Raw genomic sequence first — 57,671 nt, forward strand, 5'->3', positions numbered from 1 at the left:
TCCTGCAAGCCTGGTGATGACGGCGGAGGGGATACACTCGTTCCCATCCCGAACACGACCGTTAAGCCCTCCAGCGCCGATGGTACTTGGACCGAAGGGTCCTGGAAGAGTAGGACGTTGCCAGGCAATAAAAAAAAGCTAACCACATGGTTAGCTTTTTTTATTGGCTTTGTTAAAAGATAAGAAAGTATAACTTTCTTGCACTTCTCATTTAAGGGTTTGTATATTCCATAAACAGCGACCTTCAGAAGTGCCCTTCTCTCCGTAATCTTTATTCATAGAAGGGCACGGATGACGGAGCGCGATGAAATATTCAAACCTTTTCTTAAATTTTAATGTTCACTTCATTTTAACGAATGGATTTGTTACTTAAAGGGGGAGGAATTTCTTATCTACTCATAGAATAATATATTTAGAAGATCGAAATATTTCAACAAGGGGGAAGAGAAATGATTGCAATTGTAAATGCTACAATTAACACCATTACACAAGGAATCGTTGATCAAGGAGGAATAATATTAATAGAAGAAGGGAAAATAAAGGCTATTGGTCAAGGTATTGAGATACCAAAAGATGCTCAAGTTATAGATGCACAAGGTCAATGGGTAACACCAGGTTTGATTGATGCACATACGCATTTAGGGGTATATGAAGAAACAATTGGATGGGCTGGAGCCGATGTCAATGAAATGACAGATCCTGCCACTCCCCATGTTCGTGCATTGGATGCAATTAATCCATTAGAGCAAGGTTTTAAGGATGCCATTCAAGGTGGTGTTACTACTGTTCAAATTATGCCTGGTAGTGCAAATGTGATTGGTGGAGAAATGTCAATTGTAAAAACCTATGGTCGTATCGTTGATGAAATGATAGTCAAGAAAACCTCAGGTCTTAAAATTGCTTTTGGTGAGAATCCAAAAAGGGTGTACGGAGAGAAAAAACAAATACCATCCACAAGAATGGGCACAGCAGCAGTATTAAGAGATCATTTAATAAAGGCAAAAAATTATTTAAAAAAAATTGAACTAGGTATGGAAGACTCCTCAAAAGCACCTGATATCGATCTTAAAATGGAAACCTTAGTTAAAGTATTAAAGAAAGAGATTCCTGTTAGAGCCCATGCTCACCGTGCAGATGATATCATGACAGCAATTCGCATTTCCAAGGAATTTAATATAAATCTAACATTAGAACATTGCACAGAAGGTCATAAAATTGCAGACATCATAGCTGAAAATGGATATAAAGCTGCGGTAGGTCCAACACTTAGCAACCGTTCTAAGATTGAATTAGGAGATAAAGGCTGGCACACATTAGTCTCATTAGACAAAGCCGGTGTTCCTGTTTCTATAATTACCGATCACCCCGTCATTCCAATAGAATATCTCATCGTTAGCGCTGCCATCGCTGTGAGAGAAGGATTAAATGAAGAAACAGCTTGGAAGGCAATTACTATTAATCCTGCAAAACATATGGGTATTGAGGATCGAGTAGGTTCCCTGGAAGTCGGAAAAGACGCAGATATAGTTCTCTGGTCAGGTAACCCTTTTGATTATCGGACAAAAGTATTGATGACTATAATAGATGGAAGAATTGTTTATCAACACGAATAAGAAATGATACACAGGAGGACTACATATGGAATATGTCAATCTAGGAAGAGCAGGTGTAAAAGTGTCACGCCTTGCTCTAGGTACAATGGTATATGGTGATTGGGGAATTGGAGAAAATGAATCGATTGAGCTGATCCACAAAGCGATGGATGCTGGAATTAACTTTATTGATACAGCAGATATTTATGGAGGAGGAACATCAGAAGAAATCGTTGGTAAAGCCATTCGCCATAAAAGAGATGAAGTGATTTTAGCGACAAAATTTAAAATTAGAACAGATGAAGGTCCAAATGGACAAGGGGCAAGTCGTTTTCGAATTATGAAACAAGTAGAGCTAAGCCTAAAACGACTTGGTACAGATTATATAGATTTATATCAAATTCATCGTCCTGATCCAACGACACCAATCGATGAGACCTTACGCGCTTTAGATGATTTAGTTCGTCAAGGAAAAGTCCGTTATATTGGTTGTTCCAATTTTGATGCATGGCGAATCGTAGAAAGTTTATGGGTTAGTGACAAAATGAATCTAGAAAGGTTTGTTTCCAATCAACCTTCTTATAGTTTGCTTGATCGATACATCGAACAGGAGATTTTGCCTGTCAGTGAAAAATATGGACTAGCCACATTATGTTATTCTCCACTAGCAGGAGGATGGCTTACTGGAAAATATGCAAAAGGGAACCATTTACCAGAGGATAGTCGTGGTGCTAAACATCAATGGAATTTAGAGTCTAAGGAAAACAAAGAGAAATTAGAAAAAGTAGAAAAGCTAAGTTTCATTGCAAACAAAGAAAATATTTCTTTAACTCAACTAGCCATTGCTTGGTTATTACATCAGGGACCATCAGTTATCCCGATTATTGGAGCAAAAACATCAGAACAACTAAGAGAGAATATTAGTGCTCTTGAAGTCAAATTGTCAGAGGATACACTAAAGGAAATTGATCAAGTCGTTCCATCCCCCTATTTCGACTTTTCTAAATAATAAATAAGCAAAGTAATAAAGTTGGCATGTAATTGATTCTCTTTAACCCGAATGAGTGATGTTCGGGTTTTTTTCTTTCAAATCAGATTCGCTGAAAAGATCAAAAAATGCTATAGTAATTTTTGTGCAATTTATTTAAAAATTTTTTATAGAGGTGAGTTTTATGAGAATTGGTTGGATTGGCTTAGGAAATATGGGAGTTCCTATGGCGACAAATCTTAAGAAGGCTGGATATGAACTATTCGTGTATAATCGTAGTAAAGAAAAAGCACAACCACTTTTAGAAATGGGAGCGACTTTTAAAGAAAGTCCTAAAGAAATCGCTGCTTCAGTGGATGTTTTAATCACGATGGTTGCGGATGATGAAGCTGTGAAAGATGTGTATACGCGAGAAGATGGAGTGTTGGCTGGTTTAAAAGAGGGGCAAATTGCCATAGATATGAGTACGATTTCACCTGAAACTTCAAAAACAATTGCCGCTTTGTGTAAGGAAAAAGGGGTAGAAATGCTTGATGCTCCAGTTTCAGGTAGTGTTGCACCGGCAAAAGAAGGGACACTTGTGGTACTTGTAGGCGGAGATGCTGAAACGTATGAAAAAGTGAAACCTATTTTTGATATTGTAGGAAAGGCTTCTTTCCTTTTGGGAGGGAATGGGGCTGGAAGTAACGCAAAACTAGCGATCAATAGTATGTTAGGAATCTATATTCAAGGACTTGCCGAAACCGTTTTATTTGCGGAAAAGGCGGGGATTCCAAGGGAAACGATGCTTGAAATTGTAAAATTAAGTGCTGTAGGTTCCCCAATTGTAAATATTAAAACACCAAGTATTATCCAAGATTATTATCCAGCAGCTTTTGCCTTAAAACATGCCACAAAAGATTTACGACTCGCAATGGATCGAGCAAAAGAGATGGATCTTTCTTTCCCACTCATTGAAAAGGCAGCCAATACATATGAGGATGCCCTAAATGCAGGAAATGGTGAACTTGATTTAATGGCTATACTTTCCTACCTTGCAAAAAAATAATAACATATCCAAATTAGAGCTTAACTATATTTGAACAGGAATATGGTTAAGCTTTTTTAATGAAATAAAAATCGAACAATAACTATTAAATTATATTTAATGTTCGTTTTTATCTTGACGAATGATGTATTGATTGTTAAACTAAATATCAACAGAATATAACTCGTATAATATCAGGAATATGGCCTGAAAGTCTCTACCCAGTAACCGTAAATTACTGGACTACGAGTAAAATATACCGAAGGGAATTAAGCCCAGGCGGGTAGGTTTTGCTCGTTCTTTTTTAGAAAATCTACTCACTTGGGCTTTATCTTTTAAGGGCGCGTAATTGAATATGACACGTGGGAGAAAAGGAGAGAATGCAAATGTCAAAAGTATTGATTGTGATGGGTAGTGACTCAGATTTACCCATTATGGAAGGCGCAATGAAGGCTCTAAAACAAATAGACATTCCTTATGAGGTAATGATTTCATCAGCACATCGGACACCTGAACAGACTGCCAAAATAGCAAAAGAGGCAGAGAAGAATGGATTCTCGGTCATTATTGCTGGTGCTGGAATGGCTGCCCATTTACCAGGGGTTATTGCAGCATATTCCACCCTACCTGTCATTGGCGTACCGATCAATGGAAGTGCTTTAAATGGCCTAGATGCTTTATATGCTATTGTTCAGATGCCAAAGGGATTACCTGTTGCCACTGTAGCTATAAATGGGGCGTACAATGCAGGAATCCTTGCTGCACAAATTATTGGCGTATTTGATCAAAAGGTTGCAAATGAATTGAAAAACTTGAGAAAAATAATGGCTGAGGAAGTTGAATTAAAAAATAAGAAGTTACAAGAAAATTTGCCTAAAAGCTAATGAAAGCATAAAAAAGAATGTTGGAGGTACGTGATGATTGAACGTTATACAAGAGAAGAAATGAAAGAGATCTGGACGGAAGAGAATAAATATAAAGCTTGGCTAGAAGTAGAAATCTTAGCTGCCGAAGCTTGGGCTGAATTAGGAGAAATTCCAAAAGAGGATGTAAAAAAAATTCGCGAAAATGCGAAAATCAATATTCAGCGAATCCATGAAATTGAAGAGGATACTAAGCATGATGTAGTAGCTTTTACGAGAGCTGTGGCAGAAACATTAGGGCCAGAATCTAAATGGGTCCACTATGGTTTAACCTCTACTGATGTAGTGGACACAGCTCTTTCTTATTTATTAAAACAAGCTAACAACATTTTATTAAAGAATATTGAAGACTTTCTTCAAATTTTAAAAGCAAAAGCGATAGAATACAAATATACCGTCATGATGGGAAGAACGCATGGGGTGCACGCTGAGCCAACTACATTTGGACTCAAAATGGCTCTATGGTATGCAGAAATGAGTCGACATCTTGAGCGCTTTAAAAGAGCCATGGATGAAGTGGCATATGGGAAAATCTCCGGTGCTGTAGGTACTTATGCCAATATACCTCCATCTATTGAACAATATGTATGTGAAAAATTAGGATTACATCCTGCCCCAATATCTACTCAAACACTTCAAAGGGATCGCCATGCTCAATATATGGCTAGTTTGGCTTTAATCGGTACCTCCCTAGAAAAATTTGCAACAGAAATTCGTGGTTTGCAAAAGTCAGAGACAAGGGAAGTGGAAGAGTTTTTTAGTAAAGGTCAAAAGGGTTCATCAGCAATGCCGCATAAGCGTAATCCAATTGGATCGGAAAATATAAGTGGTTTGGCAAGAGTATTGCGTGGATACATGGTATCAGCTTATGAAGATGTAAGCTTATGGCATGAACGGGATATTTCTCACTCATCTGTAGAACGGATTATTCTACCAGATGCTACTACACTTCTAAATTACATGTTAAACCGTTTTGCTAATATCGTGAAACACCTTACTGTATTTCCAGAAAATATGAAAAGGAATATGGAAAGAACCTATGGCCTTATTTATTCCCAACGTGTTTTACTAACATTGATCGAAAAGGGAATGACTAGAGAACAAGCTTATGATTTAGTACAAAAAAGAGCCATGCAAGCATGGGAAGAACAAACCTCATTTAAAGAGTTGTTAAAACAAGATGATACTATTACCGCTACGCTAACCGTACAAGAATTAGAAGAGTGTTTTAACTACGAATACCATCTGAAACAAGTAGATTATATTTTTCAACGCTTAGGACTAAATGAATAATGAAGAAATTGAAATGGACGAGGAGGAAGCAAAAATGGAAAAATTAGAATTACTTTATGAAGGAAAGGCAAAAAAGATTTACCGCACGAACAAAAAAGAGCAATTCCTTGTGGAATACAAAGATGATGCAACTGCTTTTAACGGTGAAAAAAAAGGTACGATTGTGGGTAAAGGAGCCTTAAATAACCAAATGAGCGCTATCTTTTTCCAAATGTTATCTGAAAAAGGGGTAGAAAATCATTTTGTCGAACGGATTTCCCCTATTGAGCAAATTGTTAAAAGAGTAAAGATTATCCCCTTAGAGGTCGTTGTCCGAAATATCGCAGCAGGGTCTTTAGCAAAACGCTTAGGTTTAGCAGAAGGGACCGCACTAAGACACCCAGTTGTGGAATTTTACTATAAAGATGATGAACTTGGTGACCCTCTAATCAATGACTCCCATATTTCTGTCCTTCAACTAGCTACCCCAGAACAACTTCAACAAATGGAGTTGGTTAGTCTAAAAGTGAATGAAATCTTAAGCGAATATTTGCTTACAAGAAAAGTATTACTCGTCGATTTTAAATTAGAATTTGGCCTAACAGAGGATGGAAAACTTCTACTTGCTGATGAAATATCTCCTGATACTTGTCGCTTTTGGGATGCTGATTCTAAAGAAAAGTTAGATAAAGATCGTTTTCGTCGTGACTTAGGTCATGTAGAAGAGGCTTATCAAGAGATGCTTAAACGATTAGGGGGAGAGGTTCTTGTTTAAGGTAAAAGTCTATGTCACATTAAAACAAGATGTTTTAGATCCTCAAGGCCAAGCTGTTAGAGGGGCCTTACTTACCTTAGGCTATGATGAAACAGAATCGGTAAGGATTGGCAAGTATATTGAAATTATGATCAACACTGAGCAATATGAAGTGGCGCAAGAAAGAATAAAAGAGATGTGCGAGAAATTGTTGGCTAACACAGTAATCGAAGAATATCGATATGAATTGGAAGAGGTGGCCGTATGAAGTTTGCAGTGGTCGTCTTTCCTGGCTCTAATTGTGATATTGATTGTTACCATGCCATTGAAGATGTGATCGATGGTGAAGTAGATTATATCTGGCATCAACAAGTAGACTTAAGTGGCTATGATTGTATTGTTCTACCAGGCGGTTTTTCTTATGGGGATTATCTAAGGTCTGGAGCCATTGCTAGATTTGCACCAATCATGAAACATGTAGAGAAAGCGGCAGCAGAAGGCAAATTAGTCATTGGGATATGTAATGGATTTCAAATCTTACTTGAAGCAGGATTACTTCCAGGTGCGATGAAAAAGAATGAAAATCTACAATTTATTTGCTCGATAGAGACGATTACTGTTGAAAACAATCAAACCCCTTTCACCTTAGAATACCACTTAGGAGAAGAGATCAAGATTCCAATTGCCCATGGGGAAGGAAACTATTATTGTGATCAACAAACGTTAAAAGAATTACAAAAGAATAATCAAATTATCTTTCGTTATAAAGATAATCCTAACGGCTCTATTGATGATATTGCAGGGATTTGCAACAAACAAGGCAATGTTTTGGGGATGATGCCTCATCCTGAACGGGCTGTCTCTAAACTTCTTGGTTCTGAAGATGGAAAGAGATTATTCCAATCTATTCTTAGCTATTGGAGGGAGAAAAAGAGTGAATCAAGAACCTACAGCAGTGCAAGTATTTAACGAAAAAGTTTACCTTGAATTAGGATTGTCGGATGGGGAATATGAGAGAATAGTTCAGTTAATAGGTAGAAAACCTAATTTTCTTGAAACAGGATTATTTAGTGTAATGTGGTCAGAACATTGTAGTTATAAAACTTCTAAACCTGTGTTAAAAAAGTTTCCAACCCAAGGGAAACATGTACTTCAAGGTCCTGGGGAAGGGGCAGGAATTATTGATATTGGTGACCAACAAGCAGTGGTCTTTAAAATAGAAAGTCATAACCATCCATCTGCCATTGAACCATACCAAGGGGCGGCAACAGGAGTGGGTGGAATCATCCGTGATGTTTTTTCAATGGGAGCAAGACCGATTGCCTTATTAAATTCATTGCGTTTTGGACCTTTGGAGGATGAAAAAGTAAAATATTTATTTCAACAAGTCGTTGCAGGAATAGCGAATTATGGCAATAGTATAGGGATTCCTACCGTTGGTGGAGAAGTTGTTTTTGAAGAAGCATATCAAGGGAATCCACTGGTCAATGCCATGTGTGTTGGTTTATTAAATCATAATCAAATTAAAAAAGGTGTAGCTACAGGGATCGGTAATTCTGTGATGTATGTTGGCGCAAGTACAGGCAGGGATGGAATTCATGGCGCTACATTTGCATCTGTTGAGTTAAGTGAACAATCTGAATCCAAGAAGTCCTCTGTTCAAGTAGGCGATCCTTTTATGGAAAAGCTTCTATTAGAAGCGACTTTAGAACTAATAGATTTAGATATTATAGAAGGAATTCAAGATATGGGAGCTGCTGGACTCACAAGTTCTAGTACAGAAATGGCCAGTAAAGCTGGAAATGGAATGGAACTAGATCTTTCAAAGGTACCAAGGCGAGAACCAAATATGACTCCTTATGAGATTATGCTTTCTGAATCTCAAGAAAGGATGCTAGTCGTTGTAAAGAAAGGAAAAGAGGAAGAGGTAAAAAAAGTATTCGCAAAATGGGGATTGCACTCTGTTGTAATAGGTAAAGTTACAAATGATGGGATGTACCGTATTTTTGACCAAGGTGAGGTTGTCGCAGAACTTCCTGTAAAAGCTCTTGTAGATGAAGCTCCAGTCTATCATATGCCGTCAGAAGAACCAGCCTATTATCGTCGCTTTCAAAGTATGGGTAATGGAATGGATTTAACGCAATACGAATATCTTCCTGATACTCAACAAATTTTACTAGATTTATTAGCAAATCCAACTATTGCTGATAAAGAATGGGTTTATCGCCAATATGATCATATGGTAAGAACCAGTACGGCTGTTACTCCAGGGAGCGATGCAGCCGTGATTACGATCAGAGGAACGAAAAAGGCCTTAGCTATCACAACTGATGGAAATGGTAGATATATCTATTTAGATCCTAAGGTAGGAGGGGCAATTGCAGTTGCTGAAGCTGCAAGAAATCTTGTTTGTTCTGGGGCAGAGCCTTTAGCAATTACAGATGGTCTTAATTTTGGCAATCCAGAAAAGCCAGAAATCTTTTGGCAATTTGAACAAGCGGCAAAAGGAATGAGTGAAGCTTGTCAAATCTTAAATACTCCAGTTATTGGTGGAAATGTGAGCTTTTATAATGAACGGAATGGGAAAGCAATATACCCTACACCTATTATTGGCATGGTAGGACTTATTCGTGATACAGATTATATTACAACTCAAGGGTTTAAGCAAATAGGCGACCAAATTTTATTGCTCGGTGATACCTATGATGAGTTGATGGGGACAGAGTTTCAAAAGTTAATCTCAGGCATAGTAGAAGGAAGGCCGCCAACCATCGATTTAGAAAAAGAAAAAAAGGTGCATGAAGTTGTACTTCGAGCGATTCGCGAGGGAGTCGTTCATTCTGCTCATGATGTAAGTGATGGGGGGTTAGCAGTGGCATTAGCTGAATCTTCTATTTCAGGAAACCTTGGTGCCTCCATTACTTTAACGGATGAATTAGGGCCGACTTCCTTTTTATTTAGTGAGAGCCAATCTCGCGTTATTTTGTCGGTTTCGTCGAATGATGTGGAAAAGGTAAGAAATATTGCCCTGGAAATAGGCGTTTCTTGTCAGTTGATTGGTGAAGTTGTTTTAAATCAATTTGAAGTATACTATAACGACAAGAAGATCATCTCTTTATCGACAGCAGAGATAAAAAAAGTATGGAAGGAGGCCATTCCGTGTTTGATGAAACCCTCCTCGACAAAATGAGTGAAGAATGTGGCGTTTTTGGAGTTTACCATCATACAGAAACACCTCAATTGATTTATTATGGCTTACAAGCACTACAACATCGTGGCCAAGAAAGTGTAGGAATTGTGAGCTCTAATCATGAGTTTTTTACCTATCACCATGGTATGGGGTTAGTGACCGAAGTTTTCCATCAGCAAGAGATAAATCGTTTGAATGGAATGATGGGAATAGGTCATGTGCGTTATTCGACAACAGGGGAAAGCAAGCTGCAAAATGCTCAGCCCCTAGTATTTAAATATCGGAATGGGGAAATAGCGATTGCAACGAATGGCAATCTAACCAATGCCATGCAAATTCGAAACCAATTAGAAAGACAAGGTTCCATTTTCCAGACAACAAGTGATACTGAAGTGATTGCCCATTTAATCGCAAAATCAATGTATGACGATATTGAACAAGCGGTTAAGGAAGCTTTAAGCGTTATTAAAGGGGCGTATGCTTTACTGATTATGACGAACGATAAACTAATTGCTGCCCTTGATTCGAATGGATTAAGACCTCTTTCGTTAGGAAAATTAGAGCATAGCTATCTATTATCTTCAGAAACCTGTGCTTTTGATACAGTAGGTGCAACAACGATACGAGATATTGAACCAGGAGAAATGCTGGTATTTGACAAAGACGGGATTCGTTCGGAACATTTTACTGTTCAAACGAGAAGAGCGATTTGTAGCTTTGAATATATTTATTTTGCTCGTCCTGATAGCGATATTGGTGGAATCAACGTTCATTTAGCAAGAAAAAGATTGGGGAAAAAGTTAGCAGAAGAACATCCTGTTGAAGCAGATGTGGTAACGGGTGTTCCTGATTCTAGTATTTCCGCAGCGATCGGTTATGCAGAAGCTTCTGGTATTCCTTACGAATTAGGCTTAATTAAAAATCGCTATATTGCTAGAACATTTATTCAACCAAGTCAAGAATTACGAGAAAAAGGAGTAAAGATGAAGCTTAGTGCTGTTCGTAAGGTAGTCGATGGGAAAAGAGTTGTGATGATTGACGATTCTATCGTTCGTGGTACGACAAGTAAACGAATTGTTCAATTGTTAAAAGAAGCTGGAGCCAAAGAGGTACATGTTCGAATTAGTTCACCTCCTGTTAAAAACCCTTGTTATTATGGTATTGATACTTCCTCTCGTGAAGAGTTGATTGCTGCAGCAAAAACCATTGAAGAAATGAAGGATTTCATCGGTGCAGATTCTCTCGCCTTTTTAAGTATGTCTGGCATGCTTGAAGCGATTGGTAGACAAGGAGACGACGTGAACCATGGCTATTGTGTCGCTTGTTTTAATGCTGAGTACCCAACAGAAGTCTATCAAAGTCAGCAAAGTAAAACGGATAAAGTGAGATGGGGGATAGAAGATGAACCAATCTTATAAAAAAGCCGGGGTTGATATTGAGGCAGGGAATAAAACGGTAGAAAGAATTAAGTATCATGCAAAAAGAACATTTCGCCCTGAAGTGATATCTGGTATTGGAGGATTTGCTGGGCTTTTTGAATTGCAACATCGATATAAAAACCCTGTTTTGGTTTCAGGTGCTGATGGGGTAGGAACCAAGTTGAAGATTGCCTTTGCAATGGAGCGTCATGATACGATTGGAATTGATTTAGTTGCCATGTGTGTGAACGATATTCTTGTACAAGGAGCTGAGCCTTTATTCTTTCTTGATTATCTAGCAACGGCAAAACTTGAACCTAAAAAAGCTGAGGAGATTATCAAAGGGATTTCAATAGGTTGTCTAGAGGCAGGTTGCGCATTACTAGGAGGAGAAACAGCGGAAATGCCTGGAATGTATCAACAAGAGGAATATGATTTAGCAGGTTTTGCTGTTGGTGTGGTCGAAAAGGACAAAATCATCGATGGTTCTAAGATTGAAGAGGGTGATGTGATCATTGGTTTTGCATCTAATGGTCTGCATAGTAATGGGTTCTCTCTTGTTCGTTATTTATTTTTTGAACAATATCATTTTCACTTAGATGAGATGATCTCTGAACTTGGTTGTTCCTTAGGAGATGAATTATTAAAACCAACGCGTATCTATGTTCAATCAGTATTACAAATCATGAAACAAGTTCAAATTAAGGGTATGGCCCATATTACTGGTGGAGGATTGTTGGAGAATGTTCCTCGAGTCTTACCAGCTGGATTACAGGCAAATCTGCAACTGAAGAGTTGGCCAATTCTACCGATCTTTACTCTCTTACAAAAACTGGGTGAACTTGATCATCAGGAATCATTTCGCACCTTTAATATGGGGATTGGTTTTGTATTGATTATAGACCAGAAGGATAAAGAAAAAGTCTTAGATCTAGCAAAACAATATGGGGAAACAGCTTATGTAATCGGGGAGATCACGAAAGGGGATCAAGGAGTTGTCTTATTGGAGGAAGGGCGATGAGCACAAAAAAGATAGCTGTCTTTGCTTCAGGGAATGGTTCCAATTTTCAAAGCTTAGTTGATGCAGAAAAAAAAGGAAAACTAGCTGGCCGTATTCAACTATTAGTGTCTGATAAACCAGAAGCTTATGTAATAAAAAGGGCAAAAGATGAAGGAATTCCGGTTTTTGCTTTTCAACCAAAAGATTATGAGAATAAGCAAGCCTTTGAGACTGTCCTTGTGGAAATCCTTAAGGGATTGGAAATTGATTTAATTGTCTTAGCAGGTTATATGAGGCTGATTGGACCAACTTTACTGCAAGCTTTTCCCAACCAAATCATCAATCTCCATCCTTCCCTTTTACCATCGTTTCCAGGTAAGGCAGCGATCGAACAAGCCTTTCATTATGGAGTAAAATATACAGGAGTAACGATCCATTTTGTTGATGAAGGAATGGACACAGGACCAATTATTCAGCAACAGATCGTTCCGATTGAGGAAAAAGATACAATCGAAACCTTAACAGAAAAAATCCATCAAATAGAACATGTGTTATTGCTGCAAACGGTTAACTTGATTTTAAAGGAACAAGTGGTATGGAAGAAAAAGAGTATGAAAGAGAAAGGAGTAAAGAAAGATAATGAGTCAGAAAAGAGCCATCCTTAGTGTGTCAGATAAAACAGGAATCATAGAATTTGCGAAGGGTTTAATCGAGCTAGGTTATGAAATCATTTCAACAGGAGGGACCAAAAAGGTTCTTGAGCAAGAGGGCATTTCCGTCATTTCCATTTCAGAGATCACTGGATTTCCAGAAATTCTTGATGGGCGTGTAAAAACTTTACATCCGAACGTTTTTGCAGGACTATTAGCGATAAGAGCAAATGAAGATCACCTCAAACAACTACAAGAGCAACATGTAGACCTGATCGATCTTGTTGTTGTAAATCTTTATCCGTTCAAAGAAACTATTTCCAAACCTGGTGTTACATTTGAAGAAGCGATCGAAAACATTGATATAGGTGGACCTTCTATGCTTCGTGCTGCAGCAAAAAATTATCAAGATGTTGCAGTGATCGTCGACCCTGCTGATTATCAAGCAGTAATTGAAGAATTAAAACAGGAGCAAATGTTATCTTTGGCGGCAAAAAAGAAGTTAGCTGCCAAAGTGTTTAGGCATACAGCAGCATATGATGCGTTAATTGCCCAATATTGGAATGATCAATTGGAAGAGGTTTTCCCAGAAAAGCTAACTCTAACCTATGAAAAGGTTCAAGAGCTTCGTTATGGGGAAAATCCTCATCAAAAAGCCAGCTTTTATCGGGAAGCTATATCTAAACAAGGACTCGCTTATGCAAAACAATTACATGGAAAAGAGCTCTCTTACAATAATATCCAAGATACGAATGCAGCATGGGAGATCATTAAAGAGTTTAAACAGCCTGCAGTGGTTGCTGTTAAACACATGAATCCCTGTGGCGTAGGAGTTGGAAAAAACTTATCTGAAGCTTTTACAAGAGCCTATGAAGCGGATCCTGTTTCAATTTTTGGTGGGATTGTCGCAACAAATCAGATGGTTGATGAGGATACAGCAAGTCGTCTTAAAGAAATTTTCCTCGAAGTGATTATTGCGCCTGGCTTTACTGAACAGGCTCTCGAACTACTAACGAAAAAGAAAAACATTCGCCTATTAGAGCTTGTAGAAGGAGAAGGTGCATCTTCTAAAAAGGTAGTATCAGTTTTAGGTGGTTTATTAGTACAGGATCAAGATAAAAAACAAATAAATGCTGAAGAATTAAAAGTAGTAACAAAAAGAAAACCAACTACTGAGGAGCTTGAGCAGCTACAATTTGCTTGGAAGGTTGTAAAGCATGTTAAATCAAATGCAATTGTCCTAGCAAATGGTCAACAGACAGTAGGTATCGGAGCAGGGCAAATGAATCGTGTTGGTGCAGCAAAAATTGCAATTGAACAAGCTGGTGAACTAGCAAAGGGAGCAGTAATGGCTTCTGATGCCTTTTTCCCAATGCCAGATACAGTAGAAGAGGCAGCAAAAGCGGGAATTACAGCAATTATTCAACCAGGTGGCTCTATTCGTGATGAAGATTCGATTATTGAAGCAGATAAACATGGCATTGCGATGGTCTTTACTAGTATTCGCCATTTCAAGCATTAAGAAAAGGGGAATATGGATATGAATATTTTAGTAGTAGGCCAAGGGGGAAGAGAACACGCAATTGTTAAAACCCTAAAAAAAAGTCCAAAAGTTAATCAAGTGTATTGTGCTCCGGGTAATGGTGGAATTGCACAAGATGCAATTTGCTTACCGATTGCTGAAAATGATTTTGAAAAATTAATAATGGCAGTTAGAGAGTATAAGATTGATCTAACAGTTGTAGGACCTGAGCAGCCTTTAATTGAAGGAATTGTCGATGTATTTCAAGAACAAGGCCTCCCGATCATTGGTCCAACAAAAGCAGCAGCTCAAATTGAGGGAAGCAAATCGTTCGCAAAGCAATTAATGGGAAAATATCGAATTCCTACTGGTAATTATCAAGTATTCTATACATCAAAAGAGGCAATCGATTATGTAAAACAACAGGGAGTGCCAGTAGTGATTAAAGCAGATGGGATTGCAGCAGGAAAAGGAGTAGTTGTGGCTCATCAATTAGAAGAGGCGATATCAGCTATTAATAGTATCATGGAAGATAAAATTTTTGGTGATGCTGGTCAATCAGTTGTGATTGAAGAGTTTCTATCAGGAGAAGAATTAACCGTTATGGCCTTTGTAGATGCTAACAGTATCGCTGTAATGGAGCCTGCTCAAGATCATAAGCCTGTTTATGATGAAGACAAAGGTCCAAATACTGGTGGAATGGGTGCTTATTCACCTGTTCCTCATATGAAGGAATCCTTGTTAAACGAAGTATATGATCAAATTTTATTACCAACTGTCGAAGCTATGAAACAAGAAGGAATACCTTTTACAGGTATTTTGTATGCTGGATTAATGATCACAAATGAAGGTCCAATGGTTATAGAATTTAATGCAAGGTTTGGTGATCCTGAAACACAGGTTGTTCTTCCTAGATTAGAAACCGATTTAGTTGAAGTTCTATTAGCGATAAGAGATAAACGGTTAAATGAAATGCACTTAGAATGGAAAAAAGAAGCAGCGGTTAGTGTTGTAATGGTTTCAGCAGGTTATCCAAAGGAATATAAAAAAGGTATGCCAATAATAGAGCATGCTATGCCATCAAAAACACAGGTTTTTTATGCAGGTGCTAAGCTCCTAGAGGAACAATTAGTTACAGCTGGAGGTAGAGTTCTTGCCGTAACTGGATTAGGTACAACAATAGAAGAAGCACAAAGAAGAGCTTATCAGGGAGTTAACAACATTAACTTTGAAGGTGCACATTATAGAAGAGATATTGCAAATAAAACAATTAATCGAATAGCTAATTCGTAGCTAAATTATAAATTGTTTATTAGTCAGAAAAAAATAAGTACAATTTGCGGGTGTCAATGAATTAGTTCAATTGACACCCTTTTTCGCTAGCATTACATAAATATAGTCATAATTTTCAGTTAATATCTTTTCGTAAATTTGAGCTAAAAAGTTTTTAAGGTTGTGACTTTTTTCACAGAAATAATGTTGTAAACAAGGTATAGTAATAACTGCAGGGTAAAAGAAATGTACACAATGTTAATGCAGGGAGATGAAAAGAAAATGAGTATGTTTTGTTATCAATGTCAAGAGACATCTAAGAATGTAGGCTGTACAGTTGTTGGTGTCTGTGGTAAGACACCTGAAGTTACTAACCTTCAAGACTTATTAATTTATGTATTAAAAGGAATCTCTATTTATGCAGAAAAAGCTAAGCAAGTAGGTATAAATGATGCAGAGACAGGTTTATTTATTGCTAAAAATCTATTTTCAACCATTACAAACGTAAACTTTGATCCAGTTTACTTTGAAACTAAGATCAAGGAAGCATTAGCTCTTCGTGAAAAAGTTAAAACAAGCTTCTTAGCAGCATATAAAGAGAAGTATGGAACGGAATTTAATGAAGAATTACCTGAAATGGCTACATGGTATAGTGACAATGTAGAGGATTTCTACAAAAAGGGAGAATTAGTAGGGGTACTAGCAACAGCAAACGAAGATATACGTTCATTAAGAGAATTATTAATATATGGATTAAAAGGTATTTCAGCATATATAGAACACGCTTTTGTTTTAGATGAACAAAATGATGAAATATTTAGCTTCTTACATAAAGGTTTAGCTGCAACAACAGATGATAGTCTTTCAGCTGACGATTTAGTTGGCATTATTATGGATGCTGGTGCTACTGCAGTTAAAGCTATGGAAATGCTTGATAGAGCTAATACAGGCACATATGGTCATCCAGAACCAACCCAGATTAATATCGGTGTTAGAAATCGTCCTGGTATTCTAATCAGTGGACATGACTTAAAAGATTTAGAAGAATTATTAGAGCAATCTAAGGATAAAGGTATAGACGTATATACACATGGTGAAATGCTTCCAGCTAATGCTTATCCTTTCTTCAAAAAATATGATCACTTTGTTGGAAACTACGGTAACTCTTGGTGGGAGCAAAACCGTGAATTTGAATCCTTCAATGGGCCTATTCTAATGACTACAAACTGTTTAGTTCCACCAAAAGCTTCTTACCAAGACAGAGTTTATACAACAGGAGTAGTTGGATTCCCAGGCTTAAATCATATTGAAGATCGTAAACCTGGTGAGCAAAAGGACTTCTCAAAAATTATTGAGCATGCTCTAAAATGTGAGCCTCCAACTGAAATTGAAAATGGTACAATTCCTGGTGGATTTGCACGTAATGCTGTCCTAAGTGTAGCAGATAAAGTAGTAGACGCTGTACAATCAGGTGCTATTAATCGATTCGTTGTTATGGCTGGTTGTGAAGGAAGACATAAAACAAGGGATTACTACAAGGATATGGCAAGAGAATTACCAAATGATACGGTCATATTAACAGCTGGTTGTGCAAAATATCGCTACAATAAATTAGATCTTGGCGATATTGGTGGCATTCCAAGAATATTAGATGCTGGTCAATGTAATGACTCCTATTCCTTAGTAGTTATTGCACAAAAATTAGTAGAAGCTCTTGGTGTTGAAGATATTAATGACCTTCCACTATCATATACCATCGCTTGGTATGAGCAAAAAGCTGTTGCTGTATTATTAGCATTATTATACTTAGGAGTAAAAGGAATTCGCTTAGGGCCAACATTACCAGCATTCATTTCTCCTAATGTATTAAAAGTATTAGTAGAAAAATTTGACATCAAACCAATTGGAACTGTTAAGGATGACTTAGAGGCAATTCTAGCTGGTAAATAATAAAATATGTAAAGTATAAAAGACGAAGGGGTATTGCAGATTTACTGCTAATACACCTTCTTTTTTTGTGAAATTTAATTTACATAAAATAGATCATCTGTTTTTCAATTAAATATTGGAGGAAAATAATTTAAAAAATAGAAATAGGTAAAGGATAAATATAAGTGAAAAAGTAAAAAGGGTGATCAGATGAAAAGATTCGCGGCAATAATAGTGCTATTAATGTTTGTAGTTCAGATTGTAGGGTGTAGTAATCAGGCAACAGTTAAAGTAATAAATGAAGAAAAACAGATAGAAAATAAAACAAAGTCTACAGAAATAGAAAAAGAAGAAGTATGGGCATCTAAATATACTGCACCATTAACTGGGTTACATGTTGACAATGAAGTTAAAGAAAGAATTATTGGTGTTATGGTAAATAATCATCCAAAAGCAAGACCACAAAGTGGTTTGATAGAAGCAGATATGGTATATGAGATCCTTGCTGAAGGAATGATTACCCGGTTTGTAGCATTTTATCAAAGCAAGGCACCAAAAGTAGTTGGTCCTGTAAGAAGTATACGTCCCTATTATATCGATTTAATCAATGGCTTTGATGGTTTAATCGTACATGCTGGAGCAAGTGAAGCCGCTTATGCGATTCTACAAAGGGATAACCTACCTGATTTAGATGAAATTAAAAACTCAGGTTCTGCCTTTTGGAGAGTCGATTTTAGGAAAATGCCCCACAACTTATATACAAGTATAGATAAAATTAGAACTTTTGCAGAAAAGAAAGGATACCGTTCGGAAGGATACATTCCAACCATTCCATTTCTAAAGGAAGATGAAATCGTAACAGGTACGCCTGCAAAAGAAATTAATATTGAATACTATTCAAAATATATCGTTGGTTATCAATATGATGAAACAAAAAAACAATATAACCGTTATATAAATGGACAACCACATACAGATTTAGAAACAGAAGAACAATTAACAGCAAAGAATTTATTAGTGATACGAGCAGAACATAAAATTTTAGATAATGAAGGTAGAAGAAGTATTAACTTATATGGACCAGGTAAAGGGTATTTGTTTCAAAATGGTGCTATGAAAGAAATCACTTGGGAAAGAAAAGATGGTGTTATTAGGGCTTATGTTGATGGAAAGGAACAAGGATTACTTCCTGGTCAAACCTGGACGATTGTTGTACAGAACAGCACTCCTGTCTCTTACCAGTAGACATTTCATCGTTTTAACGCGAAAATACAAGACTTGGTACGTCTAACATGTATCCGATTACATTTTTTTGTTTAATGCAAAAAAGTCTACTGGTATGACTATATTTTTTTAAATAAATATGGTACTCTATTGACGAGAGGTGAGAAAAAGTGCCATTTGAAAAATTAAAGGATAAAACGGTAGATCAACTATTTAAATCGATACTAGCGCTTGAAACTTTAGAAGAAGCATATAAATTCTTTGATGATTTATGTACAGTAAATGAAATCCAATCTTTAGCACAGCGTTTAGAAGTGGCTCGCATGTTAACAAGAAGTTATACGTATAACCAAATTGAGGCAGAAACAGGGGCGAGTACAGCGACCATTTCAAGGGTAAAAAGATGCCTTAATTATGGAAATGATGGTTACCGTCTAGCTCTTGATCGAATTTCCAATGACGAAACAAATACTGAAAAGTAAGTCATTACATGGTAAAGTAAAGGGGAGTAGTTAAGCTACTTCCCTTTTTAGATGGAAAAGAAAGTTAAACTTTTCTTTGATACTGAATGTTGGAGGATTGTATGAGTGGCCAATGGTTATCATCACTTAAACATATGTTTAAATTAGATCCAAATCGGCCAATTACAGAAGAGCAAGTCAAACAACTTTGTGAATCAGGGACAGATGCAATTCTGATTGGTGGCACTTTAGGAATCACTTATGACGATACGGCTCAGTTACTACGATGGGTACGAAAATATTCTGCTACAGTTCTTCAGGAAGTATCTGATTTAAAAGCGATTGTTCCAGGATTTGATTATTATTTTATTCCCTTTGTAGTCAACGCTCAAAACCCAGATTGGATCTTAAATATCCATCAAAAAGCTTTGAAGATGTATGGAGAGTTAATCAATTGGAATCAAGTGTTTGTAGAAGGATATGTGGTTTTAAATCAGCAATCTTCAGTTGCAAAGTTGACCGAAAGTAGAACAGATTTGGATTTAGAAGATGTTTTGGCGTATGCTAGAATCGTAGACCAAATGTTGAAGTTACCAATCCTTTATATTGAATATAGTGGAGCATATGGAAATCCTGATTGGCTCAAAGAAATAAAAAATATCGTTCAGCAGTCTAAGATCTTCTATGGTGGGGGAATTGATTCAATTGAAAAATCAGTAGAGATGAGCCAATATGCAGATACAATTATAATTGGCAATTTAATCTATGAAGACTTTGAATTGGCTATGAAGACAGTGAAAAACATTAATGAAGTATAAAAATAAATTGACAAAATCATGTATATCAGATATTTTTACATTATAAACTGAATATGCGGGAGCTTGGGGAACTGGGCTGAGAGGATAACTATACCGTTATCGACCGTTGAACCTGAACTGGATAATGCCAGCGGAGGAATGGACGTACGTATAACATGTACAATTACTAGGCCGCCTATTTATCTAGGTGGCCTTTTTACATGTTTTCCCTTCGCCTTATTAGAAAAGGTTCGAATTAGTAGATAAGAACTTTTCAAAGAGGAGGTACAAATATGTCAAGTAATACAAACCAGCAAATTTCTGTTTCTATGTCTTCTTTTCCAGGGAGTAAAAAAGTCTATGTTCAAGGCTCTAGACCTGATATTAGGGTTCCTATGCGGCAAATAGAATTATCCCCTTCATCAGAGTCGTATGGTAAAGAAAAAAACCTTCCTGTCCGTGTATATGACACAAGTGGTCCTTACACTGATCCATCATTTGTAGTAGATATTCAACAAGGGTTACCTAAAGTTCGTCGTCAATGGATTTTAGAACGCGGTGATGTGGAAGAATACGAAGATCGCAACCATTTGCGTGCAAAACCAGGAAGGAACGTTACTCAATTGCATTATGCTCGTCAGGGAATGATTACCCCAGAAATGGAATTTGTTTCGATTCGAGAAAATGTTTCACCTGAATTTGTACGGCAAGAAGTTGCAAGTGGACGTGCCATTATTCCTGCAAATATTAACCACCCAGAAAGTGAACCGATGATCATTGGCCGTAATTTCCATGTAAAAATCAATGCGAATATTGGCAACTCTGCTGTCTCATCTTCCATCAAAGAAGAAGTAGAAAAAATGACATGGGCAATCCATTGGGGAGCAGATACGGTGATGGATCTCTCCACAGGTCAAAATATTCATGAGACGCGTGAGTGGATTCTTCGTAATTCCCCAGTTCCTATTGGGACTGTTCCTATCTACCAAGCACTTGAGAAAGTGAATGGAAAAGCTGAAGACTTAACTTGGGAAATATTTCGAGAGACATTAATTGAGCAAGCAGAACAAGGAGTAGATTATTTCACCATTCATGCAGGCGTTTTGTTACGTTATATTCCTATGACAGCAAAACGTGTAACAGGGATTGTTTCTCGGGGTGGATCGATCATGGCTGCTTGGTGTCTTGCCCACCATGAAGAAAATTTTCTCTATACTCATTTTGAAGAGATTTGTAAAATAGTGAAAACTTATGATGTAGCCTTATCCCTTGGTGATGGTTTACGTCCAGGCTCAATTGCTGACGCAAATGATGAAGCTCAATTTGCTGAGTTACAAACCCTTGGTGAACTGACAAAGATTGCTTGGGAGCATGATGTTCAAGTGATGATCGAAGGGCCGGGACATGTTCCTATGCATAAAATTAAAGAAAATGTAGAACGTCAGCTTGAAGTTTGTCACGAAGCTCCATTTTATACATTAGGCCCACTTACAACTGATATTGCACCAGGTTATGATCATATTACTTCAGCTATTGGCGCAGCTATGATCGCTTGGTTTGGTACAGCCATGCTTTGCTATGTTACACCAAAAGAACACCTTGGGCTGCCTAACAAACAAGATGTACGGGAAGGGGTTATTGCATATAAGATCGCTGCTCATGCAGCAGATTTAGCAAAAGGACACCCGGGTGCACAAATAAGAGATGATGCACTTTCCAAAGCACGTTTTGAATTCCGTTGGTATGATCAGTTTAATCTATCCCTTGATCCGGAACGGGCAATGGAATATCATGACGAAACCCTTCCTGCTGAATCAGCAAAAACAGTACATTTTTGCTCGATGTGTGGACCAAAATTCTGTAGTATGCGAATTACCCAGGACATTCGAGAATACGCAAAAAATAAAGATCTCTCATTAGAAAAGGCGATTGATGAAGGATTAAAAGAAAAAGCAGAAGAATTTAGAGAAAATGGAAAGAAGATTTATTTATAAATTGGATCAACCAACTGTCTATAGTAAAAAAGAAGGTGCCCTATACAAAAATGGCATCTTCTTTTTCGTTTTTTAACGTCAATGTAAAGATTGTTGAACGACTTCGACTTGATGAGTCATGTTTATAGTCTTATCTGTTCGATCATCAATACTCATATTGGTGATAACACGACTTACTCCATTGGAAAGTGCATCTTGATGAATTTCTTTTGCGATCTCCATTAATTGGTTTAGATCTCCTTCAATAATGGTTGCTGTAGGCATAACCTGATACTTTAATCCTTTCTGTTCAATGAGTTGAACAGCATGAGAAACGTGAGAACTAAAACTAGGTGTATTTGTACCAACAGGAACTACACTAATTTCAAGTAAAGGCACGTATGATCACTCCTTAACTAAGATTAGGGATACATCCATAGAATGTTTATAAAAACAAAATTTATACAAAAAATTTTATTTTTGTGTAGCAATTTTCTTTAAAGATCATGTGTTATAATTTCTTTATGTAAAATGATTGATTATATTTAGGCAGATAATTAAAAATAATAGGAGTGTATCAGATGTCTTATAAAATCGTATTTTTTGATATAGACGGAACATTAGTGAATGAAGAAAAGCAGATTCCAAACGATACCAAAGAGGCGATTAAGCGTTTAAAAGAACGAGGAATCGAAGTGGCCATTGCGACAGGTAGAGCGCCATTTCATTTTACAAAGATAAGAGAAGAACTAGGAATCGATTCATTTGTCTCTTTTAATGGTTCTTACGTGGTATATAAAGGGGAAGTCATCTATCATCATCCATTTCGCCAAGAAGACCTATCCTTGCTTGAACAGGAGGCAAAACGTAGAAAGCATACGATGGTTTTTCTAAGTCACAAGGATTTTTTTGCGAATGTGGATCAAGATCTACATGTGATTCAGTCCTTTCATTCTCTTAAGCTAACCCCGCCAAAATATCGTCAACAATATTGGCAGGAAGAAACGATTTACCAAGCCTTGCTTTACTGTGAAGCAGATGAGGAAAAGTACTATCACGATCATTATCCTCATTTTCATTTTGTTCGTTGGCACCAATACTCCATGGATGTGATTCCAAAAGGTGGATCTAAAGCAAAGGGAATTGAGATGTTCCTTCGTAAACTAGACATTAATCCTTCAGAGGCTGTAGCCTTTGGTGATGGTTTGAATGATCGAGAAATGCTGTCCTTCGTAGGAGCGGGTGTGGCCATGGGAAATGCTCATGAAGAAGTAAAACCATTTGCCAAATTCACTACAAAACATGTAGATGAAGGTGGAATCCGCTTTGGCTTAAAGCAATTACAATTGATTTAGTCAGTTATTGATTTTCAGATGAAGATCTTATCATCATTTTCAGCTTGTAGATAAAGTCTTTTATAAGATTAGTCTACAAGCTTTTTTGTTTGATTTTTAAATTTTTAAAAATTTAAGGAACTATTTTTAAATTCGCATCGTCAATATTATTGAAAACAACAGGAGTAACTTCAATGGATACGTAATAGATAAAGAACTCCTATGACTTAATAGGAAATAGCTATTTATTGTGATGAAGTAAAGCATGGGAAATCCCCTGCTTCCTGAAATCATTTTAGACTTAGTTGGGGTGAATATGTTGAAGAGTTTTTATATAGGTCTTTTAATTGTTAGCTGGATTATTTTTTCCTTAATATTCACGAATGATTTTAATCATAAGGAATTTGAACCTAATAAGGAAGAGGTAAAAACCGGAGAAATAAAAGAAGTAACAAGATTAAATGAAAATGGTGAAAAGTTCAATATACCCGTAGCAGATTTTATGAGAATTCTAGAAGAAAGCAGAATAAAACAAGTAGAAGCAGAAAAACAAAAAATTAAAATAAATGATAACAAATAAGTCTTTTGTGTTTGTATATTTTTTGAAGATGCTTGAACGAATTAAAAACTAAGGAACTTTACGTATATCCCCATATATATTTATTTAGATGTCTCTATTAGCCCTGTGGATCTGTTAAACACAGGGCTAATATACTACTTAATTAACCATTCAGTCACTAATGATCCCCAAAAATATGGGTCTTTTCTCTCAATTTAAAAAAATTAAATTTTTTCGCAACGATTACTAAGTTTGTTGAGTCTATATTATAAAGGAGTCTCCAAACTTTTCCAAGTGTTAATAGAAAAGAGCTAAAAAAGCATGAAACTTTTTGTTACATAATTGTTTCGTGTTGGGGAGGAAAGCCATAGTGTTAAAATCTGTAATGGCAAAAATTCAGAAGAAGGATGAAGAATCTAAACGAATCTTATTTGAAATGTTTCATGAGCAAGTGTATCGTAAAGCATACTTCATTACTAAAGATCACTATCTAGCTCAGGATATCTTGCAAGAAACCTTTCTTAAGGCGTTTAATCATATGGATCAACTGAAAAATTATGAAAGTGTCGGTACATGGTTATCTGTAATTGTAACACGAACTGCTATTGACATGATTCGCAAACAAAAAAGATCTAACGGTATTCCGACAGAGGATACCTTCTTAGAAAAGGAGATTGTCTCACAACCATTATCTAGTTCTGTTGAATCTGAGATTGAGCTGGTATGGTTAAAAGAAAATCTTCGATTTGCGATCAACGAGTTACCAGCTAATTTTCGTGCGGTTATTATTTTAAAATATGGACATGAGTTAAAAGAACAAGAAATTGCGAAGATACTTGGAGAGAATATTGGTACGGTTAAGTCTAGAATCTATCGGGCAAAAAACAAATTAAAATCCCTTCTGTTAAGCTCAGATAACATGGATGGTGATTCTTTATGAAGAAAAAAGACGTGAATATCGATCATTTAATGAAGGAAATTATTGAGGAGGAACTTAAAAACAGTCCCCCGCCACTTGTTTCAAAAGAAGAGACATGGGAAAATATACGTCATATGCTGTATTCCCAAAATAGCAATTCCTTAAAGTTTCAGAAACGAATGAAGCGTATTAGTGTTGTAATTATTAGTGTTTTTATACTTGCTGCGTTCTTTTATCAATCTCCGAATGCATCGGCATTTGATTGGATTTCAAAATTCTTTTTAAAGGCTCAAGGTACGATTACCGATTTAACAGGGAAAATTGGGCAGCCAATTTCCTCAAACAGTAATGGACCGAAGCCAGAGGCTCAGGTTTTAAATAAACAAATAAAAGTGGAAGATATGAGTCTAACAGAAGCACAAAAAATGATTGATGGTTTCACAATCAATGTTCCTAAAAAAGTTCCCCCCGGATTTGAACTTAGCTATGTTTCTGTGATCAGAGTGGGTGATCGAAAAAGCAATGAGATCAAACTTCATTATAAAAATGAACAACAAACATTTTCTATACAGGAAATTTTCGTTAAAGACCAAATGGGTTATTCATTTGGAGTAGATAATGAAGACACTGTTATAAAAGAGGTTAATATCAATGGAATAAAGGGAACAATGTTTACATTTAAAGATGGGACAAAAAAAATAATTTGGGTTCATCAAGACGTTCAATTTTTAATAGAAAGTCAATTATCAGATCATGAAATGTTAGAAATAGCTAAGTCTATCTGAAAGATAGGGTCAAGAAAAAGAGGGCATCAAAAAAATGCCCTCTAGTTATTATTTTAAATAAATGTATGTAGATACTGAACTTGTTTCCTCCACCGTTCCGTTTTCAATAATGTAATGAATTCCTCTTGTTCGGTAATAAAACCCGCTAGAAACTGCTACGTCATCAGTGCCTGCAACATGAGATGTGTTTGATTGTTTAAATTCCCCTACGTGCACTAAGTCAACCCATTTCCCTTGTCCTGAATCCCAATATTGTAAATAAAGGTCAACTGAAATTGTCTCTACTGTTGAGTAAGAATCAGTAAAACCACTAACATTTACGATATTCACAGATAAATTATTAATGTTTGTATTCCAGCTTTTTATATACTGTGTGGACTGAATCTCAATACTTTCTTCCATAGAACCAAAATTAGAATTTTTAGACGGGTTCCCTTCCGTTGGTGCTGAAGGAACCTTGGTTTTATCTGCAGCTAAACTAGTATCAGTAAAAAAAACACCAGAAATCATCCATGCAGTTAGTAATAAAATACCGACTTTTTTTAGTTGTTTCACCTTGTATACCTCCTAGAGATTTTTTCATTAGATAGACGTAATAAAAAGAAAAATCGTTCCCGATTTTTAATAATATTTTTAAAATGGGAACTATTTTTTCATTGTTGACGTCTACCTAATAAAATCATCACCAAAATGATTTTGGTCGACCAATTGGTTATGATTTAGAAAGATCTTGTATAAAAGGATCTAAAAAAATATTTTCCTTTTAAATTTTTAAAAAGGTAAATATGAAAAAGGGAGGTGGACATGCTATGAGGCATATAAGGTCACCGGACAAATTAAATAAGGGTTCCTTATACCTCCAAAAGATTAAGCAGCTAAACCTAATGATTGGATAAATATACGGAGCCTCTAACGACTATTATAAGTGTTCTAAAAAATTTTTTACAATAATTCTTTTTTGCGATAGTTAAAAAAGTTGTTTACTCAATGATTGAACATAAGGATTAAACCAGTTGATGTACAATTTTGTATTTCTAAAGTTATGAATGGAATGGTGATAATTATGAAAAGAATCCTTAGTCTAACGTTAGCATTAATTATGATGCTCTCTATGAGCACTGCTGTTTTTGCAACAACTGATGATATAACGATTTCTGATAAAAAAGAACTGTATAACCATTACCAATCGGCTGTCGAAGAAGCAAGAGAAAAGTATAACGCAAGAATCGAACTTAAGCCTTTTGAAGAATTTGATTTTTCTAATGCAGCCCCTATTGAGGAATTTAAAGCTTCACTCAAAGCTATTGGAGAATATCAATTGAAGACTCCGAAACTGAAATTCGATAAGTCGAATGCGCTGACCCCAGAAGAACATGCTAAAAAGGTAAGTGAAATACAGCCAATGGCTTTTCAAACAGTTACAAAGAGTGACTACGTATCTGTTGGAACAAAAAGCGTAAAAATCGACATAACTGCCAATATTGAAACCTATTACAGTAGCTTTCACGACAGGCAATTGATTTCCAGTAATAGCTACGTTAGTAGCATTAAGTCTGCAACTTCCGGATACACCTGGTATAGTAACTATATTGATGAGAGTATTATTGATGGTGGACGCACTTTCTATGTAGTGGCTCAAGGTTATGTTGTATATAGCGGAATGACATGGTACGATCTGAGGGTATCTGCAGAATTTTATTGCAGTGCCACAGGTGGTATTTCGTAATCTCTAAAGAAGAAGTATTTAAAACAAAAGCCTACGTTCCAAGTAATGAAATGTGGGCTTTTAGACATTATAAATAGAAAAAACGTTCCCGATTTTTAATAATATTTTTAAAATGGGAACTATTTTTTCATTGTTGACGTCTACCTAGTAAAATCATCACCAAACTAAAAAACAGCTGACAGAGATAAAACAGGAAAAAATGCAAACTGAATCATTAAAAAGCAATGGAAATCTCGTGAAGTTTCCAAATATTATGGGGATTCAAAGGTTTCTGGAGACGTTTCAATACAAGCTGGTTACTATTCAAGACCTGGAATGTTTCTAGTGACGTTAGACACTGCTAGTAGTAGCTCGAGTGCATGGGCTGGTGGTCATGCTGCATGATAAAATTGAAATTAATGATAATAGGGCTACTTATAGTTAGCCTAGGATGTACACAACAGTCCAACAATAACATATTATCATTTAAATATGGAGTAATCTTTACATCTAATCTTTACAATAAAAGTAAAATAGTTCTATTTTCGCAAAATTGGGATGTTGTAGAAGAAATCAATCTCGATATTGGTGGCTTACAAAAAGAAAAGATTTATAAAGAGAATTTATACGTACCTGTTACAGGAATACCATCGGAACCTGGGAATAAACGCTATATAAAAACAAAAAAACTGCCAATTAAGTTGGTTGTAAAAGATAATTTTTTATATGTTATCCATAACACTTCAATAGATTCTGGACTATTAACGAAAATAAATATCAAAAACAATAATATTATTAAAGAAAAACGACTTAGTGGAGTTTTGAGAGAAATTGCTATTGCAAATGATAAGATAAATGTTATTGCTGACTTTTTTGTATTAGATGGAGATGATCTAAATGGGGTCGACACTTCCTACTTGGTTTTGGGTAGTTTACTATAGTTTTATATTGGTCACTTTGATTGTTGCGATTATAACTTTGGTTGAAAGATATATCGTCCGAATATATACAATATTTACATTCATTGTTCTTCCTGCTTTTGTAATTTTAGTTCTATTAGGAAGTCTTGGAAGGCAAGGAACGACAGAATTAGAAAATTGGTTCATTGATTTCTTATTTTACCACCTTCTTTTGCTTCCAGGTTAAAAGAGATGTGGCCACACCGACTGCCATGATCGTAATAAAGGAGAGAATTAAGGTTTCCTTCGAAATCAAAACCCCGCCTAAGTAGATCACGATCGCATCAATCATAAAAATGATCAAGCCAACGTTAATAGGAAGAATTGTAGACAAATATTGGGCTAATAGATCTGTGCCGCCTGTACTTGTTTTAAATCGGAGCATGATGCCAATTCCCGTTCCGACAAAGAGCCCACCTATAATCGAACTGCTTAATGGATCAAGTTCTATATAATACAAAAAATAGTATTGATACGGACGTAAAACATCGATAAATAAAGAAGAGATGAGCATCCCATGAATACTATGATAGAAAAATGATCGATATTTAAACCAAGCCAATAGATATATTGGAATGCTTAATAAAATAATAGTTAAGCCCACCTTCACTCCTGACAAATAATTGACAATCAATGCAATCCCAATCATTCCCCCATCTAATAAATGAAAAGGAACAAGGAAAAAGTTGATTCCTACCGCAAGGATCAAACTACCTAATAGAATCGCAATTGCTTTAGAAAAGAGCTGCACTTTATTCATCCCCTATTTTGTCCATCTCTTTATGTATATTTTTGTATGCTTGTTAAAATTCATAGAAACGAAAAACCATTGTCCCACTCTGAAAAAAACTTTCTGAATCCTGCCTTCTTATTGAATCAAGGGGACGGATTCGATATAATTTGGTAGAGAAACCGGAAAACGAACAAACGTGCGATAAAGGGTGGAGAAAATGGAACAAATGATAGGTAATGATATTTTTAAAGGGTTAAATCCACAACAACAAAAAGCGGTTGAAACAATTAATGGACCATTATTGATCCTAGCTGGAGCAGGAAGTGGCAAAACAAAGGTTTTGACCCATCGTATTGCTCATTTACTATATAAAGGGATTGCACCATGGAGTATCTTAGCGATTACCTTTACCAATAAAGCTGCAAGAGAAATGAAGGATCGCGTTGCACGATTAGTGGGACCACAGGCAGAAGACATTTGGATCTCTACCTTCCATTCGATGTGTGTCCGTATTTTACGTAAAGATATTCAACGACTTGGCTATTCTAATAATTTCTCGATTTTAGATGCATCAGATCAGTTGAACGTGATCAAACAGATTATGAATGAACTGAATATCGATAACAAAAAGTTTGAACCAAAGGCGATTCAAGCCACCATTAGTCAAGCGAAGAATGAACTGAAATCACCAGAGGCTTTTGCCAAAATAGCGAACGACTTTTTTATGCAAAAGGTACTTGCCGTTTATGAGAAGTATCAAGCAAGGCTAAAGGCGAATCACTCTTTAGATTTTGATGATTTGATCATGGTAACGGTTCAATTATTTCAACAAGTACCGGAAGTATTAGCTTTTTATCAAAATAAATTTAAATATATTCATATTGATGAGTATCAAGATACAAACCGTGCACAATACCTATTAGTACAAATGTTAGCAGACCATTATCAAAATATCTGTGTCGTTGGAGATACAGACCAATCGATTTACAAATGGCGTGGAGCAGATATTCAAAATATCCTAAACTTTGAAAAGGATTTTCCTAATGCTCAAGTGATTAAACTGGAACAAAATTACCGTTCAACGAAGAATATTCTGCGTGCAGCCAATGAGGTCATTAAAAATAATTTTCAGCGTAAAGAGAAAAATCTTTGGACAGAGAACCCTCAAGGAGAAAAAATTACGCTTTACGAAGCGATGAATGAACATGATGAAGCCTATTTTATTGCCAAAGTGATTCAAGATGGCATTGACAAAGGAAAACAGTATCATGATTTTGCTGTCCTATATCGGACAAATGCCCAAACTCGTGTGATTGAGGAAATTTTTATCAAATCGAATATTCCTTATAAAATGGTTGGCGGTACCAAGTTCTATGATCGCAAAGAAATCAAGGATATCATGGCGTATCTTCGCTTAATCGTCAATCCAGATGATGATATTAGTTTACGTAGAGTGATCAATGTCCCTAAACGGGGGATTGGAGCTGCAACAGTAGATAAAATTGCAGAATATGCTGCATCTCAAGGCACATCGATGTTTGCTGCTATTCAAGTTGTCGATTTTATCGGTTTAAGTGCAAAAGCAGCCAATAAGGTGAGCGAATTTGCAGGGATCATTTCTCAATTTAGCCAAATGGTAGATTATCTTGGGGTCTCAGAATTAACAGAACAGGTGATTGAGAAAACAGGCTACCGTGAAGAATTAAAGAAAGAAAAAACTCTGGAAGCAGAAAGTCGCTTGGAAAATATTGAAGAATTACTCTCTGTCACATTAGAATTTGAAAATAAAAGTGAAGATAAATCATTAGTGACCTTCTTAACAGAAATTGCACTTGTGAGTGATGTGGATCAAATGGATGAAGCTGAAGCAGAGAAAGGTGTTACGATGATGACCCTTCATAGTGCGAAGGGACTTGAATTTCCTGTTGTCTTCTTGGCAGGAATGGAAGAAGGCATTTTCCCTCATAATCGGGCGTTAATGGAAGAGGACGAAATGGAAGAAGAGCGAAGACTAGCCTATGTTGGAATTACACGGGCAGAGCAAGAATTATATCTGACCCATGCTGGTTCACGGATGCTATTTGGTAGAACACAAATAAATCCACCTTCACGTTTTATTAAAGAGATACCTGAGGACGTCTTAGAGGATTTACGCGAAAGGTCACAACCTACCCGACCTATGCAAAGGGCGACTATGCCCGAGATGCAAAAAAGACCTGAACCTCGTTCGGATTGGCAAGTAGGGGATAAAGTGAAACATACTAAGTGGGGGATTGGAACAGTTGTTACGGTAAAAGGGGAACGTGATGATTTGGAATTGCAAATTGCTTTTCCAACCCCAATCGGTATTAAAAAGCTGTTAGCCAGGTTTGCACCTATTGAAAAAGTGGAGTAGGAAGGAAGAATTAAAGATGGACAAGCAGCAAGCAAACAAACGAATCGAGGAATTACGCAAAACGATCAATGAACATAGTTATCGTTACTATGTCCAAGATCAGCCTACAATTACAGACCAAGAGTATGATCAATTGATGCAGGAATTGATCGCCATTGAAGCAGAGTATCCAGATTTGATCACCCCTGATTCACCTACACAAAGAGTAGGGGGAGTACCACTTGATCAATTTCAAAAGGTTGAACATCGCATTCCATTGTTATCTTTAGGTAATGCTTTTAATGAACAAGACCTTTATGAATTTGATCGTCGTGTACGCCAAGCAGTAGGTGGAGAGCAAGTGAATTACATGGTTGAGCTTAAAATTGATGGCCTTGCTGTTTCTCTAACCTATGAAAATGGCTTGTTTGTGCGTGGAGCAACACGAGGAGACGGTACGATTGGTGAGGATATTACACAAAACTTAAAAACGATTCGCTCCTTACCTTTAAGATTAAAGGATCCCGTTACCATCGAAGTAAGAGGAGAAGCGTATCTACCAAAAAAAGAATTTCAACGAATCAACAAGCAACGGGAACAAAATGGCGAGCCTCTTTTTGCTAATCCTCGGAATGCCGCAGCGGGTTCTTTAAGACAATTAGACCCTAAAGTAGCTGCAGAAAGAGCATTAGATCTTTTTCTTTACGGAATTGGGTCGATCGAAGGAATCGAATTAAAATCCCATAGTGAAGGATTAAATTTTTTAGAACAGCTTGGTTTAAAAGTGAACCCCGAACGACGTCTATTTTCTGCGATGGAGGAGGTTATCCAGTTTATTCAGGGTTGGACCGAAAAAAGGCCACATCTTCCCTATGAAATAGACGGAATGGTGATTAAGGTGGATTCTTATGAATTGCAACAACGCCTTGGTTTTACGGCCAAAAGTCCAAGATGGGCGATTGCTTATAAGTTTCCTGCGGAAGAAGTGGTTACCGTACTAGAAGCGATAGAAGTGAGTGTTGGAAGAACAGGAGTCATTACGCCAACTGCGATTCTAAAGCCGGTAAACGTTGCTGGAACCACTGTGAAAAGAGCATCCTTGCATAATGAAGATATGATACGCGAAAAGGGAATCATGCTTGGCGATCATGTCATTGTGAAAAAGGCAGGAGATATCATTCCTGAAGTTGTAGCCGTTCTCCCTGAAAGGCGAACAGGTAAAGAACAACCTTATCATATGCCAAACCAGTGTCCAGCTTGTGAAAGTGACTTGATACGCCTAGAAGGAGAAGTTGCTTTAAGGTGTATCAACCCAAAATGTCCTGCGCAAATTCTAGAAGGAATTATTCATTTTGTTTCTAGAGATGCAATGAATATTGAAGGATTAGGAGAAAAAGTAGTTGCTCAACTATTTGAACAGGGACTGGTTCACAGTGTGGCAGATTTATATACACTTAGAAAAGAAGATTTACTCCCATTAGAAAGAATGGGTGAAAAGTCTGTGCAGAATCTGCTAGAAGCGATTGAAAAAAGTAAAGAAAACTCATTAGAGAAGCTTTTATTTGGTTTAGGAATCCGGTTAGTAGGGGCAAAAGCGGCGAAGGTTTTGGCGCAAAAATATGGAACGATGGATGATTTAGCTAAGGCATCTGAAGAAGAACTAAAGGCTATTGATGAAATAGGCCCTAAAATGGCAGATAGTATCGTAACCTTCTTCCGCTCTCCTGAAGTACAAGAAACGATCCAACGTTTAAAAGAACAAGGTTTGAATATGACATATAAAGGCCCAAGATTAGAAGAATCTACAGCGACAACAGATTCTATTTTCTACGGCAAAACGGTTGTCCTTACAGGTACTTTAGAACAAATGACTAGACAAGAAGCAGCTGAAAAGTTAGAAGCTCTTGGGGCAAAAGTGACAAATAGTGTGACGAAGAAGACAGACTTCGTGATCGCAGGTGAAAAAGCAGGTTCAAAGCTGACAAAAGCCCAAGAGTTAGGAATAACAGTATTAACAGAAGAAGACCTATTATTTCATTTACAGAAAGGCACGGATGATGGGGCAGCATTGTAAAAAACAACTGATCAAAACAATTTTTCAAAATAGCGGAATATAGAACTATCGAGGTGTAAACATGGAGCAATTATGGGATTGGATCATCATCATTTTTCGTACCATTGGAATCCCTGGATTAGGGGTAGGGCTATTTCTTGAGGGGATGGGAGTTCCCTTTCCGGGAGAAACCACAATGGCCTTTTTTGGTTTTTTATCCCAACGGGGTGATTATCCCTTCCTGCTCCTTGTGGCTACTGCTTCACTTGGTTCATGGATAGGTTCCTGGATCGCTTTTTATTTAGGGAGGACATATGGTATCGGCCTATTGTTCCGATATGGGAAATATCTTTTCCTAAAAAGGCGTCATATCAAAATGACGATGAGATTATCTAGACGTTTTGGTGTCTGGGTACTGGTCTTAGGCAGACATCTCCCAGGAGTTCGGACCATTTCCTCCTATATGGCGGGAATTGGTCGAATGAGCTGGCCAGTATTCTTGGTCTATAGTTTGTTAGGCTTTGTTTTTTGGACGACGACATGGTTAGCTTTTGGCTATATAGTAGCGAATCGTTGGGAACAAATGGTTCAAGTGTTTAGCTCATGGGTAGCTATCATTTTTCTAATTCTTTTCATAGGTATTGGTTTAATCTATTATGTTAAAAGATATAGAAAACAAGGAAAAGTAAATTAGAGTATAAAAGGGTTTGAATATTCCATAAGCTGCGACCTTCAGAAGTGCCCTTCTCTCCGTAATCTTTATTCATAGAAGGGCACGGATGACGGAGCGCGATGGAATATACAAACCTTTTTTATTTATGAGTCCCCTTATGGGTATTGTTATATTTTAAGCCGATAACGAATTACTTTTGCTTTGACTAATGCCTTATAAAGAATCAACAATAATGGACCTAGGAAAACACCAAGGATACCCAGTACTTTAAATCCTACCCAAATACTAATTAATGTGGTTAATGGATCCAATCCAATTCTTTCTCCTAATATTTTTGGTTCGATTACTCGTCGTACCACAGTAATCACGATAAAGAGAACAATTAATCCGATTCCTAAAAGGGTATTTCCTTTTGTAATTGAAAAAATAGCCCATGGCATAAGTACAGAACCAGTACCTAGAATCGGTAAAATATCGACTACAACAATCAACAAAGCGATCGCAGAAGCGTAGCCTACATTTAATAGAACTAATCCAATTAAGCTGATGATATAAGTAATCGAACTAAGAATGACTTGTGCATGTAAGAAACCAAAGGTTGCAACTCGGATATCTTTTAAAATAATCTCTAACTTTGCTTTTGATTCTTTTTTAAAATAGCTAAAAAACTTCCGATTTATATAAGGAAGATTTAAACTAATTAAGAAGAGAGAAACAAAAAAGAGAATCAGTGTAATAAAGTAGTTTGGTATCGCTGTTGTAATATTATAGGTTTGAGTTCCTATCGTAGATAATAGGTCCATGTTGGCTAAATCGTTGATAAATTGAGTAAAAGATTGGTTAATTTGCGTTGATACTTCAGTAGGGAGCATCTGAATCACATCTTGCGTTTGTCGATATATATGGAAGAACCAAAGCTGGATATTCGGAATATTCTTTTGGATATATTGAATCAAATTCACCATTTCAATGCTGATCCGTGTAACAATCATATAAACTAACCAGGAAAAAGTACCCAAAAAGAGGAAATAAGTAATGTTAACAGCAATGCTTCGTTTTAGTTTTGTCATTTTCATTAACCAGAGGTTAATGGGTTCTAACATCAATGCAAATAGATAAGCAAAGATAAACGGAATAAAATGTGGAAAAACAAAATAAAAGACCAAAGGTATCAATAAAATACCAATAATGATACCGATTGTAATTAGAACTTTTACCGCATAATGCTTCATGAACAATCCCTTTCTCTATCCCTTTGAGATTCATTGTATAGAAAAATTTTGATAGATGCAAACACTTGTTATCAGTGATAAAATGGACAAAGGTAGTCTGCAACATAGATAAGGAGGCTTTTTCATGCGATTTAAGAGGAAAAGGTTATTTATCCTTTTATTTTCTTTTACGTTTATCTTTAGCGGTTGTTCCATTTGGCAACCACTTGAAAATAGTCAAAAACAGAATGAAGCGATGGAACCTACTTCTATTATTGCGCCAGACGTAAAGGTAAACGAAGAATATTACCGTGGTGTTTTGCCATATAAGCCAAGTCCAATTGCTGGAATGTTAAAGGAACTTCCTAGACGTCTAGATTCCAACAAATTCGAACTAGGTTTAATTGAAATAGCAAAAAATGAATACGATCCTAGCGAATTTGTTTTTCAAGAAGGACAAGTTTTAACGATGAATGAGATTGAACCGATTCTAGATCAATACCAAGATTTTCTTTATTCTGTCGTTGAACATGATTACTTACATGAAGATGGAACTTATGGCGGGGTTGTGGTTGGATTATTCGTGTCCTCTGTTTATCAGGAAGGAGAAACGATAAAGTCCTATACCGATGATCAGATTAGGGAGAGATCGAAAGAAATTGCAAATAAAATCTTGTCCATGGTACGGAAGAAAGTAACAGATCCTTCTATTTTGTTTGGGATTGTGAAAGCTGAAGAATTTGATATGAAACTCCCTGGAACTTTTATCTTAAAAGGAGAAGTAAAAGAAAAGGAAAATAGTATAGATGATTGGACAAATATAGAAGAGTCTTATCTTTTCCTACCTGCAAAAGGAAGTTCATATAATGGTAGTGAAGGCGATATATCTCTTGGCTTTAACCAGTTAAAAGATCAGTTAAATGAGTATCTCCCAGGATTTGCAGGGCTAACTGGCTTGGCCAGATTTGTAAATGGTAACTTAATTGAATTGACAATCAATGTAAATACTGAGTTTGACTCTACCGTTGAAGTGATTCAATTTACCCAATTTGCAATTGCATTGATTTCTAAATATTTCCCCACAGACAGTCAAATCAACCTTTATGTTCAAACGATCGACCAACCAAAGGCGATTTATATTAGGCAAGCAAATGGTGATGACTTTGTCCATATTTATAGGGATTAATCCTACAAAATAATGAATAACAAAAAGAACGTATCCTTAAAAAATAAGGTACGTTCTTTTTTGACGTATAAGTATACTATTCAAATATTTTTTTAAAGTAATTTAGCACCTTTTGAACCTAATTTATAATAGTTTATAAATTTTTAAATAATTGTTGCAATTAAGAATGTAATCGATTACAATTGAAGTATAATTTCGAAAGGAACAAGGAAGATAAATGGTAAGAATTGTTGATGTTGCGAAAATGGCGAATGTTTCTACTGCTACGGTTTCAAGAGTATTAAGTAACTCGGGAACTGTTAAACGGGAGACTACGGAAAAAGTTCTAGAAGCAATAAATAAACTAAATTATCAACCTAATATGTTGGCAAGGCAGCTTAGAAGATTAGAAACAAAAACAGTACTTGTTGTTGTTCCTGATATTACGAATACTTTCTTTTCTAATTTACTTCGAGGGATAGAAGCTGTTGCTATGAAAAATGGATATCAGGTTCTGCTTGGGGATGCTCATAATAATGTGGAGATTGAAAGAGGGTTTTTGAATATTCTGCGTCAAAAAAAAGCAGATGGAATGATTCTTTTAACTGCAAGGATGGATGGAAAACTAATAGATGAAATAGCAAAAGAATTCCCGGTTGTACTTGCGTGTGAATACTTTGAAGGTTCACAAATTCCTACTATTTCGATTGATAATATCAGTGGTGCTAGAAAGGCAACAGAACATTTAATTGAATTAGGCCATAAAAGAATCGGGTTTATTTCTGGGCCACTGAATGTAGTGTTAGGAAGGGACCGATTAAAGGGATTTCAACAGGCGATGTCGCAGCATAGCCTCCAGGTTGACCCGATACTCATCCAAGAGGGCGATTTTTCCTACGAAAGCGGCTTTAATCTAATGTCAAAATTTTTGGCGCTAGATGAACCGCCGACAGCTGTATTCGCTGCAAACGATGAAATGGCAATTGGAGCAATCAAAGCAATTAAAAAAAGGGGATTACAAGTACCTGAAGATCTGTCGGTTGTTGGATTTGATGATATAAAATTTGCCTCTATCTTTGAACCTGAGCTTACAACGATTGAACAGCCGACGTTTGATATCGGCATTAAGGCGATGGAATTACTAATTAAGCTGATCAATAAGGAGAAATTAGAAAAAAAACAGTATATTTTAGAAGATAAACTGATTATTCGTGAATCCAGCAGAGGATGTCCTTAAGAGACATTCCTTTTATCAAAGAAAATGTAATGGATTACATTTTTAAACTAAACCATAAATTACACTTTATACACGATAAAAATAAATACTTAATTTTTTATAAATGTTGTAATCGATTACAATTTAAGGAGGTGATTCAGTTTTCCAGGTTGTGTTTGAAGTGGTTGTTAAGCATAAATTTTCAAAAAATGGAGGGATAAACATGAAATTAGGATACCAAACCAATACTTGGGGAGGCGTGATTGGCCATCCAGCAGGTGTAACTTCCGTGAAAGATCTTTATTATCTGGCAAATGGTTCGTCAGAAGAAGCATTGAGAGATATTGCTGCAACAGGTTATAAAGGCTTTGAAATCTTTGATGGGAATCTTATGCAATATAAAGATAATCCAGAAAAATTTAAAGAATTAGTAAATGAGAATTCACTGGATTTTATCGGTGTGTATTCAGGTGGGAATTTTATTTTTCGAGAAATTTTGGAAGAAGAATTATTAAAAATAGAAGAGGTAGCAGCTTTTGCGTCAAAACTGGGTGCAAAACATCTTGTTGTAGGCGGCGGGGCAATCCGTTCAAACGGCATTTTAGAAAGCGATTACATAGAATTGGGGAATGCTCTTAATCAAGTAGCAGAAATTGCTAAAAAATATAATCTCATACCAAGCTACCACCCTCATTTAGGAACTTGTGTACAGTCACCCGAGCAGCTAGATAAATTAATGCCATTAACAACAATTAATCTATGTCCTGATACGGCACATATTGAAGCAGGTGGGGGAGACCCGGTAGAGGTTATCAAAAAATACGCTGATCGTATCAAATATGTTCATTTCAAAGACTATCAAAATGGTGAGTTTTTGCCATTGGGGGAAGGGCATCAAAAATTTGATGAAATGCTGAAAGTGTTAGATAAAGTCAGATATGATGGCTGGATCACTGTTGAATTAGACAGCTATCCGGATCCAAAACACGGTGCAGAAATTAGCCGTCAATTTCTTTCAAAGTTTGAAGCTTTAAAGCAAGCTTAATTTTATTAGATTACAAGGGGGATCATTATGAAAAAATTTTTATCGATGTTTGCTATGATTCTATTGATTGCCATTCTTGCACTTGCAGGCTGCAGCCAGGGCAGTTCTTCAAATCCAAAAAATATAAAGGATGAGGGCACAGAAACAAAAGAAACAACCGTCAGCTCAGGTCCAATAACTATTAACCAGGAGATACCTGATCAGGAAATATTAAGTAAAGGCCCCGGTGGTGAAACGGCTGTTTCAGCAAAAACGCTACAACTCACAGAAGAAGAAGTTCAAAAAATTAAAGATGGCAACTACAAAGCGGCTCTTGTTATGCACTATGCCGGCAATGACTGGGCGACTGCACAAATCGATGGCTTAAAAGCAACATTTGCAAAAATGGGAATTGAAGTGGTAGCCGTTACGGATGCACAATTCAAAGCTGAAAAACAAGTATCCGATATCGAAACGGTTTTAGCAAAAAAGCCAGATATTATCGTAGGTATACCTGTCGACCCTGTTTCGACAGCGTCTGCATTTAAAAAAGCGGCAGATGCCGGAGTGAAAGTTGTATTTATGGATAATAAACCAAACGGATTGGAAGCAGGCAAGGATTATGTGAGCGTTGTCTCTGCTGACAACTATGGCAATGGTGTACAGGCAGCGGAGATTATGGCTGAAAAGCTTGGCGGAAAAGGAAATATTGGTGTTATTTATCATGATGCAGATTACTTCGTCACTAAACAGCGCACAGAAGCATTTGAAAAGACAATCAAGGAAAAATATCCGGATATAAAAATAGTTGATCGCGGCGGTATATTAGCCCCTAACGATGGTGAGAAAGTGGCATCGGGGATGCTGACAAGAAATCCTAATCTGGATGGAATGTTTGTCGTTTGGGACGTTCCAGCTGAAGGTGCTCTGGCAGCAGCGCGTACTGCCGGGAAGAAGAACGATTTTGTGATTACAACAATTGATTTAGGAACAAACGTTGCTATGGATATTGCTGCAGACGGAATTATTAAAGGTCTCGGCGCACAGCTGCCATATGACCAGGGAATTGCAGAGGCTATTTTAGCCGGCTATGGATTGCTTGGTAAAGAGGCACCTGAGTATGTTGCAGTTCCAGCCTTAAAAGTAACCAAAGAGAATGTTTTGGATTCATGGAAGCTAGTTTACCACAAGGATGCTCCGGACGCGGTCCGAAATGCTGTGAAATAAGTTTATTCAATTATTAATTTGCAGGGAGGTTATTTAAATGAAAAAACTAAACGTGGGTATGATTGGTGGAGGATTTATGGGAAAAGCACATGCACTCGCTTATGCAGGAATGCCAATGTTCTTTTGGCCGGCGCCAGCTATCCCTCATCGCCACACCATAGTGGATGTAACAGAAGAATTAGCAAAGGATGCAGCTGCCAAATTGGGATTTGATCATTATTCTACTGATTGGAGAAAGGTAGTGAACGATCCCAATATCGATATCATTGATATTGTGACGCCAAATAATACTCATGCTGAAATTGCGATTGCTGCCGCAAAAGCAGGCAAACATGTTATTTGTGAAAAACCGTTGGCATTGGGTGCTGAAGAAGCAAAGGCAATGTTGGATGCAGTAACAGCTGCAGGCGTCAAGCATATGGTTGCTTTCAATTACAGAAGAACGCCGGCCGTTGCTCTTGCGAAAAAGTTTATTGAAGAAGGAAAAATAGGGAAAATTCTTAACTTCCGCGGGACTTATCTGCAGGACTGGTCTGCGGATCCAAATTCACCTTTATCCTGGCGTTTCCAGAAAAAAGTTGCTGGATCCGGTGCTTTAGGTGATATTGGCACGCACGTAGTTGATTTTGCGCGTTACTTAGTTGGTGAAATCACCGATGTGAATGCAGTGAAAAAAACATGGATTCCGGAGAGACCAGTTCAGTCAGGCGGAGTCGATAAATTAGGTACCGTTAAAAGTGGTGCAGATGTACCGAAAGCTGCTGTGGATGTGGATGATGAGTTTATAACGTTGGTAAAATTTGTAAATGGCGCCATTGGAAGTATTGAAGCAACCCGGAATGCATGGGGTCGCAATAACTACTTAACATTTGAAATACATGGCGATAAAGGGTCATTAGTTTTTAATTATGAACGCCGTGATGAGCTTCAAGTTTGTTTCGCTGACGATCCGGGAGATGCAAAGGGCTTCAGAACAATCTATACTGGTCCGCCTCACCCATACGGAGAAGGATTATGGCCGATTCCTGCATTAGGTATTGGCTACGGAGAAACAAAAATTATTGAAATCTATGACTTCTTTAAATCCATCGTAGAAGATACAGAAGTTTCACCAAATTTCAATGATGGATACCGCATTGAAGTTATAGCAGATGCAATTCTTGAATCAGCTGAAAAAGGCGTATGGGTAAATCTTTAAAAAACTGTAGAAAAAGTAAAATAACGATATAAAAGAGGCTTCTCATTGGAGGAGCCTCTTCAAAAAATAGTGATTTGGCCGGAATATCTAGTATGAGAGAGACAATATTATCAAATATCTTTCATGTTAACGTTTAATCCCGACATTGACAGTTACGGGAAATATAAGTATTTCCGTTATCGATATATCTTACTGCGCTGCAAAAATACGATTTATAATCGAGTAATAGGTTTGTTGAACAGACCTGCGGTAATATGTCAAGCGAAAAATACTAAGTAATTAAAGAACAGATTTCAGAAAAAAGGCTGCATCAAACTAGATTAGTAAGTTATTGTTAATTACTGGAATTATTTAAAGGGTTTTGGAAGTTATACACTTCATCTATCTACGCTCTCTTTCGCTTTTAGAATTGTGATTGCGTAGTAGAGCATCCTACCAAACGCACAAATTTTCTTGCGGTTAGAACGAGTGCTCTTTTGTGTTGATGTTTCGGTACTTCCCTAAATTTCTTTACGTAGTATTCTTGATATTCGGGAACATACCTTCTTTACAGAGTTGGTGGCTTTAACTAAGTAATACTGTAGGTATTGATTCCCATTACGTGACAGTGAATTATCATCTTCCGTAAGAATGCAGAAACATTTGGTCAACTTCCTTCAAGAGAAAGGCAAGAATCGCTTCAACGATTCGAAACAAATTGCTAAATCTATTCAAAGAGCAGTTAATTCTTCCTACCGCTTAATAAGGTTATGAAATATTCTATAGATATTCTGCTTGGAACATCGATTGAAGTGATACGAATCCTACAGAAACAAATAAAAAAGATCGATTGTCCCAAACGAGATCTTTTGAACAATTTACAGCAGGGAAAGTGAGAAAATATAGGCTTAAAAAAAGGGCTTAAATATAATACGAGGGGGAAAAGATATGAAAAATATTAAAGTTGGAATCATCGGGACTGGCTTTATCGGGCCAACTCATATAGAAGCAATAAGAAGGCTTGGATTTGTTGACGTGGTTGGACTGGCAGAAATCAGCCAGGAGCAGGCTGAGAAAAAAGCTGTAGAACTTGGGATTCCAAAAGCGTATGGCGACTACCGTGACATGCTTCAGGACAGCGAAATTCAAGTGATCCATAATTGTACTCCGAATCATCTTCACTTTGTATTAAATAAAGAGATTATTTTAGCTGGAAAGCATGTCGTTTCTGAAAAGCCACTAGCTATGAACAGTAAAGAATCAGCAGAGTTGCTGGCATTAGCCAAAAAACATGGTGTCGTCCATGGTGTGAACTTCAATTATAGGCAATTTCCAAGTGTGCAAAACTTGCATGCGAAGATCGCAAACGGTGACCTGGGAAAAGTGAATCTAGTATACGGAAGCTACTTGCAGGATTGGTTATTGTATGAGACAGATTTCAATTGGCGTTTAGCTCCTGAGGTGGGTGGAAAATCGCGGGCAGTAGCGGATATTGGTTCCCATTGGTGCGATACGGTTCAATATGTTACCGGCAAACGAATTATGGAAGTATTCGCAGATTTGGCAACGGTGATACCGGTAAGAAAACAACCAAAGTCAGCAACAGCGACTTTTGGAATTCAGAGTGTAGAAGAAGATATTTATGAAGATGTTCCCATCACTACTGAAGACTATGCCGCCGTTCTAGTTCGCTTCGAAGATGGGTCCAGAGGAGTATTTACTGTTTCTCAAGTAAGTGCCGGACGCAAAAACAGACTCAGCTTTGAAATCGCTGGCAGCAAAAGCTCAGCTTTCTGGAACCAGGAAGAACCGGAGAAATTATGGATGGGATACCGGGACAAGCCAAATGAATTCCTTCTAGCAGATCCTTCCCTGTTTTTAGCAGAAGCAAGATCATCTATCCATCACCCGGGTGGTCATAATGAGGGCTGGCCGGATGCTCTAAAAAATATGATGTTGAATTACTATACCTTTATCAGGGAAGGCAAAGACCTAGAAAAAGATAAGCCGAATTTCGCGACATTTGAAGATGGCCATTTATCTATGTGTATCACCGAAGCCATCTTAGAAAGTCATGAGCAGCAAAAATGGGTGAAAGTCCAGGTGGAGAAGGAGGTTGTCTAATGAAATTAGGTGTATTTACGGTCCTTTATCAGAATCTTCCTTTCGAAGTTATGCTAGATAAATTATCTGAAATGGGTGTTGAGGCCATTGAGCTGGGGACAGGAAATTTTCCTGGGAATAAACATTGTAATCCAGATGAATTATTAGAGAATCCCGGGAAAATTAGAACGTTTAAGTATGCAATCGAAAGCAGGGGATTAACCATCAGCGGACTAAGCTGCCATGGGAATCCACTTCATCCAAATGTACAAGTGTCAAGAGAGGCTCATAATGTTTGGAGAAAGACCGTTCAATTGGCGGAACGCCTGGAAGTGCCTGTCATTAATGTATTCTCTGGATGTCCCGGTGATCAACTAAACGCAAAATATCCAAACTGGGTGACATGTTCGTGGCCGCCGGAATATGCAGAAGTGCTTGATTGGCAATGGAATGAAATTGTAATTCCATATTGGAAAGAAGAGGTAAAATTTGCCGGGATACACGGAATTAATCAAATCGCGTTTGAAATGCACCCGGGCTTTGTCGTCTATAATCCGGAAACATTACTGAAATTAAGAGAACATGCTGGTGAAAGCATTGGGGCAAATTTTGATCCAAGCCACCTTGTGTGGCAGGGAATTAATCCGGTAGAAGCCATTAAAAAGCTAGGCCGGGAAAATGCAATCTTTCACTTCCATGCGAAAGATACGTATTTAGATCAGGCTAATATTAGTGTGAATGGTGTTTTGGATACGAAACATTACAGTGAAATTTTGGACCGCTCGTGGACATTCCGTTCAGTCGGTTACGGGCATGATGAAAAAATGTGGAAGGATATTGTAAGTGCTCTTCGTGCCATTGGCTACGATTATGTTATTTCGATTGAACATGAAGATATGCTTGCTTCCGTTGATGAAGGATTGGGGAAAGCTATCTCTTTGTTAAAAGGCATCTTGTTTAGGGAGCAACTAACTGAGATGTGGTGGGCTTAACCGCGAATCATCAAAGATCTCATCTAAGTACTTGAACCTGAACTTAGCCGCATCATTAGCACGAGATTCTGATGAATATCATTCAGTCATTGTCCAGGAACCAATGGAAAAATTAAATAGAATTTGGAAAGTTCAACTTTTTTCTTTTGATTGGAAAGGTTTGAAGTTTTTCTTTCCTCAAGGATTATTGGAGTATCGATATTTAAGCAGTGCAGCGGCATCAGTTATATCTACTAATGAACATTAAACAATTGGTTTTAAGTAGAAATCCTTTAAAAATGTTTTGTCCTTGAACAGTATGTCTAACTGTTCAACCACAAAGTTTAGATAAGATTCATTGAGTACGAATGTCTGCAAGAATAAATATTCTTTCTTTTAAATGATTAAAAAAGGTTCCACTCAATTGTTAAGGGAATACATGTTTGGTAAGAGAAAAATTTGTTTTCATCCCTGTTTTGGGGGGTGAAGCAATAAAAAGCCCAGCTATTAAAGCAACGAAAGAAAATATTTTGGATGTGTGAAAGCTTATATACGGGTAGATGCTCCAGCAACCACTCAAGATGTAATTAAATAATTCTGTTTTACGACAAATATATGATAGAGGCTGCTGAGCAGCCTCTATAAATAAAAGAAGGTGAACTCATATGGACCAGCCTGTACTTGAAATGAAAAATATCTGTAAAGCGTTTAATGGCATTACCGTTCTTGACAAGGTCGATTTCTCCGTAAAAAAAGGTGAAGTGCATGCTTTGATGGGTGGGAATGGTGCCGGGAAGTCTACATTAATGAAAATACTTACTGGCGTTTATACAGCAGATAAAGGTGATATTTTCATTGAAGGAAAGCCAGTGAGTATTAAGAGTTTTGATGATGCTAAAGCAAATAAAATATCGATGATATTCCAAGAGTTTAGTTTAATTCCAACACTTACGGTCGCCCAAAATATCTTTCTCACTCGAGAGGGGAAGACATCATTAGGGCTTCTCGATGATAAGGAATGTGAGAAGAAAACAGAAAAACTGCTCAAAGAATTAGGGGTCGATATCAAACCATCTGATATTGTTCAAAACCTGGGAGTTGGCTATTGGCAGATGACAGAAATTGCTAAAGCACTCTCTCAAGAAGCGGAAATATTAATAATGGATGAGCCAACCTCTTCATTAACCAAAACAGAAACCGAAGTACTGTTTAGTTTTATTAATAAATTGAAAGCAAAGGGCTATTCCATCATTTATATATCACACAGGATGGATGAAATCTTTCAGATATGTGACAGAATTACGATATTACGAGATGGAAGGTATATCACAACAGAAACAATCAGTGAAACTGATCTTGATACTGTCATTCAACATATTGTGGGTAAGGAGTTTGACCAGGCCTTTGAATGGCAGGAACGTCATTTCTCAACAGAGGTACCCCCAATTTTTGAAGTTAAAAACTTAAGCGCAGGGGATAAAGTTCAAGATATCAATCTTAAGATTCAACCTTGTGAAATTGTGGGAATCGCAGGTTTGATGGGAAGCGGAAGAACGGAATTAGTTCGTTGCCTATTTGGTATTGATCCGATTGACAGAGGAGAAATTTACGTTAACGGAAAAAAGCAATCCATTAAGAGTGCAAAGGATGCCATTGAAGCGGGTATTGCTTTAATTCCAGAAGACAGGCGTCTGCAGGGACTGGTTCTTGAACATAGTGTGAGAGATAATATGATACTTCCGATTCTTTCCAAGTTAAAAAAAGGCCTATTTATTGATAATAAAAAATCGAATGAAATTAGTAAACAATTGGTTAAAAAGTTGAATATCAAAACTGATCATATTTTTAAACAAGTGAACTTGCTATCAGGCGGAAATCAGCAAAAAATTGTTCTCGCTAAGTGGCTGGCTAATAACCCTACCGTATTATTACTGGATGAACCCACAATTGGTGTAGATATTGGCGCTAAAACCGAGATCATCGATATCATCAGAGAAATGGCTGAAAGTGGCAAGGCGATTCTTGTTATCTCTTCAGAACTCCCAGAACTTCTTGCATTGAGTGACCGCGTTGTTGTCATGCATGAAGGGAAAATTAAAAAGGAGATGAAACGAAGGGAGATTAAATCAGAGGAGGAATTACAATATGCTATCCAAGGTTTCTAATTTCGAAAAACCATCAATCCCAGTGCTAAGAAAATTTGAATGGAGAAATTATATTGTTTATTTTGCCTTTGTTGGGGTGTTAATCTATTTTTCTATTACATTATTTGATGAGGGATTTTTAACATCAGGAAACTTATTAAATATTGTAAGACAAACAACAACTATTTCCTTAATGGCTCTTGCCATGACATTTGTAATCAGCACAGGTGAAATAGACCTGTCAGTAGGTTCAATAGCCGCATTATCTTCGCTAGTAGGGGCTTTAGCTCTCCAAGCCGGTTATGGTATATTGGGAGGGCTGATTGGTGGTGTAGGTACAGGGCTTTTGGTAGGACTTGTCAATGGTTTACTGGTAACAAAAGTTGCCATTCCTTCATTTCTCGTAACGCTGGGGACAATGGGAGCCATCAAGGGTTCTGCAATGTGGATAACTGACACCGCACCGGTGCCCATTACTGACGCAAATTTCAATTTCATTTTTGGTTCAGGTGATATTGGCCCTATTCCAGTTTTGCTTCTTTGGACATTAGTTTTTACTATCATTGCTCATGTTTTACTTCGTAAAACGTCATTTGGACGACAAGTGCTGGCAACAGGCGGAAATGAAAATGCTGCAAGATTCTCAGGTGTTAAGACAATGCGAATTAAGCTGTTGGTATTCCTGGGCACAGGCGCAATGGCTGGCTTAGCCGGACTTCTATATGCAGGTCGAATGAATGCAGGAAGATTTTCTTTTGGTGAAGGTGACGAACTTTCCGTTATTGCAGCTGTTATTCTAGGTGGAACCAGCTTATTTGGCGGAGTCGGTACAATCATCGGAACGATTGTTGGATCATTGATGATTGGTACGATCAATAACGGACTAATTATCATGGGGCTGGATGTAAGCCAGCAAATGATTGTAAAAGGTCTGATCATTATTTTAGCCGTGGCATTCGGAAAGAAAACAATGAAAAGATAGTCTTATAAGAAAGCAAAATATTGAGACTTTATTACTCCAAACTGACGTCCGCTTATTATTTACTGTACCTGGTTTTGGTTTAGTCAGAAAGGGTGGCTAATGTATAAATAGGTTATCTGTCAACTATAATTTGTAATATTTTACAAATTATAGTTATGTTTACTATGCTCAAAAAGTGCTAAATTACTTTAAAAAAGTATTTGACATAGTACACTTATACGTCAAAAAATAACGTACCCTACCTAGTTGTAAGGTACGTTATTTTTTGTAGTACTAAGCCACTTTCATTTCATTACAAGATGAGTGGGAATGTATAGGTATGGACAACGGAGTGCGTTGGAATATACAATCCTTTAAGATTTAAACAAACTTTTTAGAATGAATAGCCCATTAGCAGGTCTTTCGGCAATACGTCTTGAGAAGTAAGGATACCAATGCTTTCCATAAGGGGTATATACTCTTACTTTATACCCTTCTTTTACTAATTCACGTTGTAACCCATTACGAACCCCATATAACATTTGAAATTCAAATTGATCATTGGAAATGTTATTTTCTTTGACAAAGCGTTTTGTCTCCTGAATAATTTTTTCATCATGAGTAGCAACAGCTGTATAATGGCCATTTTTTAAATGGAGGGCCACGATTTTATTATAATTGGCATCTACGTCTCTCTTTAGCGGGAAAGCAACTTCCTTAGGTTCCTTATAGGCGCCTTTAACGATGCGGAGGCTTGCCCCTAATTTTCCTAGTCCTTCTACGTCTTTTTCTGTTCGATAAAGGTAAGATTGAACGACTAAGCCTACATGTTCCTTGCCGTATTTGGCTAATACACGTTTAAAAATATCTATCGTAATGTCAACGACTGGAGAGTCTTCGATATCGATTCTGACAAAATTGTTACGTTCTTTAGCTGCGGCTACAATTCGGTCCATATTTTGATAACAAAAATCATGGTCAATACCTAACCCAAGCTGGGTGAGTTTGACAGAAACATTGGATTGTAATTGATGTTGTTCGATCATTTCAAAAATTCGGATCGCCTCATCGGTTGCTTGTATCGCTTCATCCTTTGTGGATACGCTTTCTCCCACATGGTCTAAGGTAACTAGAAGTCCTTCCTTATTTAACTGTTTGACCATTTCTACAGCTTGCTCTAAGCTCTCTCCAGCGATAAAGCGCTTTGCCCCCATTCTCATACCATGCTTTGTAACCACATTGGTGACTGCTTTATTGCTTGCTATCCCTAAAACGACTTTACGACCTAATTGTTCAAAGGCCATACTCCTCTACCTCACTTTTTTTTACGATTTTTCTTTCTATGCGGCTAAAAATGATTTAACTATTCAATAAGCAATTTTTAAGCAATTTTTATGCCAATTTTCCAAAGAGAATAAAAATAATCAATAGACAAAATTTTTTGTATAAGTGTCTAGTCGATTTTTACAATATTGTTTAAAATATAAATAATATTAACAAAATTGTATAACGGGAGTGGGAGTCATGCTTCAGCAAGTGTTAAAGCTAAAAGATATCGCAGAACCATGGGATAAAACAAAAAAGATGACAAACTTGAATCTTTTTCCCTACGAGGCAACTTTAGCAGATTTAAATCAGCTAGAAGAGGGAAAAGATATTGGCTTAGAGCAAGATGGGGAAATCATTGCTTGGATTCCTTTTCAACGCTTGGTTTTAACACTTTTTCAAGCTTGGAAGATGACCCAAGCCTATTATGAAGCACTGCTTTTATCGATTAGTGATGCGGTTACAGGGGTAAATGCTAATGGGGATATTGTTACCTGGAATACAGCCTCTGAGCAGTTTTATGGTTTTAAAACACAGGAGGTTTTAGGACAGCCAATTACGAAGTTTTTCCAAGAAGATGCAGTTGTTTTAAAGCAAACCCTCAATAAGGGTTTAAAAATCAAGCACAAATATAACCAGCCTATTCCCAATGTTCATGTTCTAATCAATGCTACCCCTGTTTATATGGAAGGTAGGTTAATAGGCGGAATATCGGTAGAACGGGACATTAGTGATGTCGTACGCTTAAACGAGGAGTTGTCAACGACTAAAGCATATATTCATGATTTAGAAAATAAATATGAAAAGAATTACTCAGTCGATCCGTTTGAAAAGATTAAAGGGAAAAGCCATGTGATTAAAGAAACCATTGCTATAGCAAAAAAAGTAGCAAAAACAGATGCCACTGTATTGATCACTGGAGAAAGTGGAGTAGGAAAGGAGTTATTTGCTGAAGCGATTCATAAAGGAAGTAGGCGAGCAGACCTTCCTTTCGTAGCCATAAACTGTGGGGCAATCCCAGCTTCACTCTTTGAAAGTGAGCTGTTTGGCTATGAAAAAGGTGCCTTTACAGGGGCAATAAAGGAAGGAAAAAAAGGGAAAATTGACCTTGCCAAAGGAGGAACGCTATTTTTAGATGAGGTTGGGGAGTTACCACTAGATTTACAGGTTAAGCTTTTACGTGTTTTACAAGAAAAACAATTTTACCGTCTAGGTGGAAATACAGCAATTCCTGTAGATGTGCGGATTATTACTGCAACCAATCGCAATTTGGAGGAAATGGTAGCTACGGGTAAGTTTAGAGAGGATTTATATTATCGTTTAAATGTCATTTCATTATATATCCCACCATTACGGGAAAGAGCAGAGGACATCCCTGATCTATTAACACTCTTTTTAAAGGAATTTTCCTTTAAATATGATACCAATGTACCTAAAATCTCCGCAAAGGTAATGTCGATCTTTTTACATGATGAATGGCGAGGGAATATTCGACAGCTTCGGAATGTTGCAGAGCGTTTAATTATTTTAGCGGGTGAAGAGGAGAGAATTGAACCTTACCATTTACATCATATTCTTAAAAAAGGGGTTTCCGTTACTAAACAGCAATTACTAGATTCAACACTAGATGAAACAAAACAGGAAGAATGGAAAATACGCCAAGCCTTACAAACGACCTATCGTAACAAAAGTGCAGCTGCTAAGATGTTAGGGATTTCACGCGCAACCCTATACAATAAAATGAAAAAGTATGGGATTGATTAAACTTGGCATTATTTTTGCATATAAAATATATGAGAAAATATGATTTTTAATGAAAAGGGGGGAGTGAGAATATAATCAAATTTGTGAAAAACATTTCTTCCAAAATTCTAAAGAAAAATAAAAGGAGCTGATTGTATGATTAAAGAGTTTACGCCAGAACCACTTACGGATTTTTCAAAAGAGGAAAATCGAAAAGCTTTTGAGGCTGCATTAGAACTTGTGAAGTCAGAATTAGGAAAAGAATATCCTTTAATTATAAATGGAGAAAAAATCTTTACCGAGAAAAAAATCGTATCCTATAACCCTGCAAAAAAAGATGAAGTCATTGGTGTGGTTTCCAAAGCAAATCAAGAATTAGCCGAAAAAGCGATTCAAGAGGCAGCGAAAAAGTTTGAAGAATGGAAAAGGTTCCCTGCAGAAGGCCGGGCTCGGTTACTATTCAAGGCAGCAGCGATTCTTCGTCGACGTAAACACGAATTCTCTGCTACAATGGTTTATGAAGCTGGGAAGAGTTGGGCTGAAGCAGACGCAGACACAGCAGAAGCAATTGATTTCATGGAATACTATGGCCGTGAAATGGTTCGTTTAGCAGGGCCACAAAAGGTTACTCCACTAGATGGTGAAACAAATGACCTTGTTTATATACCATTAGGAGTAGGAATCATTATACCACCATGGAACTTTCCGTTAGCGATCTTGGTTGGGATGACAACAGGTGCGGTTGTATCAGGAAATACCGTTATTTTAAAACCAGCGAGTGCAACCCCAGTTATTGCAGCTAAATTTGCTGAACTTCTTGAGGAGGCGGGCATTCCTGCTGGAGTGGTTAACTATCTACCTGGAAGTGGTGGCGAAGTAGGAGATTATTTAGTAGAGCATCCATTAACTAGATTTATTAGCTTTACCGGTTCTCGTGAAATTGGTTTACGCATTACTGAAAAGGCAGCAAAGATTAGCCCTGGTCAAAAATGGATCAAACGTGTCATTGCTGAAATGGGTGGTAAAGATGCAATTTTAGTCGATCATGATGCTGATTTAAATGATGCCGCTAATGCAATCGTTGCATCTGCCTATGGGTTCCAAGGGCAAAAATGTTCTGCATGTTCTAGGGCTATTGTCCATAAAGACGTATACGATGAGGTATTAAACTTAGTTACTGAGAAAGCAAAGGCTCTTTCTATCGGTGACCCAGTCAATGTAAAAAATAATTTTGGCCCTGTGATAGATAAAGCTGCTTTTGATAGTATCAACCGTTACATTGAAATAGGTAAAAAAGAAGGACGTCTTGTTTTGGGTGGAAATAGTGATGACTCAGTTGGCTACTTTATTGAACCAACGATTATTGCTGACGTTGATTCCAAAGCAGTGATTGGTCAAGAAGAAATTTTTGGCCCTGTGTTAGCAGTAATTAAGGCAGAAGATTTTGAGGATGGGGTACGGATTTTTAATGACACAGAATATGGTTTAACTGGTTCACTCTTTGCAAGAAGCAGAGAAACGATTGAAAAAGGTCGTGAAGAATTACATTGTGGTAACCTCTACTTCAACCGTAAATCGACAGGAGCTATTGTAGGCGCTCATCCATTTGGTGGCTTTAATATGTCTGGTACAGACTCAAAAACAGGTGGGCAAGACTATCTCTTACTCTTTATGCAACTAAAATCGATCTCCGAAAAACTATAAGTTGATTTAAATAATATGACCTCGCGAAAAAGAGATGCTAGAAAAATAGCATCTCTTATCGTTTGCAATCGTCTTATTTGGGGGTATAATAGGATGAACTTATTTTTGCAAAGTTAAAAGGACGGATCTTATTTATGACGATGTTACAAGACTTAATCATTGTTAGTTCATTGACCATTATTATCCATATGATTGATACCTTCTCCTATTCGGTGCGCTTGGCAGGAGTTCGAACGAGAAGGTTAGCTTTGGCTTTGTCCTTGTTCAATATTCTCGTACTTATTTCTAGAACATCCAATATGGTTCAAGGCCCATTAGCTGGAGGTTTCGTGGATTATGGCGCACAAACTGGAGATTTGGGTTGGGTTGAGACAAGATTTCGCTTGATTATTCTTTCTGCAACAATCGGAAGCTTCTTAGGGGCGCTATTAATTCCAACGTTTATTCGTATCTTTTCTCAGGCGATTGTGAAGCTTGAATTGTATGGATCGATTCCTCATCTTTTGAGAAGAACCTTAACGATTGGGAAAATCAGAAGGATAGGGAAAGAGTTTTCCCCACCTCGTGTTAATATACATCGGTTCCGAATTGCAGGTGTACCAAAAAGGCTGATTATCTTGCAAATCGCAATAACAGCCATCTATACGGTAGGGGTCTTGGCTGCCATGTTTGCCTCCTTGCTTGTACCTGAGCATGCAACAAGAGCGGTCATGTCTTCCGGGATTATTAACGGAATCGCAACCATTCTTTATACCGTTTTCGTTGACCCTCAAGTTGCACTTTTAACAGATGAAGTGATCCATGACAAAAAAAGTTACTTAAATATCTCTAACATGGTAGGGGTACTCATTATGGGGAAAATTGTCGGAACATTGATTGGACAATTGATCTTTATACCTAGTGCCAAAATCATTGCTTATTTCACCATTTTTATCTCATAAGGAATCTTTTTGATTAGGTATCATAAGAGAACGCTTGGAAGTAAAGACTAGAAGGTAAAAAGATAATGGGGGCTTTGCGATGAAAAGTTATCTCCTTCCATTCATTTTTGCCTTTTTTTCTGTTCTGATCTTAGTTCCTATTTTACGTATCATTGCTTTTAGATATCATTTTGTGGATATTCCGAATCAAAGGAAAATTCATCGAGAGCCTATTCCTCTTCTTGGAGGGATCGCCATTTTTATAGGGTATATCTTATCCTCTTGGATCTGGATTAAACCCTTAAATTTACGCCTAGCTATTTTTATTGCTGGCCTGCTTATCGTGGGAATAGGCCTTCTTGATGATTATTACAAAACAAGGAATAAGGATTTATCTGCTTTTCCTAAGTTTTTGATTCATTTTTTGATCGGATTACTGTTATTTGCTTTGGATATACGGATTGAGGGCATCACTTCACCTTTACAGGATCAATTTATTCCTTTTCCTCCTGGGTTATCTTTATTTGTCACTTTACTGTGGGTAATCGGTTTAATGAACATGATGAATTTTCTCGATGGGGCAGATGGGTTAGCAAGCGGCATTACCTTAATCTCGTCGATGACGTTATTTCTTATTGCTTTTGTAAAAGGACAGGAGGTAACTCCACTTTTATCTGCTATTTTAATGGGATCTAGCTTAGGTTTTCTAAGGCATAATTTTTACCCTGCAAAAATTTTTATGGGAGATGCCGGCTCTGCCTTTCTGGGCATGGTATTAGCTATTATTTCCATCGAAGGAGCTTTAAAAAGTGCTACACTAATATCCATTGTGATGGTTATTTTAGCACTAGGGGTTCCTATTTTGGATACGATCCTTGTATTATTTAAACGAATAAGACAAAGCAAGCCTTTGTATATCGCCGATCAAAACCATGCTCATCATCGCTTAATTCGAATGGGTTATACCCAAAAACAAGCTGTCACCTTGATCTATGTTATCGGCATTCTTTTTTCAATGATTGCAATCCTTGTTTTGTACTTGTACTATCAGAAAGTATAAAAGATTATAAGTAGATCATATAAGTGCAGCATAGGCTTCTGCTTACGCTAAAGGCTTGGCACAAGTCAAGTTTTCTTTATTGGTTCTTTAGTTAAAAAGTATTATAATGAGAAGGATATTTACTGTACGTTTTGGAGGTCACAGAATGAATCAACGATTGCAACTTAATCCACCTCAAATCCTTGTATTAGGTTTTTTAAGCACGATCCTAATCGGAAGTCTACTATTGTATCTGCCTTTTACCCATGAACCAGGCATTGAACTTAATTACATTGAAGCTTTATTTACCGCCACATCGGCGGTAACTGTGACTGGACTGAATGTCATTGATCCAGGGACAACCTTTAATCTGATTGGTGAACTCATTATTATGCTTTTAATTCAAGTAGGCGGATTAGGTTTTATGTCTTTTGCGATTACGATCTTTGTCTTGTTAGGGAAAAAAATTGGTTTAAAACAAAGATTATTGATGCAAGAGGGTAGTAATCAGATTCACATGGCGGGTATTGTAAATCTTGCTCTACATCTTCTTCGCATTACATTACTCTTTGAACTTATCGGTTCTATTTTTCTAACTTATAGTTGGCATGAACGACTAGGATGGGCAAAAGCAGCCTACTATGGTGCTTTTCATGCTGTATCTGCTTTTAATAATGCAGGATTTAGTCTGTTTGCTACAGGTTTAGTTGAGGATGTCAACCATCCCATTGTCAATCTTGTAGTCGCTACTCTGATTATTTTAGGAGGATTAGGTTTTGTTGTACTTTTAGAAGTATGGAATAAAAAATTCCATGTTCGAAAGCTCTCTTTACATAGTAAGGTTACGTTAACGGTCAGTTTATTTTTAATCTTATTAGGTACTTTGCTGATATTCCTATTAGAATTTGGGAATCCCCATTCCTTAGCTCAACTGCCTTTTGGGACAAAAGTGATGGCTTCTTTTTTCCAATCTGTAGTAACTAGAACAGCTGGCTTTAACACCTTAGATATTGGCTCTTTAAAGCAAGCTACTTTATTTATTATGACCTTATTTATGTTTATTGGTGCTGCACCTGGTTCTACAGGTGGTGGAATTAAAATTACCACAATAACGATTCTTTTAAGTACGGCAAAATCTCTACTACTCGGGAAACAAGATGTGATCCTTTTTGAAAGAAGGTTACCGATCGATCATATTTTTCGTGCTTTGACGATTATTATTTTGGCCCTTGGTATCGTGATTGTGATGACATTAGTCTTAGATATCACAGAACATGGAGTACCTTTTCTAACGATCCTATTTGAAGTGGTATCTGCATTTGGTACAGTTGGCTTAAGTATGGGACTTACCCCTAATTTAACAACAATTGGCCGCTTTATCATTATGTTAACGATGTTTATAGGGAAATTAGGGCCATTAACGATTGGATATGCGTTAGCAAAAAGAAGTGGAAAAGAATATTTCAAATATCCTGAGGAAAAGATGATGATTGGTTAAAATGATGATATAATTCTTTTAATCGTGTAAATATTTAAAGTCTAAGGGGGTGTTCATATTGAGTATTTCAACACAAGAAGTTCAACATGTTGCCAATCTTGCCAGATTATCATTAACCGAAAAAGAAGTAGATATATATACAGAACATTTAAACTCTATTTTGGAATTTGCCCAAAAGTTAAATGAACTAGATACAGAACATGTGAAACCTACAAGTCATGCATTAGATCTTAGCAATGTGTTAAGAGAAGATGAAAAAAGAGATTCAATTCCTAGAGAGGTCGCTTTAAAGAATGCTCCAGACCACAGAAATGGACAATTTAAGGTACCTGCTGTGATGGAAGGATAAGAAAAGGAGGGGGCAGTTTGTCTTTATTTGATTTATCGATGACAGAAATACATACTCGTTTAAAAAATAGAGATTTGACTTCTACAGATTTAGTAGAGGAGTCTTTTAAAAGAATTAAAGAGGTAGAAAAAGAGGTACAAGCCTTTTTACTAATTGATGAAGAAAGTGCTAGAAATAAGGCAAAGCAAATCGATGAAGAGATTAAACAATCAGAAGAGCTTGGAATCCTAGCTGGATTACCCGCTGGGGTCAAAGACAATATTGTCACTGAAGGGGTTACAACCACTTGTGCAAGTAAATTTTTGGCCAATTACCAGCCAATCTATAGCGCAACCGTATATAAGAAAATATTAGCAGAGCAATCGATCATGGTGGGCAAAACCAATATGGATGAATTTGCAATGGGCTCTTCTACAGAACATTCGGCGTTTCATCCAACCTATAATCCTTGGCAGTTAGACCATGTTCCTGGCGGTTCAAGTGGAGGGTCAGCAGCCGCAGTCGCAGCAGGAGAAGTCTATTATGCACTTGGCTCTGATACCGGTGGCTCGATTCGTCAACCAGCATCTTTCACCGGAACAGTAGGTTTGAAGCCTACTTATGGTTTGGTTTCCCGATTTGGTCTTGTTGCTTTTGCTTCCTCTTTGGATCAGATCGGACCAATCACTAAGAATGTAGAAGATGCAGCCTATGTCTTACAAGCGATTGCAGGTTACGATCCATATGATTCCACATCTGCCAATGTACAGATTCCCAATTATCTTTCAGCTTTAACAGGGGAGATCAAGGGATTAAAAATGGGTGTACCTAAAGAATATATGGGTGAAGGAATCGAACCAAAAGTAAAGGAAAAGATCCTAGCTGCTCTGAAAGTATTTGAAGGCTTAGGTGCTACATGGGAAGAGGTTACTTTACCCCATACTGAATATGCTGTGGCCACTTATTATATTTTAGCACCATCTGAAGCCTCATCCAATTTAGCTCGTTATGATGGTGTTCGTTATGGCGTTCGAGCTGATTCAGCAGAGAATCTAATCGAGATGTATAAGAAAACTCGCAGTGAAGGCTTTGGCTCCGAGGTGAAACGTCGGATTATGTTAGGGACCTATGCTTTAAGTTCAGGTTATTATGATGCCTATTATCTTAAAGCGCAAAAAGTAAGGACTTTAATCAAGCAGGATTTTGAAAAAGTTTTTGAAAAGTATGACCTGATTCTTGGCCCAACTGTGCCAACAACAGCATTTAAAATTGGTGAAAAAATAAGCGATCCGTTAACCATGTATATCAATGATGTATTAACAGTTCCCGTCAATTTAGCTGGATTACCTGCCATTAGTATTCCTTGTGGTTTGGTAGATGGATTGCCTGTTGGCTTGCAGCTTATTGGCAAGCATTTTGATGAATCGACCATATTAAAAGCGGCTTATGCTTTTGAACAACATACAGAACACCATAAATTAAAGGCACAGGTAAGAAGGGGGTAGGAAAATGGGATATGAAACAGTGATTGGCTTAGAGGTTCATGCTGAGTTATCGACAGAATCTAAAATTTTTTGTGGCTGCTCGACAGAATTTGGTGCACCCCCGAATACCCATACCTGCCCGATCTGTTTGGGCCATCCAGGAGTGTTGCCTATCTTAAATAAACAAGCAGTAGAGTTTGCCATCAAAGCCGCATTGGCATTAAATTGTGAAATATCTAGAGAAACAAAATTTGATCGTAAGAATTACTTTTATCCTGATTTACCAAAGGCTTATCAGATCTCACAATATGATAAACCGATTGGACGTAATGGTTGGATTGAAA

The 57,671-nt window shown here is 37.1% G+C and carries 50 protein-coding genes, 1 rRNA gene, 1 pseudogene and 1 riboswitch (1 of these 53 running past the window's edge); of the genes and pseudogenes, 46 read left to right on the forward strand and 6 right to left on the reverse strand.

All coding sequences use genetic code 11. The annotated features are described in order from the left end of the window. Positions 1-9 precede the first annotated feature (9 nt). From rrf to thiC, 20 genes are all read left to right on the forward strand, one after another. Positions 10-126 (forward strand): 5S ribosomal RNA (gene rrf, locus TEPIDINF_RS12430). Between the two features lie 323 nt (positions 127-449). Next, positions 450-1,613 carry an amidohydrolase gene (locus TEPIDINF_RS12435; protein ID WP_069798892.1) on the forward strand — a complete coding sequence of 388 codons (1,164 nt, stop codon included), beginning with the start codon at positions 450-452 and terminating at the stop codon, positions 1,611-1,613. Between the two features lie 25 nt (positions 1,614-1,638). Beyond that, a complete protein-coding gene (locus tag TEPIDINF_RS12440) occupies positions 1,639-2,601 on the forward strand; it encodes an aldo/keto reductase (protein WP_069798894.1) in 963 nt (320 codons plus the stop codon). Positions 2,602-2,764: 163 nt separating this feature from the next. Next, complete coding sequence (locus TEPIDINF_RS12445) at positions 2,765-3,628, forward strand: NAD(P)-dependent oxidoreductase (protein WP_069798896.1); 864 nt, start codon at positions 2,765-2,767, stop codon at positions 3,626-3,628. Between the two features lie 143 nt (positions 3,629-3,771). Next, positions 3,772-3,873: riboswitch (purine riboswitch) on the forward strand. A 120-nt stretch (positions 3,874-3,993) separates the two neighbouring features. Next, positions 3,994-4,491: a 5-(carboxyamino)imidazole ribonucleotide mutase gene (gene purE / locus TEPIDINF_RS12450; protein WP_082732272.1), complete on the forward strand. Its 498-nt coding sequence runs from the start codon at positions 3,994-3,996 to the stop codon at positions 4,489-4,491. 33 nt (positions 4,492-4,524) lie between these two features. Continuing rightward, positions 4,525-5,823 (forward strand): adenylosuccinate lyase, encoded by a 1,299-nt coding sequence (purB, locus tag TEPIDINF_RS12455; protein ID WP_421692174.1) that lies wholly within the window; start codon positions 4,525-4,527, stop codon positions 5,821-5,823. 34 nt (positions 5,824-5,857) lie between these two features. Next, positions 5,858-6,577 carry a phosphoribosylaminoimidazolesuccinocarboxamide synthase gene (gene purC, locus TEPIDINF_RS12460; RefSeq protein ID WP_421692175.1) on the forward strand — a complete coding sequence of 240 codons (720 nt, stop codon included), beginning with the start codon at positions 5,858-5,860 and terminating at the stop codon, positions 6,575-6,577. Next, positions 6,570-6,824 (forward strand): phosphoribosylformylglycinamidine synthase subunit PurS, encoded by a 255-nt coding sequence (gene purS / locus TEPIDINF_RS12465; RefSeq protein WP_068722232.1) that lies wholly within the window; start codon positions 6,570-6,572, stop codon positions 6,822-6,824. Before purC ends, purS begins: the two co-directional genes overlap by 8 nt. Continuing rightward, a complete protein-coding gene (gene purQ / locus TEPIDINF_RS12470; RefSeq protein ID WP_068722233.1) occupies positions 6,821-7,525 on the forward strand; it encodes a phosphoribosylformylglycinamidine synthase subunit PurQ in 705 nt (234 codons plus the stop codon). The genes purS and purQ overlap by 4 nt, the downstream gene beginning before the upstream one ends. Continuing rightward, positions 7,440-9,746, forward strand: coding sequence for a phosphoribosylformylglycinamidine synthase subunit PurL (gene purL / locus TEPIDINF_RS12475; RefSeq protein ID WP_421692176.1), 2,307 nt, complete (start codon positions 7,440-7,442; stop codon positions 9,744-9,746). Before purQ ends, purL begins: the two co-directional genes overlap by 86 nt. Then, the gene (gene purF / locus TEPIDINF_RS12480) at positions 9,716-11,164 is read left to right on the forward strand and encodes an amidophosphoribosyltransferase (protein ID WP_421692177.1); all 1,449 of its coding nucleotides are present in this window, start codon (positions 9,716-9,718) and stop codon (positions 11,162-11,164) included. The genes purL and purF overlap by 31 nt, the downstream gene beginning before the upstream one ends. Further along, positions 11,148-12,185, forward strand: a complete 1,038-nt coding sequence (gene purM, locus TEPIDINF_RS12485; RefSeq protein ID WP_421692178.1) for a phosphoribosylformylglycinamidine cyclo-ligase — start codon at positions 11,148-11,150, stop codon at positions 12,183-12,185. Before purF ends, purM begins: the two co-directional genes overlap by 17 nt. Then, entirely contained in the window at positions 12,182-12,829 is a 648-nt protein-coding gene (gene purN, locus TEPIDINF_RS12490; RefSeq protein WP_068722243.1) for a phosphoribosylglycinamide formyltransferase, read from the forward strand. Before purM ends, purN begins: the two co-directional genes overlap by 4 nt. Then, positions 12,804-14,336, forward strand: coding sequence for a bifunctional phosphoribosylaminoimidazolecarboxamide formyltransferase/IMP cyclohydrolase (gene purH / locus TEPIDINF_RS12495; protein ID WP_069798917.1), 1,533 nt, complete (start codon positions 12,804-12,806; stop codon positions 14,334-14,336). The genes purN and purH overlap by 26 nt, the downstream gene beginning before the upstream one ends. A gap of 18 nt (positions 14,337-14,354) precedes the next feature. After that, on the forward strand, positions 14,355-15,629 hold the full coding sequence (gene purD, locus TEPIDINF_RS12500; protein ID WP_421692179.1) for a phosphoribosylamine--glycine ligase: 1,275 nt from the start codon (positions 14,355-14,357) through the stop codon (positions 15,627-15,629). Between the two features lie 267 nt (positions 15,630-15,896). Continuing rightward, on the forward strand, positions 15,897-17,558 hold the full coding sequence (gene hcp, locus TEPIDINF_RS12505; RefSeq protein WP_421692321.1) for a hydroxylamine reductase: 1,662 nt from the start codon (positions 15,897-15,899) through the stop codon (positions 17,556-17,558). A 189-nt stretch (positions 17,559-17,747) separates the two neighbouring features. Further along, on the forward strand, positions 17,748-18,782 hold the full coding sequence (locus tag TEPIDINF_RS12510; protein WP_421692180.1) for a DUF3048 domain-containing protein: 1,035 nt from the start codon (positions 17,748-17,750) through the stop codon (positions 18,780-18,782). Between the two features lie 149 nt (positions 18,783-18,931). Beyond that, a complete protein-coding gene (locus TEPIDINF_RS12515; RefSeq protein ID WP_068722250.1) occupies positions 18,932-19,243 on the forward strand; it encodes a YerC/YecD family TrpR-related protein in 312 nt (103 codons plus the stop codon). Positions 19,244-19,344: 101 nt separating this feature from the next. Then, entirely contained in the window at positions 19,345-20,040 is a 696-nt protein-coding gene (pcrB, locus tag TEPIDINF_RS12520; RefSeq protein ID WP_068722253.1) for a heptaprenylglyceryl phosphate synthase, read from the forward strand. Positions 20,041-20,312: 272 nt separating this feature from the next. Continuing rightward, the gene (thiC, locus tag TEPIDINF_RS12525; RefSeq protein WP_421692181.1) at positions 20,313-22,013 is read left to right on the forward strand and encodes a phosphomethylpyrimidine synthase ThiC; all 1,701 of its coding nucleotides are present in this window, start codon (positions 20,313-20,315) and stop codon (positions 22,011-22,013) included. 78 nt (positions 22,014-22,091) lie between these two features. Here thiC and TEPIDINF_RS12530 read toward each other — a convergent pair whose 3' ends face one another. Continuing rightward, positions 22,092-22,391 carry an MTH1187 family thiamine-binding protein gene (locus tag TEPIDINF_RS12530; protein ID WP_068722258.1) on the reverse strand — a complete coding sequence of 100 codons (300 nt, stop codon included), beginning with the start codon at positions 22,389-22,391 and terminating at the stop codon, positions 22,092-22,094. 182 nt (positions 22,392-22,573) lie between these two features. On the opposite strand from TEPIDINF_RS12530, the gene TEPIDINF_RS12535 reads away from it, so the two are divergent. From TEPIDINF_RS12535 to TEPIDINF_RS12550, 4 genes are all read left to right on the forward strand, one after another. Next, positions 22,574-23,347: a Cof-type HAD-IIB family hydrolase gene (locus tag TEPIDINF_RS12535; RefSeq protein ID WP_421692182.1), complete on the forward strand. Its 774-nt coding sequence runs from the start codon at positions 22,574-22,576 to the stop codon at positions 23,345-23,347. 244 nt (positions 23,348-23,591) lie between these two features. Next, positions 23,592-23,906, forward strand: coding sequence for a hypothetical protein (locus tag TEPIDINF_RS12540; RefSeq protein WP_421692183.1), 315 nt, complete (start codon positions 23,592-23,594; stop codon positions 23,904-23,906). 349 nt (positions 23,907-24,255) lie between these two features. After that, entirely contained in the window at positions 24,256-24,825 is a 570-nt protein-coding gene (locus TEPIDINF_RS12545; RefSeq protein ID WP_421692184.1) for an RNA polymerase sigma factor, read from the forward strand. Beyond that, on the forward strand, positions 24,822-25,589 hold the full coding sequence (locus TEPIDINF_RS12550) for a DUF4367 domain-containing protein (protein ID WP_421692185.1): 768 nt from the start codon (positions 24,822-24,824) through the stop codon (positions 25,587-25,589). The genes TEPIDINF_RS12545 and TEPIDINF_RS12550 overlap by 4 nt, the downstream gene beginning before the upstream one ends. Positions 25,590-25,637: 48 nt before the next feature. On the opposite strand, the gene TEPIDINF_RS12555 is transcribed toward TEPIDINF_RS12550, so the two are convergent. Further along, a complete protein-coding gene (locus tag TEPIDINF_RS12555) occupies positions 25,638-26,144 on the reverse strand; it encodes a hypothetical protein (protein WP_421692186.1) in 507 nt (168 codons plus the stop codon). A gap of 508 nt (positions 26,145-26,652) precedes the next feature. On the opposite strand from TEPIDINF_RS12555, the gene TEPIDINF_RS12560 reads away from it, so the two are divergent. Together TEPIDINF_RS12560 and TEPIDINF_RS12565 are read left to right on the forward strand one after the other, a co-directional pair. Then, positions 26,653-27,315, forward strand: a complete 663-nt coding sequence (locus TEPIDINF_RS12560) for a hypothetical protein (protein ID WP_421692187.1) — start codon at positions 26,653-26,655, stop codon at positions 27,313-27,315. A 380-nt stretch (positions 27,316-27,695) separates the two neighbouring features. Continuing rightward, positions 27,696-28,235 carry a hypothetical protein gene (locus TEPIDINF_RS12565; RefSeq protein ID WP_421692188.1) on the forward strand — a complete coding sequence of 180 codons (540 nt, stop codon included), beginning with the start codon at positions 27,696-27,698 and terminating at the stop codon, positions 28,233-28,235. Between the two features lie 172 nt (positions 28,236-28,407). On the opposite strand, the gene TEPIDINF_RS12570 is transcribed toward TEPIDINF_RS12565, so the two are convergent. Next, on the reverse strand, positions 28,408-29,004 hold the full coding sequence (locus TEPIDINF_RS12570) for a YitT family protein (protein ID WP_255421852.1): 597 nt from the start codon (positions 29,002-29,004) through the stop codon (positions 28,408-28,410). Positions 29,005-29,203: 199 nt separating this feature from the next. Here TEPIDINF_RS12570 and pcrA point away from each other — a divergent pair, with 199 nt between their 5' ends. The 3 genes from pcrA (at position 29,204) to TEPIDINF_RS12585 (ending at position 34,107) form a co-directional block, all read left to right on the forward strand. After that, entirely contained in the window at positions 29,204-31,381 is a 2,178-nt protein-coding gene (pcrA, locus tag TEPIDINF_RS12575) for a DNA helicase PcrA (protein WP_421692189.1), read from the forward strand. A 16-nt stretch (positions 31,382-31,397) separates the two neighbouring features. Then, complete coding sequence (ligA, locus tag TEPIDINF_RS12580) at positions 31,398-33,434, forward strand: NAD-dependent DNA ligase LigA (RefSeq protein WP_068722273.1); 2,037 nt, start codon at positions 31,398-31,400, stop codon at positions 33,432-33,434. Positions 33,435-33,495: 61 nt separating this feature from the next. Next, a complete protein-coding gene (locus tag TEPIDINF_RS12585) occupies positions 33,496-34,107 on the forward strand; it encodes a DedA family protein (protein ID WP_068722275.1) in 612 nt (203 codons plus the stop codon). A 146-nt stretch (positions 34,108-34,253) separates the two neighbouring features. On the opposite strand, the gene ytvI is transcribed toward TEPIDINF_RS12585, so the two are convergent. Further along, positions 34,254-35,318, reverse strand: a complete 1,065-nt coding sequence (gene ytvI, locus TEPIDINF_RS12590; protein WP_421692190.1) for a sporulation integral membrane protein YtvI — start codon at positions 35,316-35,318, stop codon at positions 34,254-34,256. A 124-nt stretch (positions 35,319-35,442) separates the two neighbouring features. Between ytvI and TEPIDINF_RS12595 the strand changes: the two genes are divergently transcribed. The 5 genes from TEPIDINF_RS12595 (at position 35,443) to TEPIDINF_RS12615 (ending at position 41,127) form a co-directional block, all read left to right on the forward strand. Further along, the gene (locus TEPIDINF_RS12595) at positions 35,443-36,483 is read left to right on the forward strand and encodes a CamS family sex pheromone protein (RefSeq protein WP_069798943.1); all 1,041 of its coding nucleotides are present in this window, start codon (positions 35,443-35,445) and stop codon (positions 36,481-36,483) included. Positions 36,484-36,700: 217 nt separating this feature from the next. Continuing rightward, positions 36,701-37,699, forward strand: a complete 999-nt coding sequence (locus TEPIDINF_RS12600; protein WP_421692191.1) for a LacI family DNA-binding transcriptional regulator — start codon at positions 36,701-36,703, stop codon at positions 37,697-37,699. Between the two features lie 202 nt (positions 37,700-37,901). Continuing rightward, a complete protein-coding gene (locus TEPIDINF_RS12605) occupies positions 37,902-38,723 on the forward strand; it encodes a sugar phosphate isomerase/epimerase family protein (RefSeq protein WP_421692192.1) in 822 nt (273 codons plus the stop codon). Between the two features lie 27 nt (positions 38,724-38,750). Further along, positions 38,751-39,929: a substrate-binding domain-containing protein gene (locus tag TEPIDINF_RS12610; RefSeq protein WP_421692193.1), complete on the forward strand. Its 1,179-nt coding sequence runs from the start codon at positions 38,751-38,753 to the stop codon at positions 39,927-39,929. A gap of 37 nt (positions 39,930-39,966) precedes the next feature. Then, entirely contained in the window at positions 39,967-41,127 is a 1,161-nt protein-coding gene (locus TEPIDINF_RS12615) for a levoglucosan dehydrogenase (protein ID WP_421692194.1), read from the forward strand. A 381-nt stretch (positions 41,128-41,508) separates the two neighbouring features. Here the strand turns inward: TEPIDINF_RS12615 and TEPIDINF_RS12620 are convergent. Next, positions 41,509-41,753 (reverse strand): annotated as a pseudogene (locus TEPIDINF_RS12620) (IS110 family transposase); the annotation flags it as partial. Between the two features lie 301 nt (positions 41,754-42,054). On the opposite strand from TEPIDINF_RS12620, the gene TEPIDINF_RS12625 reads away from it, so the two are divergent. The 4 genes from TEPIDINF_RS12625 to TEPIDINF_RS12640 all read left to right on the forward strand — a co-directional run bounded on the left by TEPIDINF_RS12625 (position 42,055) and on the right by TEPIDINF_RS12640 (position 47,306). After that, entirely contained in the window at positions 42,055-43,230 is a 1,176-nt protein-coding gene (locus TEPIDINF_RS12625) for a Gfo/Idh/MocA family protein (protein ID WP_421692195.1), read from the forward strand. After that, positions 43,230-44,201, forward strand: a complete 972-nt coding sequence (locus TEPIDINF_RS12630) for a sugar phosphate isomerase/epimerase family protein (protein WP_421692196.1) — start codon at positions 43,230-43,232, stop codon at positions 44,199-44,201. Before TEPIDINF_RS12625 ends, TEPIDINF_RS12630 begins: the two co-directional genes overlap by 1 nt. Before the next feature lie 644 nt (positions 44,202-44,845). Further along, positions 44,846-46,345, forward strand: coding sequence for a sugar ABC transporter ATP-binding protein (locus tag TEPIDINF_RS12635; RefSeq protein ID WP_421692197.1), 1,500 nt, complete (start codon positions 44,846-44,848; stop codon positions 46,343-46,345). Beyond that, positions 46,326-47,306, forward strand: coding sequence for an ABC transporter permease (locus tag TEPIDINF_RS12640; RefSeq protein WP_421692198.1), 981 nt, complete (start codon positions 46,326-46,328; stop codon positions 47,304-47,306). Before TEPIDINF_RS12635 ends, TEPIDINF_RS12640 begins: the two co-directional genes overlap by 20 nt. Before the next feature lie 353 nt (positions 47,307-47,659). Here the strand turns inward: TEPIDINF_RS12640 and TEPIDINF_RS12645 are convergent, their stop codons facing one another. Further along, complete coding sequence (locus TEPIDINF_RS12645) at positions 47,660-48,589, reverse strand: proline dehydrogenase family protein (protein ID WP_421692199.1); 930 nt, start codon at positions 48,587-48,589, stop codon at positions 47,660-47,662. Between the two features lie 220 nt (positions 48,590-48,809). On the opposite strand from TEPIDINF_RS12645, the gene TEPIDINF_RS12650 reads away from it, so the two are divergent. The 8 genes from TEPIDINF_RS12650 to gatB form a co-directional block, all read left to right on the forward strand. Further along, positions 48,810-50,375: a sigma-54 interaction domain-containing protein gene (locus tag TEPIDINF_RS12650; protein WP_421692200.1), complete on the forward strand. Its 1,566-nt coding sequence runs from the start codon at positions 48,810-48,812 to the stop codon at positions 50,373-50,375. Between the two features lie 135 nt (positions 50,376-50,510). After that, positions 50,511-52,058, forward strand: coding sequence for an L-glutamate gamma-semialdehyde dehydrogenase (gene pruA / locus TEPIDINF_RS12655; RefSeq protein WP_421692201.1), 1,548 nt, complete (start codon positions 50,511-50,513; stop codon positions 52,056-52,058). Between the two features lie 134 nt (positions 52,059-52,192). Further along, entirely contained in the window at positions 52,193-52,999 is an 807-nt protein-coding gene (locus TEPIDINF_RS12660; protein WP_421692202.1) for a lipid II flippase Amj family protein, read from the forward strand. Positions 53,000-53,078: 79 nt separating this feature from the next. Further along, the gene (locus tag TEPIDINF_RS12665) at positions 53,079-54,038 is read left to right on the forward strand and encodes an MraY family glycosyltransferase (RefSeq protein ID WP_069798949.1); all 960 of its coding nucleotides are present in this window, start codon (positions 53,079-53,081) and stop codon (positions 54,036-54,038) included. A gap of 145 nt (positions 54,039-54,183) precedes the next feature. After that, positions 54,184-55,515: a TrkH family potassium uptake protein gene (locus tag TEPIDINF_RS12670; protein ID WP_421692203.1), complete on the forward strand. Its 1,332-nt coding sequence runs from the start codon at positions 54,184-54,186 to the stop codon at positions 55,513-55,515. Positions 55,516-55,570: 55 nt separating this feature from the next. Further along, the gene (gene gatC / locus TEPIDINF_RS12675; protein WP_068727302.1) at positions 55,571-55,864 is read left to right on the forward strand and encodes an Asp-tRNA(Asn)/Glu-tRNA(Gln) amidotransferase subunit GatC; all 294 of its coding nucleotides are present in this window, start codon (positions 55,571-55,573) and stop codon (positions 55,862-55,864) included. 17 nt (positions 55,865-55,881) lie between these two features. Continuing rightward, complete coding sequence (gene gatA / locus TEPIDINF_RS12680; protein WP_421692204.1) at positions 55,882-57,348, forward strand: Asp-tRNA(Asn)/Glu-tRNA(Gln) amidotransferase subunit GatA; 1,467 nt, start codon at positions 55,882-55,884, stop codon at positions 57,346-57,348. 4 nt (positions 57,349-57,352) lie between these two features. Continuing rightward, on the forward strand, positions 57,353-57,671 hold the beginning of the coding sequence (gene gatB, locus TEPIDINF_RS12685) for an Asp-tRNA(Asn)/Glu-tRNA(Gln) amidotransferase subunit GatB (RefSeq protein WP_421692205.1). Its footprint extends 1,118 nt past the window's final position; only the first 319 of its 1,437 coding nucleotides appear in the window; its start codon is at positions 57,353-57,355; its stop codon lies off the right edge, out of view.

The sequence above is a fragment of the Tepidibacillus infernus genome (assembly GCF_048898065.1).
In the GTDB taxonomy this organism is placed as follows: domain Bacteria; phylum Bacillota; class Bacilli; order Tepidibacillales; family Tepidibacillaceae; genus Tepidibacillus_B; species Tepidibacillus_B infernus.

Coding starts and splice junctions, on each gene's coding strand:
- TEPIDINF_RS12435 (WP_069798892.1), top strand. CDS start 450: ATGATTGCAATTGTAAATGCTACAATTAACACCATTACACAAGGAATC.
- TEPIDINF_RS12440 (WP_069798894.1), top strand. CDS start 1,639: ATGGAATATGTCAATCTAGGAAGAGCAGGTGTAAAAGTGTCACGCCTT.
- TEPIDINF_RS12445 (WP_069798896.1), top strand. CDS start 2,765: ATGAGAATTGGTTGGATTGGCTTAGGAAATATGGGAGTTCCTATGGCG.
- purE (WP_082732272.1), top strand. CDS start 3,994: ATGTCAAAAGTATTGATTGTGATGGGTAGTGACTCAGATTTACCCATT.
- purB (WP_421692174.1), top strand. CDS start 4,525: ATGATTGAACGTTATACAAGAGAAGAAATGAAAGAGATCTGGACGGAA.
- purC (WP_421692175.1), top strand. CDS start 5,858: ATGGAAAAATTAGAATTACTTTATGAAGGAAAGGCAAAAAAGATTTAC.
- purQ (WP_068722233.1), top strand. CDS start 6,821: ATGAAGTTTGCAGTGGTCGTCTTTCCTGGCTCTAATTGTGATATTGAT.
- purL (WP_421692176.1), top strand. CDS start 7,440: ATGGAAAGAGATTATTCCAATCTATTCTTAGCTATTGGAGGGAGAAAA.
- purM (WP_421692178.1), top strand. CDS start 11,148: ATGAACCAATCTTATAAAAAAGCCGGGGTTGATATTGAGGCAGGGAAT.
- purN (WP_068722243.1), top strand. CDS start 12,182: ATGAGCACAAAAAAGATAGCTGTCTTTGCTTCAGGGAATGGTTCCAAT.
- purH (WP_069798917.1), top strand. CDS start 12,804: ATGAGTCAGAAAAGAGCCATCCTTAGTGTGTCAGATAAAACAGGAATC.
- purD (WP_421692179.1), top strand. CDS start 14,355: ATGAATATTTTAGTAGTAGGCCAAGGGGGAAGAGAACACGCAATTGTT.
- hcp (WP_421692321.1), top strand. CDS start 15,897: ATGTTTTGTTATCAATGTCAAGAGACATCTAAGAATGTAGGCTGTACA.
- TEPIDINF_RS12510 (WP_421692180.1), top strand. CDS start 17,748: ATGAAAAGATTCGCGGCAATAATAGTGCTATTAATGTTTGTAGTTCAG.
- pcrB (WP_068722253.1), top strand. CDS start 19,345: ATGAGTGGCCAATGGTTATCATCACTTAAACATATGTTTAAATTAGAT.
- thiC (WP_421692181.1), top strand. CDS start 20,313: ATGTCAAGTAATACAAACCAGCAAATTTCTGTTTCTATGTCTTCTTTT.
- TEPIDINF_RS12535 (WP_421692182.1), top strand. CDS start 22,574: ATGTCTTATAAAATCGTATTTTTTGATATAGACGGAACATTAGTGAAT.
- TEPIDINF_RS12540 (WP_421692183.1), top strand. CDS start 23,592: ATGGGAAATCCCCTGCTTCCTGAAATCATTTTAGACTTAGTTGGGGTG.
- TEPIDINF_RS12550 (WP_421692185.1), top strand. CDS start 24,822: ATGAAGAAAAAAGACGTGAATATCGATCATTTAATGAAGGAAATTATT.
- TEPIDINF_RS12560 (WP_421692187.1), top strand. CDS start 26,653: ATGAAAAGAATCCTTAGTCTAACGTTAGCATTAATTATGATGCTCTCT.
- TEPIDINF_RS12565 (WP_421692188.1), top strand. CDS start 27,696: ATGATAAAATTGAAATTAATGATAATAGGGCTACTTATAGTTAGCCTA.
- pcrA (WP_421692189.1), top strand. CDS start 29,204: ATGGAACAAATGATAGGTAATGATATTTTTAAAGGGTTAAATCCACAA.
- ligA (WP_068722273.1), top strand. CDS start 31,398: ATGGACAAGCAGCAAGCAAACAAACGAATCGAGGAATTACGCAAAACG.
- TEPIDINF_RS12585 (WP_068722275.1), top strand. CDS start 33,496: ATGGAGCAATTATGGGATTGGATCATCATCATTTTTCGTACCATTGGA.
- ytvI (WP_421692190.1), bottom strand. CDS start 35,318: ATGAAGCATTATGCGGTAAAAGTTCTAATTACAATCGGTATCATTATT.
- TEPIDINF_RS12595 (WP_069798943.1), top strand. CDS start 35,443: ATGCGATTTAAGAGGAAAAGGTTATTTATCCTTTTATTTTCTTTTACG.
- TEPIDINF_RS12600 (WP_421692191.1), top strand. CDS start 36,701: ATGGTAAGAATTGTTGATGTTGCGAAAATGGCGAATGTTTCTACTGCT.
- TEPIDINF_RS12605 (WP_421692192.1), top strand. CDS start 37,902: ATGAAATTAGGATACCAAACCAATACTTGGGGAGGCGTGATTGGCCAT.
- TEPIDINF_RS12610 (WP_421692193.1), top strand. CDS start 38,751: ATGAAAAAATTTTTATCGATGTTTGCTATGATTCTATTGATTGCCATT.
- TEPIDINF_RS12615 (WP_421692194.1), top strand. CDS start 39,967: ATGAAAAAACTAAACGTGGGTATGATTGGTGGAGGATTTATGGGAAAA.
- TEPIDINF_RS12625 (WP_421692195.1), top strand. CDS start 42,055: ATGAAAAATATTAAAGTTGGAATCATCGGGACTGGCTTTATCGGGCCA.
- TEPIDINF_RS12630 (WP_421692196.1), top strand. CDS start 43,230: ATGAAATTAGGTGTATTTACGGTCCTTTATCAGAATCTTCCTTTCGAA.
- TEPIDINF_RS12635 (WP_421692197.1), top strand. CDS start 44,846: ATGGACCAGCCTGTACTTGAAATGAAAAATATCTGTAAAGCGTTTAAT.
- TEPIDINF_RS12640 (WP_421692198.1), top strand. CDS start 46,326: ATGCTATCCAAGGTTTCTAATTTCGAAAAACCATCAATCCCAGTGCTA.
- TEPIDINF_RS12645 (WP_421692199.1), bottom strand. CDS start 48,589: ATGGCCTTTGAACAATTAGGTCGTAAAGTCGTTTTAGGGATAGCAAGC.
- TEPIDINF_RS12650 (WP_421692200.1), top strand. CDS start 48,810: ATGCTTCAGCAAGTGTTAAAGCTAAAAGATATCGCAGAACCATGGGAT.
- pruA (WP_421692201.1), top strand. CDS start 50,511: ATGATTAAAGAGTTTACGCCAGAACCACTTACGGATTTTTCAAAAGAG.
- TEPIDINF_RS12660 (WP_421692202.1), top strand. CDS start 52,193: ATGACGATGTTACAAGACTTAATCATTGTTAGTTCATTGACCATTATT.
- TEPIDINF_RS12665 (WP_069798949.1), top strand. CDS start 53,079: ATGAAAAGTTATCTCCTTCCATTCATTTTTGCCTTTTTTTCTGTTCTG.
- TEPIDINF_RS12670 (WP_421692203.1), top strand. CDS start 54,184: ATGAATCAACGATTGCAACTTAATCCACCTCAAATCCTTGTATTAGGT.